At 62.5% G+C, this 42,754-nt stretch carries 33 protein-coding genes and 3 tRNA genes; 9 read left to right on the forward strand and 27 right to left on the reverse strand.

What is annotated here, in order from left to right; all coding sequences use genetic code 11:
• Nucleotides 1-363: 363 nt before the first annotated feature.
• From ACV4UY_RS01620 to ACV4UY_RS01645, 6 genes are read left to right on the forward strand one after another with little or no spacing between them, the layout of a single operon-like run.
• Nucleotides 364-1,356, forward strand: coding sequence for a DUF1924 domain-containing protein (locus ACV4UY_RS01620; RefSeq protein WP_491605924.1), 993 nt, complete (start codon nt 364-366; stop codon nt 1,354-1,356).
• Nucleotides 1,357-1,368: 12 nt separating this feature from the next.
• Nucleotides 1,369-1,917 (forward strand): diheme cytochrome c, encoded by a 549-nt coding sequence (locus ACV4UY_RS01625; protein ID WP_491605925.1) that lies wholly within the window; start codon nt 1,369-1,371, stop codon nt 1,915-1,917.
• A gap of 5 nt (nt 1,918-1,922) precedes the next feature.
• Entirely contained in the window at nt 1,923-2,285 is a 363-nt protein-coding gene (locus tag ACV4UY_RS01630) for a PepSY domain-containing protein (protein WP_491605926.1), read from the forward strand.
• A complete protein-coding gene (locus ACV4UY_RS01635) occupies nt 2,260-2,931 on the forward strand; it encodes a response regulator transcription factor (RefSeq protein ID WP_491605927.1) in 672 nt (223 codons plus the stop codon). Before ACV4UY_RS01630 ends, ACV4UY_RS01635 begins: the two co-directional genes overlap by 26 nt.
• Nucleotides 2,932-2,938: 7 nt before the next feature.
• Nucleotides 2,939-3,961, forward strand: a complete 1,023-nt coding sequence (locus ACV4UY_RS01640; protein ID WP_491606045.1) for an SDR family oxidoreductase — start codon at nt 2,939-2,941, stop codon at nt 3,959-3,961.
• The gene (locus ACV4UY_RS01645; RefSeq protein WP_491605928.1) at nt 3,933-5,315 is read left to right on the forward strand and encodes a sensor histidine kinase; all 1,383 of its coding nucleotides are present in this window, start codon (nt 3,933-3,935) and stop codon (nt 5,313-5,315) included. Before ACV4UY_RS01640 ends, ACV4UY_RS01645 begins: the two co-directional genes overlap by 29 nt.
• 198 nt (nt 5,316-5,513) lie before the next feature.
• On the opposite strand, the gene ACV4UY_RS01650 is transcribed toward ACV4UY_RS01645, so the two are convergent.
• The 6 genes from ACV4UY_RS01650 to ACV4UY_RS01675 all read right to left on the reverse strand — a co-directional run bounded on the left by ACV4UY_RS01650 (nt 5,514) and on the right by ACV4UY_RS01675 (nt 14,013).
• Nucleotides 5,514-6,281 (reverse strand): Crp/Fnr family transcriptional regulator, encoded by a 768-nt coding sequence (locus ACV4UY_RS01650; protein ID WP_491605929.1) that lies wholly within the window; start codon nt 6,279-6,281, stop codon nt 5,514-5,516.
• A gap of 316 nt (nt 6,282-6,597) precedes the next feature.
• Nucleotides 6,598-8,721 (reverse strand): NACHT domain-containing protein, encoded by a 2,124-nt coding sequence (locus ACV4UY_RS01655; RefSeq protein ID WP_491605930.1) that lies wholly within the window; start codon nt 8,719-8,721, stop codon nt 6,598-6,600.
• A 251-nt stretch (nt 8,722-8,972) separates the two neighbouring features.
• Nucleotides 8,973-9,857, reverse strand: a complete 885-nt coding sequence (locus ACV4UY_RS01660) for a CoB--CoM heterodisulfide reductase iron-sulfur subunit B family protein (protein WP_420904541.1) — start codon at nt 9,855-9,857, stop codon at nt 8,973-8,975.
• Nucleotides 9,854-10,444, reverse strand: coding sequence for a 4Fe-4S dicluster domain-containing protein (locus ACV4UY_RS01665; RefSeq protein WP_420904542.1), 591 nt, complete (start codon nt 10,442-10,444; stop codon nt 9,854-9,856). Before ACV4UY_RS01665 ends, ACV4UY_RS01660 begins: the two co-directional genes overlap by 4 nt.
• An 82-nt stretch (nt 10,445-10,526) precedes the next feature.
• Nucleotides 10,527-12,752, reverse strand: coding sequence for an FAD-dependent oxidoreductase (locus tag ACV4UY_RS01670; protein ID WP_491605931.1), 2,226 nt, complete (start codon nt 12,750-12,752; stop codon nt 10,527-10,529).
• Between the two features lie 4 nt (nt 12,753-12,756).
• Complete coding sequence (locus ACV4UY_RS01675) at nt 12,757-14,013, reverse strand: FAD-dependent oxidoreductase (protein ID WP_491605932.1); 1,257 nt, start codon at nt 14,011-14,013, stop codon at nt 12,757-12,759.
• A 341-nt stretch (nt 14,014-14,354) separates the two neighbouring features.
• Here ACV4UY_RS01675 and ACV4UY_RS01680 point away from each other — a divergent pair, with 341 nt between their 5' ends.
• Together ACV4UY_RS01680 and rfbB are read left to right on the forward strand one after the other, a co-directional pair.
• Complete coding sequence (locus ACV4UY_RS01680; protein WP_491605933.1) at nt 14,355-17,270, forward strand: insulinase family protein; 2,916 nt, start codon at nt 14,355-14,357, stop codon at nt 17,268-17,270.
• A gap of 327 nt (nt 17,271-17,597) precedes the next feature.
• Complete coding sequence (gene rfbB / locus ACV4UY_RS01685; RefSeq protein ID WP_491605934.1) at nt 17,598-18,677, forward strand: dTDP-glucose 4,6-dehydratase; 1,080 nt, start codon at nt 17,598-17,600, stop codon at nt 18,675-18,677.
• A gap of 151 nt (nt 18,678-18,828) precedes the next feature.
• Here the strand turns inward: rfbB and ACV4UY_RS01690 are convergent, their stop codons facing one another.
• The 21 genes from ACV4UY_RS01690 to ppk2 all read right to left on the reverse strand — a co-directional run bounded on the left by ACV4UY_RS01690 (nt 18,829) and on the right by ppk2 (nt 41,312).
• Nucleotides 18,829-19,218, reverse strand: coding sequence for a bacteriohemerythrin (locus tag ACV4UY_RS01690; RefSeq protein WP_491605935.1), 390 nt, complete (start codon nt 19,216-19,218; stop codon nt 18,829-18,831).
• A 227-nt stretch (nt 19,219-19,445) separates the two neighbouring features.
• Complete coding sequence (locus tag ACV4UY_RS01695) at nt 19,446-21,506, reverse strand: HAMP domain-containing methyl-accepting chemotaxis protein (protein WP_491605936.1); 2,061 nt, start codon at nt 21,504-21,506, stop codon at nt 19,446-19,448.
• Nucleotides 21,507-21,799: 293 nt separating this feature from the next.
• A complete protein-coding gene (gene fabD / locus ACV4UY_RS01700) occupies nt 21,800-22,735 on the reverse strand; it encodes an ACP S-malonyltransferase (protein WP_491605937.1) in 936 nt (311 codons plus the stop codon).
• A 59-nt stretch (nt 22,736-22,794) separates the two neighbouring features.
• Nucleotides 22,795-23,415, reverse strand: a complete 621-nt coding sequence (locus ACV4UY_RS01705; protein WP_420906087.1) for a LabA-like NYN domain-containing protein — start codon at nt 23,413-23,415, stop codon at nt 22,795-22,797.
• 165 nt (nt 23,416-23,580) lie between these two features.
• Nucleotides 23,581-23,655 (reverse strand) — tRNA-Gly (locus ACV4UY_RS01710).
• Nucleotides 23,656-23,823: 168 nt separating this feature from the next.
• A tRNA-Cys gene (locus ACV4UY_RS01715) sits at nt 23,824-23,900 on the reverse strand.
• Between the two features lie 119 nt (nt 23,901-24,019).
• Nucleotides 24,020-24,094: transfer RNA gene (locus ACV4UY_RS01720), tRNA-Gly, on the reverse strand.
• A gap of 100 nt (nt 24,095-24,194) precedes the next feature.
• A complete protein-coding gene (locus tag ACV4UY_RS01725) occupies nt 24,195-26,180 on the reverse strand; it encodes an RNA-binding domain-containing protein (protein ID WP_491605938.1) in 1,986 nt (661 codons plus the stop codon).
• A gap of 187 nt (nt 26,181-26,367) precedes the next feature.
• Nucleotides 26,368-26,916 carry a CDP-diacylglycerol--glycerol-3-phosphate 3-phosphatidyltransferase gene (gene pgsA, locus ACV4UY_RS01730; RefSeq protein ID WP_420904550.1) on the reverse strand — a complete coding sequence of 183 codons (549 nt, stop codon included), beginning with the start codon at nt 26,914-26,916 and terminating at the stop codon, nt 26,368-26,370.
• A gap of 10 nt (nt 26,917-26,926) precedes the next feature.
• Nucleotides 26,927-28,807 (reverse strand): excinuclease ABC subunit UvrC, encoded by a 1,881-nt coding sequence (uvrC, locus tag ACV4UY_RS01735; protein WP_491605939.1) that lies wholly within the window; start codon nt 28,805-28,807, stop codon nt 26,927-26,929.
• Nucleotides 28,808-28,824: 17 nt separating this feature from the next.
• Nucleotides 28,825-29,619 carry a prolipoprotein diacylglyceryl transferase gene (lgt, locus tag ACV4UY_RS01740; RefSeq protein WP_491605940.1) on the reverse strand — a complete coding sequence of 265 codons (795 nt, stop codon included), beginning with the start codon at nt 29,617-29,619 and terminating at the stop codon, nt 28,825-28,827.
• Complete coding sequence (pheA, locus tag ACV4UY_RS01745) at nt 29,616-30,524, reverse strand: prephenate dehydratase (protein WP_491605941.1); 909 nt, start codon at nt 30,522-30,524, stop codon at nt 29,616-29,618. Before pheA ends, lgt begins: the two co-directional genes overlap by 4 nt.
• Nucleotides 30,521-32,185, reverse strand: coding sequence for a response regulator (locus ACV4UY_RS01750; RefSeq protein WP_491605942.1), 1,665 nt, complete (start codon nt 32,183-32,185; stop codon nt 30,521-30,523). The genes pheA and ACV4UY_RS01750 overlap by 4 nt, the downstream gene beginning before the upstream one ends.
• Before the next feature lie 44 nt (nt 32,186-32,229).
• Complete coding sequence (locus ACV4UY_RS01755; protein ID WP_491605943.1) at nt 32,230-33,285, reverse strand: zinc ABC transporter substrate-binding protein; 1,056 nt, start codon at nt 33,283-33,285, stop codon at nt 32,230-32,232.
• Nucleotides 33,282-34,352 carry a hypothetical protein gene (locus ACV4UY_RS01760; RefSeq protein WP_491605944.1) on the reverse strand — a complete coding sequence of 357 codons (1,071 nt, stop codon included), beginning with the start codon at nt 34,350-34,352 and terminating at the stop codon, nt 33,282-33,284. Before ACV4UY_RS01760 ends, ACV4UY_RS01755 begins: the two co-directional genes overlap by 4 nt.
• Nucleotides 34,336-35,703: a Do family serine endopeptidase gene (locus ACV4UY_RS01765; protein ID WP_491605945.1), complete on the reverse strand. Its 1,368-nt coding sequence runs from the start codon at nt 35,701-35,703 to the stop codon at nt 34,336-34,338. Before ACV4UY_RS01765 ends, ACV4UY_RS01760 begins: the two co-directional genes overlap by 17 nt.
• Nucleotides 35,700-36,152, reverse strand: a complete 453-nt coding sequence (locus tag ACV4UY_RS01770) for an NUDIX domain-containing protein (protein ID WP_491605946.1) — start codon at nt 36,150-36,152, stop codon at nt 35,700-35,702. The genes ACV4UY_RS01765 and ACV4UY_RS01770 overlap by 4 nt, the downstream gene beginning before the upstream one ends.
• Nucleotides 36,149-36,784, reverse strand: coding sequence for a lipoyl(octanoyl) transferase LipB (gene lipB / locus ACV4UY_RS01775; RefSeq protein ID WP_491605947.1), 636 nt, complete (start codon nt 36,782-36,784; stop codon nt 36,149-36,151). The genes ACV4UY_RS01770 and lipB overlap by 4 nt, the downstream gene beginning before the upstream one ends.
• Nucleotides 36,781-39,537, reverse strand: a complete 2,757-nt coding sequence (locus ACV4UY_RS01780) for a PAS domain-containing hybrid sensor histidine kinase/response regulator (protein WP_491605948.1) — start codon at nt 39,535-39,537, stop codon at nt 36,781-36,783. The genes lipB and ACV4UY_RS01780 overlap by 4 nt, the downstream gene beginning before the upstream one ends.
• A gap of 25 nt (nt 39,538-39,562) precedes the next feature.
• Nucleotides 39,563-40,255, reverse strand: a complete 693-nt coding sequence (locus ACV4UY_RS01785; RefSeq protein ID WP_491605949.1) for a cytidylate kinase-like family protein — start codon at nt 40,253-40,255, stop codon at nt 39,563-39,565.
• A gap of 187 nt (nt 40,256-40,442) precedes the next feature.
• On the reverse strand, nt 40,443-41,312 hold the full coding sequence (gene ppk2, locus ACV4UY_RS01790; protein ID WP_491605950.1) for a polyphosphate kinase 2: 870 nt from the start codon (nt 41,310-41,312) through the stop codon (nt 40,443-40,445).
• Nucleotides 41,313-41,699: 387 nt separating this feature from the next.
• Here ppk2 and ACV4UY_RS01795 point away from each other — a divergent pair, with 387 nt between their 5' ends.
• Nucleotides 41,700-42,647 (forward strand): CHAD domain-containing protein, encoded by a 948-nt coding sequence (locus ACV4UY_RS01795; RefSeq protein ID WP_491605951.1) that lies wholly within the window; start codon nt 41,700-41,702, stop codon nt 42,645-42,647.
• Nucleotides 42,648-42,754 lie beyond the last annotated feature (107 nt).

A 42,754-nucleotide genomic window follows, 5' to 3' on the forward strand; every position in this document is an offset into this window, starting at 1 on the left:
CAAATCGGTCAAATATTCGGTCTTCGTGCCGATCCTGATCAAGGCGTTGCAGGAGTCCCAGACGCGGGTGGTGGAGTTGGCGACGGAGTTGAACGCCCTGACCGTGCGGATCGAGGCGCTCGAAAGCGTCTGACCGGGCATGCGAAAGGCGTTCCGGCGTCGGCAGGGAGGCTGACGCCGCGTGCCGGGGAGAGCCCCCTCACCCCCCGACCGAGGAGCGCCTTGACGGGCGTTCCTCGGTAAAAAAATGCATCCCTGAATGATCATTCAGGATCAATTCACCTGACATCCCTATGCTTCTCTCCCCAGAACCGTCCGAATGGTTCGGATGGACACGCTTTCATCTTCACCAAGGAGAGAGTCATGTATTATGATCGTATCACCCGTTTGTTGCATCTGTTGATCGCGCTGGGGATCGCGGGACAGATGCTGGTATCCCTGGTCATGGTCCACCCCAAACCCGGACGGGATGGGGATTCGTTCTATGCGTTTCACGAGACCTGGGGCGTGGTGTTGCTGGTTCTTTTGGTCAGCCATTGGATGTGGCGCCTGGTTTGTTCTGAACCGGCGCCGTTGGCGCGGTTTTTTCCCTGGTTTTCTCCCACGCGTCTGGGTGAGCTGTGGGCGGATGGGAAGAACCATCTGGTTCATGCCCGGCAAGGGCGGTTGCCGGACGAAACCACGCCCGGTGCGCTGGCCTGCGCCGTGCAGGGATTGGGTCTGCTGGCGGCCACCGCGTTGGGGGTGACCGGGACGATTTTCATGCTCTACGTGGAGCCGAACGTGCGTCCCGTCGGTTGGCTGCATGACATCAAGGAGGTGCATGAAGGATTGGGGGTGGTCATGTGGGCCTATCTGGGTCTGCATGTCGGCATGGGGATCGTCCATCAATGGGTCGGGCATGGGAGTCTGGTGGCGATGTTCCGGTTTTGGGAGAAGGCGCCCAAACAAACGGGCACGGTTACCGTGGCGCTGCTGGTGGCCGGACTCCTGATGAGCGGCACGGCATGGGCGGGTACGCCGGAGGAGATCCTGGCCGGGTATCGCGCCGAGGGTGCCCAGCCGTTCGAGGCGGAACGGGGACGGACATTGTTTGCGAAACAGGGGGTGTCCGGTGAAGATGGTCGGGTTGCCCGCTGCATCTCTTGTCACACGGAAGACCCCCGGCAGGCGGGAAAACACCTGAAAACCGGCAAGGCCATCGAACCCCTGGCTCCGGCGGCGAATCGGGAGCGTTTGAGCGATCCGGCCAAGGTGGAAAAGTGGTTCGGACGGAACTGCAAGGAGACCCTGGGACGGCCCTGCTCGGTCCAGGAAAAGGGGGATTTCATCACCTGGCTGCTCTCCGTCCGGTAAGGGAGGCCGACCATGAACAACCTGCACAAGGGCTGGATGGTGGCGTTGCTTTTGACCGGGTGCATCGGTGTGTTGACGGAGGCATCGGGATCGGATCGCTCCGAGTATCGATCCGTGCCCACGCGCGCCACGCCGGAACAGACCAAGCTTTACAAGAGCGAGTGCGGATCGTGTCACATGGCCTATCCGCCGGGTTTGCTGCCCGCGCGGGCATGGGAACAGGTGATGGGTGGGCTGGAGCGCCATTTCGGCGACAACGCCGAACTGGATGGTGTGACGGTCGAGAGTCTCCAGGGCTTTCTGATCGCCAATGCCGCGGACCGGACCGATGACAAGCTCGCACGCAAGTTTTCGACCTCGTTCGCGGCGGGGGATGTTCCGGCGCGTATCAGCCGTGTCGGGTATTTTTTGAAGGAGCATCGGAAGATTCCCGAGAAAATCGTCAAAAGCCCGGAGGTCGGCTCGTTCAGTCGCTGCGAGAGCTGTCATCCCCGTGCCGAGCAGGGCTCCTTTGAAGAGGGGGAGATTCGCGTACCTGGCCTGGGTGTTTGGAAGGATTGATCCACATGAAGCGTTCTTGTAAGGCACGATTCATCGTCGGGACTCTGATAGGGCTTTGGCCAGGGGTGGGGATCTCCCATTCCCGTGATCACGAGGATCACCATCGGGATCATGATCGTGCCAGGGAGTTGGTGCGCGCCGGGGAGATCCTGCCCCTGGAGCGCATCCTGGAGCACGATCCCAGGGCGCGAGGCCGGCGGATTCTCGAAGTGGATCTTGAGAACAAGCACGGGCGATGGATCTATGAGATCGAGGTCAAGGACGAGGGGGGACGGGTGATGGAACTGGAATTCGATGCCCGTACCGGTCAATTGTTGAGAGAACACGAGGAGAAGCCGAAACGTGCGACTGCTGGTGGTGGAAGATGATGCGGAGCTTGCCGCCGCGTTGAAACGCGATCTGGGGCGGGCGGGATTCGCGGTCGATCAGGCCGGGGATGGGGTCGAGGCCGAATACCTGGGCGACGTGGAGCCTTATGACGCGGTGGTGCTCGATCTGGGGTTGCCGGGACGCCATGGTCTGGAGGTGTTGCGCGGTTGGCGTGGCCGCGGCATCACGGTGCCGGTGTTGATCCTCACCGCCTGGGACGCCTGGCACGAGCGGGTGGATGGCTTCAAGGCCGGCGCGGACGACTATCTGGGCAAGCCGTTCCATGTCCAGGAGTTGATCGCCCGCCTGAATGCCCTGACCCGACGTGGTTCGGGGCGGGCTCCGGGTGACCTGATGGTGGGTGGCATGCGCCTGGACGAGGCGCGACAGGAGGTGATCCTGCCCACCGGTGAGCGGCGTGGCCTGACCGGAACCGAATTCCGACTGTTGCGCTATTTCATGCTCCATCCGGATCAGGTGCTCTCCAAGAGCCGGCTGACCGAACATGTCTACGAATACGACGGAGACAAGGACAGCAACGTGATGGAGGTGTACATCAAGCGGTTGCGGGATATCGTGGGGCGCGAGCGCATCCAGACACGGCGCGGACAGGGATATCTCCTGATCGCACCGCAGGAGGAGTGACCGGGTGATGCGTTCCGTGTGGCGCGGATTCAGGGGGGCGGTGGGGCTGGTGGCGGGTCTGCCGTTTCTGGTGCCCCTCGTGCCGATGTGGTGGCTTTACCGCGTTCACGAACGGCGCGCCGGACGCGCGGTTCCGCCCTGGCCGTGGGCGGCGTGGCGTGGACGCGGGCCGGTCACCACCAGGGGGGAGTTGGAGGCGTTGCTTGCCGACGATCTGACCGGATTGGACCGGGATGCGGAATGGGAGGTGACGCGCGATGTGGGTCCGTCGCCCGATGCCAACCCCCGGGATCGTCGGGTCGGATGGCGCGGCGTGGCGCTGGTGACCGGTGGTGGGCGGCGCGTGGGCGCGGCGATCTGCCGGGATCTGGGACGGATGGGATACGCCGTGGCGGTGGGATATCAACGGGATCGGGAGTCCGCCGAGGGCGTGGTGGCCGGGATCGTGGCCGAGGGCGGCGTGGCGCGGGCGTTTTCTTTGGAATTGACCGATCCGGCCACCCTCGATGCCGTTCTGGAGAGGGTCGAAACCGGGTTGGAAGGGCGATTGGCGTTGCTGGTCAATGGCGCCGCCCGCTTCGAACCCACCCCGTTGGATGGCGCCGGTTGGGAGGCGATGACCGCGTTGCTCCAGGTCAATCTCCAGGGACCGCTCTGGTTGGCGCTGGGCGCGGCACGACGCATGCGGGGGAATGGAGGCGGTTCGATCGTGCAGATCGCCGACCTGTGGGGCGAACGACCTCTGGCCGGACATGCCCTCTATGGGGCATCCAAGGCCGGATTGTTGATGGCGACACGGGTTCTGGCGCGGGATCTGGCCCCCGAGGTGCGGGTGAACGCCATCGCCCCCGGCGCGCTGCTGCCGCCCGAAACCGGAGCGGATGAGGGGTATCGGCGTCTGTTGGCGCGCACCCCCCTGGCCGGCATGGCCGGTCCGGAGGCGGTGGTCAAGGCGGTGCGCTATCTGGTGACGGCGGATTACGTGACGGGCGAGGTGCTGCATGTCGATGGCGGACGGGGAGTGCTCTGACGCCGCGGGGTCCGGTACCTCCCTGCAGCGTGATCTGTCGATCGGGCTGGCCGTGGCACTGGTGGTGGTCATGGCCTGCCAATGGCTGCTGGTCACACTGGTCATGCGCCAGGTGGTGCGCGATTATGTGGTGTCGCGTCTGGAGCACGACGCGGAAAATCTCCTCGCCAATCTGGATCTGACCCTCATGCCGGAGTTGGCGCTCAATCCGGAGCGGATCGATCCCATCTATACCCAGCCGTGGTCCGGACATTACTATCAGATTCAGGTGCGCGAGGAGACCTTGCGTTCCCGTTCCCTGTGGGACGCGGAGTTGACCGTGGTCATGCCCGGCCAGGACAAGGCGCTCATGACCGAATCGCGACCTTGGGCCCGCTCCCTGTGGAGCATCACCCGCGCCTATCACAAACAGGGCCATGCGGTGCTGGTGGTCGTGGCCGAAGAGATGAGCCACGTGGAACGCGGGGTGTGGGTGCTGCAATTGGGACATGGGGCCATTTCGCTGCTGGCCATCGCCGTGCTGCTGATGTTGCAGCGGCGTGCGTTGCGGCGCGCCGTGGCACCTTTGAATCAGGTCGGCGTCGCCTTGCGGGAGGTCGAACAGGGGGCCACCCCGTCACTGCCCGTCCAGGGACTGTTCGTCGAGATTCTGCCCTTCGTCACCGCGATCAATCGGCTGTTGGCGCTGCTGCATGCGCGCCTGGAACGTTCGCGTCAGGCGGCGGGCAACATGGCCCATGCCATCAAGACCCCCTTGACGGTGCTGATGCGCCTGATCGAAGGGGAGGAGTTGCGGGATCATGTGGAGTTGCGCGCCAGGATCATGCGTCAGATCGAGCTGATTCGCGCTTTGACCTCCCGCGAGTTGAAGAAGGTGCGTCTTTCCGGGGTGCGGAGTCCGGTCGGACGGTTGGAGATGATCGGGGAGTTGCGGGTGTTGGTGGATGTGATGCGTCGCGCCCATGGCGGGCGGAATCTGCGCATCGAGACCCGCATGCCTGATTCCCTGTCGGCGATCATCGACCGCGAGGATCTGTTGGAGCTGGTCGGCAATCTGTTGGACAACGCCTGCAAGTGGGCGGTCGGACGGGTGCGGTTGAGCGTGACGGATGCGGATGGATGGACGTTGCGCGTGGAAGACGATGGTCCGGGGTGCGCGCCGGAGCAGTTCGAGCGGATCTTGCGGCGCGGGGGGCGCGCGGAGGATGCCGAAGGGGTCGCCGGGCAGGGGATCGGGTTGTCCGTGGTCCAGGAGATCGTGTTGGATTACGGCGGACGGATCGCGTTGGGACGCTCCGAGGCGTTGGGCGGGTTTTGCGTCGAGGTGGTGTTGCCGCTCAAGTCCGTGGCGTGAGCGCGGTTTTTTTTAAGGGAACCCGTCAGGTCACCCTGCATTTGGAGCGGCCTGTTGCAAGGCTAAGGCGCAGGTGACCCGTTTTGCCAAAACCGCACGAAGCGTCGCCTCCGAACCCCCGCCGGGGACCGTAAGGTCCCCGGGCTCCTGCAATCATGGGGATCCTGAATCGTTGCTTTCTCTCGGGAGCGGAGAGCATCACGCCCGCTTGTTGCGGCAGCGCGGACAGGCGAGCAGGCGGGCGTGAAGCTGTTCGGCCTTGGGCACCGAAATCGCGCTGCGCTCCAGGGAGAACAGCAGCCCATCCTTTTCCAGTTGGGTCAGGATGCGCGACAGGGTTTCCTCGCGAATGTCCAGCCGCACCGCGATTTCGCGCCGTTTGGTCTCCAGATGGACCGTGAACGGTGCATCGCGACGATCACCCGGCACCCGTTCCAGAAAATAGTGGATCACCCGACACGACGCGCACCACGGCTCCTGTTGCAACCGGACCGTGCGTTCCCGAAGCTCATGGGCCATTTGGGTCATCAGGTCGCGTTGCGTTTCCGGGGAGTCGCGCAAGACCCGCTCGAAAAGGGCCTTGTCCATCAGCATCACCTGACCCGGTTCCAGGGCCCGCGCGGTCATGAAATAGCGGGAGGGGGTGAGGAAGTGGGCCGCGATGTTCAGATAGTTTCCCGACTCCACGATGTCGCGTGGCGCGGAGAGCGGCGTGGGCAGGGAGCCCTCCTCGGCGAACAGCTGCACCCGACCGCGCATCAGCAGCAGTACCGGACCGGTCTCATCCCCGCCCTGGAACAGGATCTCGCCGGTCTGGAATCGATGGACCTCGATCTCGCGGGGCTGTTCGAGGTGGGATGCGTCGTTGGCCTCCCCGCTGGGCAGGTGGGCGCCGGGCGGACCCTGGTAGCGGAACCAGGAGGAGACATCCTGAAGGGGGACGGCAAGGGTGTTCGGTGCGAGCATGGTACCGCGGCTCCTGTGAATCGAAGGCTTGACAACATGATGCATCAACCTGCGAGCAACGTTCGTGCCGTGTGGTTGGGGTGTGTTCCATCAAGGTACTGGGTGGTCGGGCGTGTGATTTGACGGAGAGGAGGCGTGGCATATGGCGCGTCGCGCCTCTCATTTTTCACACGGTTGCCTATTCAGACAAAAATGGTGTGAAATGGTTCCCGAGAAGCGGGACGTGTTTCAAGATTGGTGGTGTTTTGCAAGTTTGGCCATGTTCGCGGGGGGATCTTCGGCCCCCGGTCCTCCGCGACGGTGGGGGCTTTGAACGTTACGTTCCGCCAGACTTGGAATCCGACTGAATCCCCGAACAGACGACGCGACGCGCACGGCTGAAACGGGGATGGGCCTGGATGCGCACCCGTCCCTCATGACGGCGGATCTCGAGAAAATCGTGCAGATGATCCAGATGCTCGTCCGTGAACCAGGCGCGCCACACATGGTTCAGACGCTCCCAGGCCGGAACGCCCCCTTCGATGCCATGCATCCCCTCGTCGAAGCTCCACCCCTCCGGATCGAGCAGCGAGCGCAGGATGATCAGATTGAGGGCGTAGATGGCCAGATAACCCAACAGCGGCGGTCGTGGCGACCAGGGGAGCCGTCCGTCGGTCATCAACGGGGGTAGGGTGTGGCCATGCAGGATCCAGTGCAACTGTCCCTGGATCATTTCGTCCACGACGACGAGAAAGTTCTCCCGATCCAGGCTCGCGCCGCGCTCCCCCTTGTCCATCAGCCAGCACCCCTTGGCCCGTTCCCGCAACATGGCCAGAATGCCGGGCCGATCGATGAGCGGGGTGTGGATCAAGGGGACCATCCATGCCTCCGGCGTGGTCATGGGGTCGCGGAATCGCTCCTCGGCGAGCTTGCGGGTGGCCCGGTTGCGTCCGCGTCGCTCCCGGCAGATCCGTTGCGCTTCGTCGCGGGTCAGGCGCAACAGGCAATCCGCGGTCAGAAACTCCCCGAATGTGGCGTGCCAGAAGGCGTAGCCGTGATTCGGCGGCTCCTTTCCCCGTCCCGGCGCTCCGGGACGCGACCGTTTGTCACGCCGCTCCACATGCACGAAAAAGAGCTGCTCCAGCAGTTTCGGGAGCGGGGAGATCTCCGATGGTGAACTCCCGGTGTCGGCATCCTGGGGAAAGAACGGCGCGTCCGCTGCGATTTCGTCGGCGCGGATCGACAAAGCCCGACGGTGAAACATCCCCACGGCCACGGCCCCGAGCCGCTTCTGTTCCTGATGGAGCCGTTCGTCGGGACAGCCGAAAGGCAGGGTGCGGGCCACGAACCGTTGCACGATGCGTTGATGCAGCTCGAAGCTGGTCAGGACGCCGGACGTGTGCAACGGGTTGCCATCCGCGTCCAGCACCGCCATCAGTGCGAGATGAAAGGGGATCTCGGCCAGTTGTCGCAGGGCGGGATTGTCCGGCGGACGCAACGGCTCCACGCCGCTGGCGCGGAAATAGTCCCGATTGGCCCGATTCCACAGCCGGATCCAGCGGTCGCGGCGCATGGCGTCGAAGGGCTCCAGACGCAGCACCATCGCTCCATCCGGCAGGTCGGCCCGATCGATCACCTCGGTGCGACTGGTGAGGATCAGACGCACCGGACGCCCCAGGGAGGACTCCAGCTCCTGAAAACGGCGCGCCTTTTCCGGATAGTCGCGAAACACCCGCTCGTCGGCGCCGAGCAGTTCGTTCATTCCGTCCAGCAGCATCACGGGATGCCGCGTGCGGGCCGAACGGCTCAAGGGCCCCCATTCGATCTTGCGTCCCAGATCCTGACGCAGTTGCTCCTCGATCTGTCCCTGGATCGTGGCCCGCGCATCGACGCTCCCCAGCACCAGCCGCACCGGATGAAACAGGGATGCACTCAGATGGCCGGCCAGGATGCGGGTCAGGTTGGTCTTGCCCGAGCCGGTCGGGCCGATGATCACCAGGGGAGTCAGGGCCGACTGGTTGGAGAGCAGCCAGGCCAGAAGAAGGTGACCGAGATCCTGCCGGAGTTCGATCGAATCCCAGAAGGTCGGATCGTCGTAATGGCGTTGATCGTGGGTATGCATCACCGCCCGATAGGCGGGCGGGAGAAAAGCCGTGACGAGGCTTGGTGGGGTCAGGGTCGGCTCCTGGTTTCGGGGGCTCTGGTGGACCGGAAAGAGCGGCTGACGGAGCTGTTCGACATAGCTGTGATGGAGTTCCTGCCAGGAAGAGTCGGGTTGTTGCCCGTCATCCGGGTCGGGAAGGGCGCGAATCGCCTTGCGGAATCGGGCCATGCCACCATCCGGATGCGGCTCGGGCGCAGGATTCCCTGACGGGTCGGTGGTCAGCAGACGTCGTGTTCGCGGGGCGATGGGTGCCGTGGCGAGAAAGGTCGCGATGTCGGAGGGCATGTCGGGGGTCATGAAAAGATCTTCTGGAATCCTGGCCGTGGCGCGGGTGTCGGCGTGGATTCGGGGAATTCTGTGCCCGATCTGGTCACGCCATGCGGGATATTATCATGGAATCCATGTCAGGCAAGAAGGAATTTATATTTGGCGGGACAGGCTGCATGGTCGGCGTGAGGGATATCCTGAAAGCGACCGGATCCCATGGGGTCCAAAAAAAGCCCCGAGTGGCGAAACCACTCGGGGCTTGATGCCAGGATGGCGAGAAATCAGGCGAAACGGCGCAACGGCTCCGCCGGGATCACTTGCTGATGCAACGCCGCGTCCTCCCACTTGCCGCCCCAGGCCAGGACGAACAGTTGGGAGTAGTAGACCACCGGGATGTTGAAGTTGGTGCCCAGGGTCTTGTTGATCAACCCCTGGTAGACCTCCAGGTTCAACTGGCAGACCGGGCAGGGGGTGACGATCACCTCGGCGCCGTTGTCCACCGCGGATTGCAGGATCTGCTTGGTCAGCACGCAGGACTTCTCCGGTTCGGAGAACATCAACGCACCACCACAACAGGCCACCTTCATCGGGAAGGGGACCGCCGTGGCGCCGGTGGCCTCGATCATCCGGTCCAGATACTGGGGATTCTCGAAGCTGTCCCCGCACACCCCAAAGGGACGGTTGGTCTGACAGCCGACATAACCGGCCACCTTGAGCCCCTTCAACGGTTTGGTCACCTTGGACTTCAGGGTCTCCCAACCCACATCCTCGATCAGCACCTCGACCATGTGACGGGTCTTGATGTGGCCGTCGTAGGAGAGCCCGGCCTCGGCCAGGGCGGTGTTGAGGTTCTGCTTGATGTGGGACTCCTCCTCGATGCGCTCGTTGGTCTCGCGCATGGCGAGCCAGCAGGCGGCGCAGGTGGCCACCAGATCGGTGTTGCCGCGCTGCTTTTGCGCCAGGGCGAAGTTGCGCGCCGAGAGGGCCATGCGCGGCAACTGCCCGCCACCGGCATAGCCGATGGAGGCGCTACAGCAGTTCCAGTCATCGATTTCGTTGAGCTTGATCCCCAGCATCTGACACATGGATTGCACCGAGTTCTCCATGTTGGCTGCCGAGGCGTTGTGTTCGGAACTGCAACCCGGGAAAAAAGTGTACTCCTTCATGCGTGGTTCTCCAGTTTCGCCTCGAGTTCAGCCGCTTTCGCCAACATTTTCGTCATGCCGTCGAATCCCTTGATCTTGCCGCGGAACGGAATGGGATTCAAGCGACGGGTCTTGAGCATGCCGATCGCGGAGTCCTTCATTTCCAGCCCGCGCTGGATGCCGGCGCCCAGACCATCCAGGAAGTAGAGGCGCATGGTGAGCATCGCCTCGCCGACGCGACCGGTGGCGGTGATGTTTTTCCAGAACACCTCCACCGCGAAACGACGGGTGGGTTGCAGAGGATCGGTCATCTTTTCGGTTTCGGCGTAGCGGGCCAGACCGTGGATGATGTGGGTGATGGGCAGTTCGCGCGGGCAACGCACGATGCAGTTGTAGCAGGAGGTGCACATCCACATGTCGGAGCTTTTGAGCACCTCGTCGCGCTTGCCGGCGCGCACCATCTGGAACAGTTGCCGGGGCGAGTGCTGCCAATGGGCGCGCAGCGGACAGGAGCCCGCGCAGACGCCGCACTGCATGCACATCTTGATCCAGTGGCCCATTTCGGACTTCTTGTAAACGTCCTTGGCGAATGTCAGATCGTAAGCCATTTTTCCATGATCTCCCATCCGGTGGACCCCGCCCCTGGATGCCAGGGGGCGGAGCGCTCGACCGGTTTTCGTTGAAGGCCGGTTAGAAACCCTTGTAGGGGTTGGGGTTCAGGTTGCTGATCTGCTCGACGAAATCGCTGATCGCGTTGGGCAGGGTATCGGCATCCATGATGTTCACCTCGACCATCTTCACGCGGTTCGATTCCAGCTTCAACCGTTGCAGGGTCTCGGAGACCTTGCTCAGGCGGATTTCGGCCAGGGCGGAACCGCGCACGTTGTGGCACTGGTAATCGTCGCCATGCTTGCAGCCCATCAGCATCACGCCGTCGAACCCCTTGGACATGGCGTCGGCGATCCACACCAGGGAGAGCGAGCCCATGCAGCGCAGCGGGATGATGCGCACATAGGGGCTGACCGGTGAACGGTTGCGTCCCACCATGTCGAGGGCCGGAACTGCGTCGTTGGTGCAGGCGAAGATCAGGATGCGCGGCTTCTCCTCGTCCTCCTCCGGGATCTCGATCTCCTTGATCATGGAGCTGATCATGTCCACCGAGTAGTTGGCGAAGGAGATGATTTTCTGCGGGCAGGCGCCCATGCAGGTGCTGCACCGGCGGCAGCGGGCCGGGTTGAAGAGCGGGTTGCCCTTGTCGTCTTCGTTGATGGCGCCGAACGGGCACTCTTCCGTGCAGCGTTTGCACTGGGTACACCCTTCCGGGCGGTACGACGGATAGGAGAGATCACCCGAACGGGGGTGGACCGCCACGCCGTGGGCCACCGCCTCGACCGCCTGGATGGCCTTGAGAGCGGCACCCGAGGCATCGGTCATCGTGGCGGCGATGCCCATGGGACGACGGGCCGGACCGGCGACGTAGATGCCGGTGCGCCGGGTTTCGTAGGGGAAGCAGATGAAGTGGGAGTCCGGGAAGCCGGCGGCGCCCAGGCGCGGCAGGCTCGGTCCCTGGCGATACTGGAGGTTCAGGATCGAACCGGGCAGTTCGTCGCGACCGGTGCCGACCGGCGAGGGGGCGTTGGGATCCAGGGTGTCGACCGTGCTGACCATGCCGGTGGCCAGCACAAGAAGATCCACATCCAGGGTTTCGTTGTTGCGGATCAGGTGGTCGTGGACCTTCACCGAAACCCCGCCCTTGGCGTTGTCGGCGACACCGGCCACATCCCCCTTGATGAAGACCGCGCCCTTGTCCTGGGCCGAGCGGTAGAAATCCTCCATCTGACCAGGGGTGCGGATCTCCTGATAGAGCAGATAGGTCGAGGCGTCCTCGCCGTATTGATCGATCACGTACATCGCCTGTTTCATCGAGTAGATGCAGCAGGCGCCGGAGCAATAATCGAGATGCTCCTTGTCGCGCTGACCGGCGCACAGGGCGAAGGCGACCCGCTTGGCCGGCTGGCCGTCGGACTTGCGGAGGATTTTGCCCTCCTTGGCCATCTTTTCGAAGTCGGCGCTGGTGATCACGTCCGGCGAGGTGCCATGGCCGAGGTTGGCCGGGAGTTTGGCGGGGTCATACAGATCGAAGCCGGTGGCGACCACGATCGAGCCGACGCGGATCTCCTTGGTGGAGGAGGCGTTGTTGATGATCAGATCGAACTGGCCCGGCTGGCCGGAGGTCTTGGTGACCGTGGCGTTCTTGAAGATCTTGATCCGGTTGTCGTTTTCGACCTCCGAGATCAGGGCGCCGATGAAGTTCTCGCCCATCTCCCGATACGGGGGCTGATTGTCCGGGGTGACCTTGTGCATGGCGTTCATCTTGCCGCCCAGAACATCGCTTTTTTCGATGATCACGGCGTTGTAGCCGGCGCGGGCGATGTCGCGGGCCGCGGTCAGACCGGCCAGGCCCCCACCGACCACCAGCACATCCTTGGAGCCTTCCGAGTGCAGGAACGGATCCGGGATGTTCATTTTCTTGATCTTGACGCAACCGAGACGGAGGTAATCCTCGGCCATCATCTGCCGATCCTCCTCGGCGGTCTCGTCACCCTCCTTCACATCGAGCATCCACAAGCACTTGTCGCGCAGATCCACCCGGTCCATCAGGTCGATGTCGAAGCGGAATTCGGCGGCCTTCTCGCGATGCGAGCAGGCGGCGACGATCACGGCATTGACCGTCCCCTCGGCGAGATCCTGCTGGATCATCGCCACGCCCTCGGCTCCGCACAGCAGGGCGTGATCCTTGACCACCGGGATTTTCTGCTCCTTGGTGGCGATCGCCTTGAGGGCCTTGAGGTCCAGCGCGTCGCCGATGCCGCAGCCGGTGCAGATGTAACAACCGATTTTCTTTTGTTGTTCCATGTTCTTATCCTCTCTTAACCGCGGCGTGGATCGCCTTCATGGCCATGGCCGTGGCCGACTGCACGGAACTGGCCACGTCGGTGGGCATGGCCGCGCAACCGGCGGACAGCACGCCACCGGTGACGAAGCCGTACTCGTCCTGGCGAACCTCGGAATAGGGAACCTTGGCATCGACGGCGGAGTTGGGCTCCATGCCGGTGGCCAGCACCACCAGGTCGAAGGGCATGGCATAGCGTTCGCCGGTGAGGGTGTTTTCGCCCACCACCACCGGATTGCCGTGGCCATCCTCTTCGATGCGGGCCGGCTTGGATTTGATCCAGCTGATGCCCTGATCGTCACGGGTTTTTTGCAGAAAGCTCTCGTAGCGGTCCATGGCGCGCAGATCGATGTAGAAGATCGTCACCTTGGAGTCCGGATATTGATCGCGGACGTAGGCGGCTTGTTTCATCGAGGCCAGACAGCAGATGCGCGAGCAGAAGGGCAGGTAGTTGTGATCGCGGGAGCCGGCGCACTGGATGAAGGCGACGTTCTTGGCCTCCTGGCCGTCGGCGCGGACGATTTTTCCGCCGGTGGGACCGTAGACGTTGGCCAGACGCTCGAAGCGCATGTTGGTGGTGACGTTGGCGTACTGACCAAAGCCGTAGGGGAGGATTTTTTCCGCGTCGTAGGGTTTCCAGCCGGTGGCCCAGACGATGGCCGCCACCTTCTCCTCGACGGTTTCGGTCTGCATGTCGGGCTTGATCGCTCCCGCCGGACAGACCTTGGCGACCTTTTGGGCCTCGTCGGTCTTGGCGTATTCGGGATCCATGTAGTACCAGCTCGGGAAAGCCATGGCGTGGTTGTTGCGGATCGCCTTGACCTGACGCATGCCGAAGTTGTACGGGTCCGGCACCTCGGCGGTGCAGACCGCCGAGCAGTCGCCGCAGCCGGTGCAGGCTTCGGTGACGTAGCGCGGATTTTTCCGGATGCGCACGGTGTAATTGCCTTCGGCACCCTGGATATCGACCACCTCGGAGAGGGTCAGATAGCGGATGCGGGCGTTGTTTTTGATGCGTTGGTAGTTGATCTCCAACCCGCAGGTCGGGGAGCAGAGTTTGGGGAAATATTTGTTGTGTTGCGAGACTCGACCACCGAGGTGAGGATCCTTTTCCACCAGAAGCACATGGTATCCGGTTTCGGCTGCTTCGACGGCGGTGGTCAGACCGCTGATTCCGCCGCCGACGACCAGGATGGTTTGGCCCGCGGCATTTGCATCCGCCATGGTTTACCTCCGATTGTTGGTTTTTTTTGGGGTGAGGGTTGGGTCTTCATCAATTTCTGGCATGGGTTGCGCGCCAACTGGCGCGGCTGGAAACGACCAGCCAGAATGCCACGTTTCGATTTATTGCCTTTGGAAGCTCAAGGACCGGCATGGCCTTTGCGTGCTTTTGTAGGCGTCATGCGTTAGTTTCAGCTTTTCCTTATATACTGAATTTCTTAACACGCATGCCGCTTAAGCGCAAGGGGATTCGCGTTTCGTGTCGCTTTTTCCCCAGGCGTGCGCTATACTTTTATATCGACAATTTTGTTTGCACATCACCCAGGCCGCGGCCAAGGAGCACCATGAGCCATCCCGAATTCGAACTGTCGCGCCGTGAAACCGTGGCGTCGCTGAAACTGACCGTGGAGACCTACCGCCATCGGGTCACGGGCGCCCGTCATGTGCATCTGGCCGCCGACGACCCGCACAATGCCTTTCTGGTGGCTTTTCTGACCGTGCCTCAGGATTCGACCGGTGTCGCCCACATTCTCGAGCACACCGCCTTGTGTGGCAGCGAACGTTATCCGGTGCGCGATCCTTTCTTCATGATGCTGCGCCGGTCGCTTTCCACCTTCATGAACGCCTTTACCTCCAGCGACTGGACCGCCTATCCGTTTGCCACCCAGTCGCGCAAGGATTTTGATAATCTCCTGCGTGTCTATCTGGATGCCGCCTTTTTCCCGCGTCTCGATGAACTCGATTTTGCCCAGGAGGGGTTTCGGGTGGAGTTTGCCGAACCCGAGAGTCCCGATGCGGAGCTGGTTTTCAAGGGTGTGGTGTTCAATGAGATGAAAGGGGCGATGAGTTCTCCGGCGCGGGTGCTCTCCCAGTGCATGTCCGAGCATCTGTTCCCCACCACCACCTATCATTACAACAGCGGCGGCGATCCGGAGCGCATACCCGATTTGACCTGGGACGGGTTGAAGGCGTTTCATGGCCGTTTCTACCACCCTTCGAACGCCATTTTCATGACCTACGGCGACATCACCGCCGCAGAGCACCAGGCCAGTTTCCAGGAACAGGTGTTGGCCCGTTTTCGGGACAATCCCGGCGCTTCGTCGATTCCCGACGAGCGGCGTCATCCGGCCCCTTTCGCCATCGAGGAGGTGTATGCCCTGGATGGAGAGACCGACACCTCGGAGAAGTCCCACATCGTGTTGGGTTGGCTTTTGGGGCGCACCATGGAGATGGAGCATCTGCTCAACGCCCATCTGTTGAACGGCGTGTTGCTCGACAACAGCTCTTCGCCGCTGTTGCAGGTGCTCGAGACCACCGATCTGGGGGCCTCGCCCTCGTCGTTGAGCGGTCTGGACGACTCGGGACGGGAGTTGGTTTTCGTATGCGGTCTGGAGGGGTCGGAGCCGGAACGGGCCGAGGCCGTCGAAAAGCTGATTCTGGATCTTCTGGCGCGGGTGGCCGAGGAGGGGGTCGAGCCGGAGCGGGTGGAGTCGGTGTTGCATCAGTTGGAGCTGTCGCGACGCGAGATCGGCGGGGATGGTCTGCCGTATGGTTTGAAACTGCTGTTGAACGCCCTGACCCCGACGTTGCACGGCGGGGATCCGATCCAGGCCCTGGCGCTGGATGATGCGTTGAACGCCCTGCGCGAGCGGGTGGCCGATCCCGACTTCATCAAGGGTCTGGCGCGTGTCTGGTTGCTGGAGAATCCCCACCGGGTGCGGGTGGTGTTGAAACCGGATGCCACGCTGAACGCCCGGCGCAAGGAGCGTGAGATCGCCCGGTTGCGGGAGATTCTCGCCGGCATGGATGCCGCGGAGCGGGCGCGGGTGATCGAGCGGACCCAGGCGTTGCGCGCCCGTCAGGAGCAGGAGGACGATCCGGAGATTCTGCCGCGTCTGGAACTCTCCGACATCCCGTCGGATATCCCCATCGCCGAGGGGAGCGAGGCCGGAAAGGGGGCGATGCCGGTTTTCTGGTTCAAGGCGGCCACCAACCGGTTGGTCTATCAGCAGTACGTCATCGACCCGCCGGCCATGCCTGATGATCTGTTGGCATTGTTGCCGATCTTTTCCACCTGTCTTTCCGAGGTGGGGTGTGGCGGTCGCGATTACCTGCAGACCCAGGCCCATCAGTCGGCCATCAGTGGTGGCATCGCGGCGCGCATGGGGTTGCGCTCCTCGGTGGACGATCTGGAGAGCTATCGCTGCGTCTTCTGCATTTCCGGCAAGGCGTTGTCGCGCAATCAGGGGGCTTTGTCGCAACTGATTCTGGATACCATCGACACCGCCCGTTTCGACGAACTTTCCCGTTTGCGCGAGTTGGTGGCGCAGATGCGTTCCGCCGCCGAGATGCGCGTCACCGAGAATGGTCATGTACTGGCTCTTTCGGCTGCCGGGGCCGGCATGAGTCGCGTGGCCGCCTTGAACGACCTGTGGGGCGGCATGGCGGCGGTGAAGCGGTTGAAGAGTCTGGACAAGAGTCTGGACGATCCCCAGGCTCTCGCCGCGTTCGCCGAGCGTCTGGAGAGGTTGCGTGATCTGTTGCGGCGTGCGCCGGGGCGGATGTTGATCGTGGGGGAGGAGGAGGATTTCGCCGGTTTCGGGGAGGCGTTGGCCGGGCAGTGGGGTGGACGTGGCCAGGCGGTCGATTCGTCGGGCGGCATTGTCGTGGGACCGCTTGCCGGTGCGCTCAAGACGGCCTGGGCCACGGTGACCCAGATCCATTTCTGTGCCCGTGTCCACAAGACCGTTCCCTATGTCCATCCGGACGCGCCGGCCCTGGCGGTGTTGGGATTGTATTTGAAGAACGGTCATCTGCATCGCGCCATTCGTGAGCGGGGTGGCGCCTATGGTGGCGGGGCGGGGTATGATTCGGACAGTGGTTTGTTCCGGTTCTACTCCTATCGCGATCCGCGCGTGGAGGAGACCATGGCCGATTTCCAGAATTCGCTCGAGTGGTTGATGGCTGGCAAGGCGGATGCGCGTGCTTTGGAGGAGGCTCTTTTGGGAATGATCGGGGCGATCGATCGGCCCGGATCTCCGGCGGGCGAGGCCAAGCGGGCGTTTCATGATGCGTTGTACGGGCGATTGCCGCAGGTGCGGCGGGCATTCCGGAAGCGGGTGATGGCGGTCACCGAGGAGGAGTTGCGGCGTGTGGCCGGGATCTATCTGGATCCGGAGCGGGCCGGGTATGGGTTGGTGACCAACGCCGAGGTGATGGAGGGAAGGTTGGGGGAGGCGTGGATCAAGCAGACATTGTGAGTGGAACGTTCCGTCACGGGGGATCGGGGCGGTTACCGCCCCCGGCGGGGTGTGGGGCCGCGCCCCACGACGTTGCCTTGGGTTTTGACTTTGACTTTGTTTGTGTTTCTCTGATTTTGCTCGCTTGTGTCTACGGAAACAGGAACAGTCGGTAGCCATAAGCTGAAGTCAACGTCACAAAGGAAAAACCTTGGAGGCTCTGCCTCCAAACCTCCGCCGGGGACCTTCGGTCCCCGGTCCCCTGTGACCGTTGGCGTGTTGATGCCCCGCGTGACCGTTTGGATCCGTTTGGACCCGTTACCCATTTTTGGCAGGGAGCCGTGAATCATGATTCTCGTTACCGGCGGAGCCGGCTTCATCGGCGCCAATTTCATCCATGCCTGGTTCAAACACACCGACGAACCGGTGCTCAACCTGGACAAGTTGACCTATGCCGGCAATCTCGCCAACCTGGCCAAATTCAACGACGATCCACGCTACCTCTTCACCCGCGGTGACATCAACGATCGCGATCTGCTGGGAACCCTGCTCAATCAGCACCACCCCCGCGCAATCCTCCATTTCGCGGCGGAATCCCATGTGGATCGTTCGATCCTGGGGCCGGGCGAATTCATCCAAACCAACATCGTCGGGAGCTTTCATCTGCTGGAGATGACCCGCGACTACTGGAATCGATTGCCGGACACGTCGCGGGATGGCGCGAACAAACGGGATTTTCGCTTTCTGCACGTTTCGACCGATGAGGTCTACGGCACCTTGACCCCGGAAGATCCTCCCTTCGCCGAAACCAACCCGCATCTGCCCAACAGCCCCTATGCCGCCTCCAAAGCCGCCTCGGACCATCTGGTGCGTGCCTGGCACCATACCTATGGCCTGCCTGTGCTGACCACCAATTGCAGCAACAACTACGGTCCGTATCAGTTTCCGGAAAAACTCATCCCTCTGGTGATTCACAACGCCCTGGCCGGCAAACCGCTGCCCATCTACGGCGATGGGATGCAGGTGCGCGACTGGCTTTATGTGGAGGATCACTGCCTGGCGATCATGCGCGTGCTGGCGGCGGGCCAACCGGGCGAAACCTACAACATCGGCGGTTGGAACGAAAAGCCCAACCTCGAGGTGGTGCGCACCATCTGCGGCGTTCTCGACGCGGCGCGCCCCAGACCGGATGGCCGGGGATACGCGGAACAGATGACCTTTGTCCAGGATCGCCCCGGACACGACCGACGCTATGCCATCAACGCCGCAAAGATCGAACGGGAACTGGGCTGGCGGCCCGGAGAGAGCTTCGAGAGCGGGATCGTCAAGACCGTGGGGTGGTATCTGGAACACGCCGATTGGGTGGCGGATGTGACCAGCGGGGTCTACCGGCAGTGGGTGGAACGGCAGTACGGCGGGCGTGGATGAGGCGTGACCGGTGAATTGGGTGGCGGATGTGACCAGCGGGGTCTACCGGCAGTGGGTGGAACGGCAGTACGGCGGGCGTGGATGAGGCGTGACCGGTGAATCGTCTGGCCCGGATGCGGATTCGGGTCGGAGGAAGGTGGAAGAAAAACGGTCAGGACAACGGCAGAAAATCGGTCACATCCTCGGTGACCGTGTGGGTGAAGAACCACTCGACCACGAAGTGCACGATCTCCCGGGCTGTGGTCTGGCCCGCTTTCATGCCCGCGATTTTCTTTTGCAGCTCTTGAACGAGCACTTCGTGCAGCCGCTGTTGATGGGCGAAACGACGCGGCAGGTGCTTGAGAAGGATGTTCTCCTCGGAGATGAAATGAAACCGGGCATAGGCCAGCAGTTCGTCCAGGAGACGCTCCTGGTAGACTGGATCCATGTTCGCGCCAAGTTCTTCGTGCAGTCGATTCATCAACTCCAGGAAATACTTGTGTTGAAGATCAACGATCCTGTTGTTGGTCTGATAGCCGTATTGCCAATCGAACCTGGGCATGGAATTCTCTCGTGCGGTCAGTGGCCAAGTATCCGGATGCCGCGTGGTCGATGAATCGACAGGCCAGACAGAGCCGATAGATCCTGCGGCGCATCTGTTTGGCAGGGTACAGCCCTGAAAGAGAGGCGTCAACTGGGAAAATCTTGCAAGATGCAGAGATTTTGCACGCTGGATTGCAAACACGCCGGGAGCGGTGCGGACTCCCGGCGTGGCGTCCTCGGTTCGACTCAGAAACTCTCGAACTCGTCATCCAGATTCTTCCGTCCTCCGCCGGAGTCGCCCTGATGGGTCAGGCGCAACGGCGCGCCTCCCTTGGCGGTTCCCAGGTTTTTCGGGGTCGCGCGTGGCGCGGGCAGGGCCGCCACGGCGCGGGATGGCGGACGACGCGTGGCGCCACCACCCACGGAACCTGTGCCGATGTTGAAGAACGAAATGGTTGATTGCAACAATTCGGCTTGGGCATTCAACTCCTCGGAGGTGGCGGCCATCTCCTCTGAGGACCCGGCGTTTTGCTGGATCACCTGATCGAGTTGCTGGATCGCCTTGTTGATCTGCTCGGCACCGCTATTCTGCTCGCGGCTCGAGGCGGCGATCTCCTGCACCAGTTCGGAGGTTTTTTGAATGTCCGGAACCAGTTTGTTGATGATCTGACCCGCCTTTTCGGCCACCAGCACGCTGGAGGAGGAGAGGCGGCTGATCTCGGCGGCGGCGGTTTGGCTGCGTTCGGCCAGCTTGCGCACCTCGGCGGCCACCACCGCGAATCCCTTGCCGTGCTCGCCGGCGCGTGCCGCCTCGATGGCCGCGTTCAAGGCCAACAGATTGGTCTGACGGGCGATCTCTTCGATGATCGAGATCTTCGAGGCGATCTCCTTCATGGCGCTCACCGCCTCGCTCACCGACTGGCCACCTTGTTCCGCGTCGATGGAGGCCTGACGGGCGATCCGCTCGGTCTGCTCCGAGTTGTCGGTGTTCTGCTGGATGTTGGAGGCCATCTCCTCCATGGCCGATGAGGTCTCTTCCACCGAGGCGGCCTGTTCGGTCGAGCCCTGGGAGATCTGCTGGGCCGTGGAGGAGAGTTCCTGACTGCCGGAGGCCACGCTGTTGGCGGTGTTGCGGACTTCGCCGATCACCTCCTTGAGCTTGTCGGCCATTTCGTTCAACGACTTGGCCAGGGTGCCGATCTCGTCGGTCTGGTCGATGTGCAGACGGGTGGTCAGATCGCCCCGCGCCAGGGTTTGCGCGAAGGCAACCCCCTGCACGATCGGTTTGGTGATCAGGGAGGCCAGAAAGAGCGCGATCAGCACGCCGAGAATCACGGCGCCAAGGATCGTGCCGATGATGATCGAATTGGCTTCGTGGGTGATTTTCTCCGCGTCGCCGCGCGCCACGGCCAGTTGATGATAGCCGGCTTCCTCGGCCTGTTGGGCCTGCTTGATCACATCCGCGCCCAGCTTGCCCATGTCGGCCAGGATCGCCTTGAGATCGTCGTCGTTCTTGATCCACGACCGGGCTGCCTCGGTGTATTCGCTGGTGGCCTTGCGCGCCGCCTCGATCAGCTTGATCTGTTCGGCATCCGGGGTGATCTTCTGGAGATCGTCGTAGAGCTTCATCAGTGCGGGAAGCAGGACATTCATCCGCTTCCAGGCCTCGCGATCTTTGTAGTTCACCTCCTCCTTTTCGGCGCGCATGATTCCCAGGGCATGCACGTAGATGTTGGTGGTGATGATGTAGCGCTGCACGTAGGGATCGAGCGCGGATGCATCCGCCTTGCCCTTCATGGCGGCGGTGTAGGCATCTACCTGGAGTTGCAGGAATTTCTCGGCGGCCTTCTCGACGATTTGGCCCTTTTCGACCATCTGGACCACGGAGTTCTTGTTGGCCTGCAACGCCTTGACCCCGGCGCGGTACTTGTCGGCATAGACCGCCGTGCCGTTGCGGGCCACCTTGGATTGATCCAGCAATTGAGTGTTATTGTATTTTGTCGCCAGTTCATCCACCTTGTCGAGGAATTGATTCAACTCCTTGACACTGTTTTCGGCACGTTGATGGATCTCGGGTTTTTCGTACAGAAGATAGTTCTTTTCCTCCATGATGGTGGCCAGGGCCATCCGTTCCACCCCCGTGGCGTACTCCACCGCCTTGGCGTTGTTGTCGGTGATGCCGAACAGGGCTCCGGAGACCTTGCCGATGTAGAGATTGGCCAGGCCGCCGAAAATCACCGTGATGGCGACCAGCAGCAAGGCGCCGCCGAGGATTTTGAACTTGACGCTTAAATTGTGAATGGACATTTTTTTCACCAGTTTTCGGAGTCGTGCGAAGGGGGGTCGATGCGCCATGCGGCCATGCGAATTCATGCATGCAGCCTATCAGCACGACGCATGGTGCGCAAGCATGAAACTTTAATGGAAAGATATTGTGGAAGATTGTCGTATGGACATGGCGTGGATGCCTGCGATCCGGTCCGGGTGTGGAGAGGAGTCCCGATCCGTTGGGATGCGGATCGGCCAGGCGTTTGTTTTTTTTGCATCCGCGGTGCCCGATCCGTGCGGGGCACGGATCGGGCTGGCGTCACGGCTGGGTGTCAGATCCAGTCGGTGAGTTTTTCCAGATCCGCCGGGGTGTTGATGGAGAGGATGCGCGCCTCCTTGTGGATGCGCTTCATCATGCCGGCGAGCACCGTGCCGCTGCCGAGTTCCACGAAGGTGTCCACGCCCAGGGCCACCAGACGCAGCATCGAGGCCTCCCAGCGTACCGGATCGGTGATTTGTTCGATGAGATTTTCTTTCACCACCTCCCCTTGCGTCAGGGCGTCGGCGGTGACGTTGGCGATGAGCGGGATGGCGAGGTCCTGGATCGGCTGTTCGGCCAGGAACTCGGCCATGGTCGCGGCGGCTTTGGCCATGAGGGGGGTGTGGAAGGCCGCCGAGACTGGGACCGGCAGGGCCTTGGCCTTGGTGGTCTTGACCAGTTCCACGGCCCGTTGCACGGCGGCCACATGGCCGGAGATCACCAGTTGGGTGGCGGTGTTGTAGTTGGCCGGCGCGCAGAAGAGATCGGTTTCGGCGGCGGCCTGCCGGCAGATTTTTTCCACGTCGGCGGGGGCCATGTTGAGCACCGCCGCCATGCCGCCCACGCCAGCCGGCAGGGCGGAACGCATCGCCTCGCCGCGTTTGCGCACCAGGCGCACCGCGTCCAGGGCCGGGAATCCCCCTGCCGCCGCGATGGCGGCGTATTCGCCCAGGGAGTGGCCGGCCACGTAGTCGGCGCGCAGGCGGGTTCGTTCGGTCACCAGGTGATGGGCGGCCAGACCGGTGAGCACCAGGGCGGGTTGGGCGTTTTCGGTCAGACGCAGGGTTTCGTCCGGACCGTTGAACATCAGGTCGGTCAGATCGAAGCCGAGGGTGGCGTTGGCCTCGGCGAACAGGGTGGCGATGGCCGGATCCGCGTCATGCAGTTCGCGGCCCATGCCCACGGATTGGGAACCTTGTCCAGGAAACAAAAAGGCGATTTTTCCCACGCGCGTAGACTCCTTCCTTGAAGAATCGACTCAAGAAGAACCTGAAACTGAATGCGTATTCAGAACGCGGCGCCCGACTCCGCGACCGCGGGAGTCGCGGCCTGAGCCGTTGGGATCACCGAGGGGCAGACATTGCCATGGGAGACATGGGGATTGCGCATCAGTTCGGATTTCAGGGTGTTGAGTTCGATGAACTCGTCGGCCTGACGGCGCAATTCATCGGCGATCATCGGCGGGCTGGTGAGGAGGGAACTGACCACGGAGACAAATTTGCCCTGGTCCTGGATCGCCTGCACCACGCTGCGGAAGTCGCCATCCCCGGAGAAGAGCACGGCGTGGTCGTAGTGCGGGGCCATTTGCAGCATGCCGACCGCGATTTCGATGTCCATGTTCCCCTTGATGCGTTTGTGACCGGTGACCGGATCAAGGTACTCCTTGATCGGTTTGGTGATCACCGCATAGCCGTTGTAGGCGAGCCAATCGACCAGAGGGCGGATCGGCGAGTAGTCCTGATCATCTCCGAGGGCGGTGTAATAATAGGCGCGCAGCAGGCGGCTGTGGCTCTGGAAGTGGGAGAGGAGTTTTTTGTAGTCGAAATCGAAGCCCAGGGAGCGGATGGCGGCGTAGAGGTTGGAGCCATCGATGAAGATGACGGTACGCTCGTTGGGATGAAAGGTGATGGGCATGTGGAATCCTTTGGAATATCCTGTTGAAAACAACGGGAGATTCGTGGGGGTTCGGAGGCGGGGAGGAGGGGGGATCGTAAACTCGCAAGAAGGGGGAAAAGCCCCCCCACCCTTGACCGTGGACCGCATTTTTGGGTTCCACGGCTGAATGGGTGAAGATGGAGCGGGAGAAGGGATTCGAACCCTCGACGTCAACCTTGGCAAGGTTGCACTCTACCCCTGAGTTACTCCCGCATTCGAGCTATTTTACGCTCAACTTGAATGCCTCAAAAATCCACGAATCGAAATGACTGCCGAAAAAAAATCAAAAAATCAGTTCATTGTGCAAGTTTTGGGATTGTTTTTCCCGCGCTTGCCATGCATGACACCTGATTGAGAGGTGTCACGGTACAACGATGAAACTGGAGGCCGGGGTGGGATTTGAACCCACGAATGAAGGTTTTGCAGACCTCTGCGTTAGGCCACTTCGCCACCCGGCCTGACCGACGGGCCAGGAAAACGCGTTTGAGGGAGGGGTCCCCCCCGTTTTTTTTCGAGGGGTGTGTTTCCCTCGTCTCCTCCCCTAGGGGATCCGCGAGGATGGCCAGGGTGGGAAAGATGGAGCGGGAGAAGGGATTCGAACCCTCGACGTCAACCTTGGCAAGGTTGCACTCTACCCCTGAGTTACTCCCGCGTACATCACTTGGCAATCATAGCGAATCCTGGATGGGTTCGTCAAGGGGGTTTGAAAGGGGGTGCCCATTGGCGATGGCGATAGTCGACGGACGGTCGCATCAGGTGGTTTCCAATCGATCCAGAGCTTCCTTGAAACGCGGCTCATTGGGGTCAAGCCGTGCGGCTTGTTCGAAAGCATGACGAATCTCTTGCCTGGGTGATCGACGCCATTGCAGCACCCTGCCCAAATCGAACCAAGCCCATGCATGGCGAGTCCTCGGCGCCTCCATTTGGACGACCCTTTGCAACATTTCCCGCGTTTCATCGAGTTGCCGGTTGTATACGGTCCAATTGCCCTGGCGTCCTTGCGGTCTGGCTTTGTCAGCCAGTTTCATTTTGACCTGAGCGAATTCGTGCAGCGCCTTCACATCCTGCATGACGGCCTCGCCCGCAATCTGGAAATAACGGTACGCGCGTTCCAGCCGACCGGCCCGTTTCTCCTGGATCGCGGCATTGAAAGCCTCTTCGACCACATCCAGAAGAGGTAACCTGTCCAGCCATGCCATGGCCTTGCTCGTTTGATTCTTGTCCAGATAGGCTCCGGAGATCAGGGTGATCAGCGCCGCCGGACTCGAGACCGGATTGGCCTCGACAAATTGGTCGTGGATGGCTTCGGCGGCATGGAGGTCATTCTGAGAAATCAATTCACGCACCAACTCCACGCCCAACCCGAGAGATCCGGGATTTTGCCTGTAGGACTCTTTCAAACGCCGCAATGCCCCTGAAAAATCACCGACCGCCTTCAAATTGGCCACGTCCAGCAAGGTGAGAATGGCTTGAGATTCGGGATGGGCTGGCAGGGTCGTTCGAAAGTAGTGGCGTGCGGCATCGAAATCGAAACGTGGCGGTGACGAACCGTTTTGCTGCATGACCCGTCTGAGCTTGGGTATGCCGGTGCCACGCGCTTCGGCAAGCCTCAACGCCTTGAGAAACTCTCCTATGCGGCGATTGCGAGCCGGTACGGGCGGAAGGGGAATGGCATCGTCGAAGTGGTGCGCTTCAATGCCCGGCACGGGGCCCGGATAACTGATGATCTCCATCCGGTCCGGGTAGAGATAGACCTTGATGGGTTCGGAAATCCCCTCGTAAGAGCGGTGATAGACAGCGTTCACCAGCGCTTCCCGCAACGCCGAGGTCGGATAGCTTACCCAATGGGTCGCCTTCGGACGGTTGGGTAACTTCTGAATCAGCCGTACCGAGAGATTCTCAAGATAGGCCAAACATTCTCTGAGTTGCTCGTGGATCGGTCTGAGTGAAAAGATTTTCTCTTCCAGAACATCGCCGGAAGTGTCGTCGGCAAATTGCACCACCTCGATCCGTGCGCCGGGAAACCACTGCTCTGGATCTTGGCTGAAAAACAACAATCCCACGTTGCGTGGCGCGTCATGCCCATTGACAGGATCGGCGATCCGCAAATTGCGATAGATCGTGCGCGTGTCCTGTGCCTCCACCAGTTCACTACCGATGTCGTGCAGAAACTCCTTCACCTTGGTTTCGCGGATGTCCAATACGCTTGCATGCAACGATCTGCGATCGTCGAAGGGTACTCTTGCCGTCAATTGAATGAGCTGTGTCTTGAGGTCGGCCTGACTGTCGGCGTCCACGCTCTCTGAACCAAGACGGATATAATACTTTCGCGCCGCGCCTTTCTCCCCGGACTCGGGTGCTTGATGTGGTCGCGCCTGGCTGCCAGGTGCCCAGATCACCAGGATATGCTGGCCGTCCACCCATTCAGGCGAGAGGAGGGGCTGATAGACCGGATCGATTGTGTTGCACCGTCCGCGAATCCATTTCTGCGCCTTTTCCACCTCGGCAGTGGTCAAGCCTTTTGGGGGCAGGATGGCAGACTCATTCCTCTGATCCACGCCCAGGATGATATAGCCACCGTTAAGGTTTTGAAAATCGTTGGCAAACGCGCAAATGGAACGAATGACCTGCGCGCCGGTGGTTTTCTCTTCCCAGGAGGCTTTGAATTCCACACGAGGCGATTCAACGGTGCGCAAGTGGAGTAAATCGTCAAGATTGACGGGTAGCATGGATTTCATCACTTCATTCCATGGGATCCTGAGATGAAACAACTTGCATGATGGAGGAGAACTCCCTCACCCTCGTACCATGGACCTCCCGAAGGGGGTCCATGGTAAAGCCATCTGTGCCCGATTGGGCGCGGTTTGGGAGCCATGGTTTCAAGCTGGGTGCAATTCGAGAAAGATGGGTGAAGCTGGCGATCCATCACCGTTTCGGCTGGATGGCCGGCCAGGCGGTGACCAGGTAGGCGTAGCCGGACCAGAGGGAGAAGACCGCTGCGACCCCTAAAAAGAAGAGTCCGGGCCACTGGAACGGCACATCGAACAGGCCGTCCTGGACCAAGAGCATGATGATGGCGGTCATTTGGAAGCCGGTTTTCCATTTGGCCAAGCCGGATACCGGAACCTTGAGGCCGAGACCGGCCATCCGTTCGCGCAGGGCCATGATGGTGATCTCGCGGGCCAGGATGATCAACACCAGCGTCAGCGGGGCGCGGTCCAGGGAGAGCAGCAGCACGATCGCCGAGATCACCAGCAGTTTGTCGGCCACCGGGTCGAAGAAGCGTCCGAAGTCGGTCAGCAGTCCGGAACGACGCGCCACGTAGCCGTCGGCCCAATCGGTGATGGCGGCCAGGCTGAAAAACAGGGCCGAGAGAATCAATCCCCAGCGATCCGGCAGATAGGCGCTGCCGATGAAAAACGGGATCAGCGCGATGCGGGTCGCGGTCAGGGTGTTGGGAAGATTCCAAACCATCAATCGGATCTCATGTGGTTTCCTGGATGTTCCTCAGGTGGTGGACGATGGTCTCCGCCAGGGCGGCGGAGATGCCCGGAACGGCTTCAAGCTCTTCGACATCGGCGGCGCGCAGGGCCCGAACCGAGCCGAAACGCCGCAACAACGCCTTCTTGCGGTTCGGTCCCACGCCGGGGATGTCGTCGAGGGCCGAACGGACCAGCTCTTTCCCACGACTGCCACGGTGATAGGTGACGGCGAACCGGTGCGCCTCGTCGCGGATATTCTGCAACATGAACAACACCGAGGAGCGTCCCGGCAGTATAATCGCTTCCGAGCGTCCGGGCAAGAACAGGGTTTCCTTTCCCGCGTCGCGATCCGGACCCTTGGCGATTGCGCAGAAGGTGACCCCGGCGATGCCCAGATCTCCGGCCACCTCCACAACCGCGTTCAACTGTCCCTTGCCCCCATCCAGCAGCACCAGATCCGGCCAGTCCTCGTCGCTGGCGTCGGCGTCGCGGAAGCGGCGGCGCAATACCTCGGCCATGCGCGAAGTGTCGTCGATGGCGTCCGGATCGCGGATCGCGAAGCGGCGGTAATCCTTCTTGATCATCCCCTCCGGACCGAAGGCCACCAGCGAGGCCACCACATGCGTATCCTGGATGTGGGAGATGTCGCAGGCTTCGATCCGCTCCGGCGCGCGCGGCAACTCCAGAATCTCCGCCAGTTCGGCCAGCCGCTGACGGTTGGCCCGCTTGCCGCTCAACGAACGGACCTTGGCGGTTTCGGCGTTGGTGAGGGCCAGATCCACCAGACGCCGTTTCTCCCCGCGTTCCGGCACGCGGATCTTGACCGCGCCGCCGCGCAGGCGGCTCAACGTCACCTCCAGCCAGCCGCGCTCCGGTGGGGCCAGGTTGACCAGAATCTCCGGCGGTGGCAAGGGGGTCTCGAGGATGCTGGCGGATTTTTCGCGTCCATCCCGCGTTTCGTCCTCGGCATCGAGCTGACCGGGGGCGTAGAACTGGGCGATGAAAGACTCCAGCACCTCGGCGGGGGCCAGATCCTCGGTATTTTCCGGAAAGTGGGCCTGATTGCCGAGCTGGATCCCGTCGCGGATGAAAAAGATCTCGATCACCGCCGGTCCGTCGCTGATGGTGATGCTGAGCACATCCAGATCGGTCCCCTCCTTGAGGTTGCCGCGCCGCTGCTCCTGGACGTGGCGAATCGCCTTGATCCGGTCTCGCAAGCGGGCCGCCTCCTCGAAGCGGCGTGTCTCGGCGGCCTCCCACATCGCCTGGGTCAACCCTTCGGTCAACTGGCGGTCGCGCCCCTCCAGAAACAGGATCGCCTCCTTCACCCAGAGGCCATAGCTCTCCGGATCGATCAGGCCCATGCAGGGGGCGTGACACCGTTTGATCTGGTGTTGCAGACAGGGACGCCGCCGCGTGGTGAACTGTCGCTCCTCGCACTGGCGCAGGGGAAAGATCCCCTGCAACCATTTCAAGGTTTCCCGCACCGCATGCACGCTCGGATAGGGTCCGAAGTACCGTTCGCCCGGATGTTTCGGGCCGCGGTGCAGGGTGAGGCGCGGGAAGGGGTGGTTGATGGTCAGGCGCAGCCAGGGGTGGGACTTGTCGTCCTTGAGCAGCACGTTGTAGGGGGGTTGCAGCCGTCGGATGAGGTTGGCCTCGAGGATCAGGGCATCGGCTTCGCTGGCGGTGACGATGATGGCCAGATCCCGCGCCTTGGCGAGCATGGCCTGGATGCGGGCGGAATTGGCCCCATGAAAATAGGAGCCGACCCGTTTCTTGAGGGATTTGGCCTTGCCGACATAGAGCACCTGGCCATCCGCGTCGAGATAGCGGTAGACCCCCGGAGCATCCGGCAGGGAATCGACCGTTTCGCGCGGCACGGATGGCGCGAAATCGTTCACCGGGGGATGTCTGGCCTGGCGCGGCCCCGGGCATGGGCGATCAACCCCAGGCCGATGACGAGCATGGGCAGACTGAGCCACTGTCCCATGGTCAGGTCGCCGGCGAGCAGCCCCAGATGGGCATCCGGTTCGCGCACGAACTCGACCGCCAGCCGGGAGAGGGCATAGCCGGTCAGGAAAATTCCGCCGATGAGTCCCGCCGGTCTGGGGCGTCGGCCCAGCCAGATCAGGACGATCAACAGCGCCACCCCTTCGAGTCCGGCCTCGTAGAGCTGGCTCGGGTGACGGGGCAGGGGACCGGCACCGGGAAAGACCATGCCCCACGGCAGATCGGTGGGACGTCCCCACAGTTCGCCGTTGATGAAGTTGCCGATCCGGCCCAGCAGCAGCCCGAGTGGCGTGACCACCGCCAGCAGTTCCATGACGACCAGAAACGACAGCCCCACCTTGCGGGAGAAGTAGAGCCCGGCCAGCAGCACCCCCAGCAGTCCGCCGTGGAAGGACATGCCCCCCTCCCACACCTTGAGGATGGCCAGCGGGTTGGTGAGGTAGGCGTTGAAGTTATAGAACAGAATGTATCCGAACCGTCCTCCCAGGATCACCCCGAGCAGCACCGCCATCACCAGGTCGGCGAGCCGTTCCGGGGAGATCTCCAGCCGTTGGCGTCGTACCTGCCATTGCAGGAGCGGCCAGCCGAGCACGAAGGTGAGGGTGTACATCAACCCGTACCAGCGGATGGCGATGGGACCGAGTTGCAGGGCGATCGGATCGAAGTGTGGATAGGCGATCATGGTTGGGGATGCCAGGTGGGGGATTCGGGATAGCTGCCGAGGATCTTCAAGCTGCTGGTGAAGAAATCCAGCTCCTCGAGGGCCAGTTTGCAGGGTCGCTCCTCGGGGCGGCCCTGGAAGTCGAGATAGAAGTGGTACGACCAGGGGGTGCCCGGCACGGGACGGGACTCCAGGCGGGTGAGGTTGACGCCGTTGGTGGCGAATCCGCCCAGACACTTGTAGAGGGCTGCCGGGATGTTGCGCACTTCGAAGATCAGGCTGGTCTTGCAGGGAACCTCCTTGGGCGGCACATGGCGCTCTTTCACGATCTGCAAGAACCGGGTGGTGTTGAGCCGGCTGTCCTGGATGTCGCGGGCCAGCACGTCGAGTCCGTAGAGTTCGGCGCACAGTTCGGCGGCGATCGCCGCCTCCAGGGTTCCACCCCGTTCAGCCAGGTCCGCGGCGGCCCCGGCGGTGTCGTAGACCGCGTTGCAGGCCCAGCCGTGCTTGCGGATGAAGGTGCGGCACTGGGCCAGCGCCTGGGGATGGGAGTAGACCGCCCGCACGTCGTCGATGCGCGTGCCCGGCAGACCGAGCAGAGCGTGGCGCACCCGCAGGTAGTACTCCCCCAGGATGTGGAGCTGGAACACCGCCAACAGGTCGTAACTGTCGCTCACCACGCCGGCGATGCTGTTTTCCACCGGGATCATGCCGATGCTCGCTTCGCGTTCGTCCACCGCCTGGAACACTTCCTCGAAGGTGCGGCAGGGGATGGTCCGGTACCCGGGGAGACTCTCCCGGCAGGCCTGTTCGCTGTAGGCGCCCCGTTCCCCCTGGAATGCGACGGTCTTTTCGCGGGGCTCCCGCGCGGGCGTTTCTCGAGAGGGGGAGGGATCTCCTTCCGGCGGATGGGAGGTGTTGCTCATGCCGCTCCGTTTCCTTGTCTGTCCGTGGCCTTGCGGCGTTGTTCCATGCGGCGCTGCCGGCTGTCGGCGGCATGCGCGATCATTTCCAGAAGATCCTGGGCGCGATACGGTTTGGTGAGAAAGGCATCCATCCCCGCTTCCAGACAGTGCTGACGCAGATCCATCTGCACATGGGCGCTCACGCCGATGATCGGCAGGTCCGGATCGGCCTTTTCGCGGCCCGCGCGAATCCGTCGGGTGGTTTCGATGCCGTTCAGGCGCGGCATCTGGATATCCATGAAAACCAGATCGCACCCCTGGTTCAACTGTTTCAAAGCCTCTTCGCCATCGCCAGCCGTGGTAACGGAGAAGCCCGCCGATGTCAAGACATGTTCGCCGAGCATGCGGTTGTCCGGATCGTCCTCCACCAGGAGAATCCGGGTGAAATCACCGCTCACTGGGCGATTCGCCACCGGATGGGGGGCGGTGAGGGACGATGCCAGACGCGGGCGTTCCCCGGCGTCGGGAAGCAGGCACGGCACCGTGAAGCCGAAGGCGCTCCCCTGACCGCGGGTGCTGGTCACCTGGATCTCGCCTCCCATGCGTTCCACCAGTTTCCGGCTGATGGCCAATCCCAGCCCGGTGCCGCCGAAACGCCGGGTCATGCCGGCATCCACCTGCGAGAACATGGTGAACAGGGTGGGGATCTTGTCGTCCGGGATGCCGATGCCGCTGTCGAGCACCCGGAACTCCAGATCCAGTCCGCCGTCGGGACGACTTTTTTTGAGCAGTTGCAGCTCCACCCCGCCCCGTTCGGTGAACTTCACCGCGTTGGAGATCAGGTTGATCAACACCTGGCGCAGACGGGCCGGATCGCCCAGAACCGTCTCCGGCACGCCGGCATCAATGAGGCTCTGGAGACTCAATCCTTTCATTTCCGCCTCCACGGCCAGGGTGGCCACCGCGTGTTCCACCACTTTGCGCGGCGCCAGGGGGATGCGATCCAGCTGGATCGCATCGGCCTCGATCTTGGAGAAGTCCAGAATGTCGTTGAGGATGTTCAACAACGACTCCGAGGCGTGCAGAATGGTGGTCAGCAGACGACGCTGCCCGGGATCGAGTTCCGAGGCGAGCAGGATGTCGGTCATGCCGATCACCGCGTTCATCGGCGTGCGGATTTCGTGGCTCATGTTGGCCAGAAAGTGGCTCTTGGCGCGCGAGGCGGCCTCGGCCTGGATGCGGGCCACATCCAGCGCCTGACGCCGCTCCTCCAGCTCCACGGCCTGCTGACGGATCAGCCGGTTGCGACGGTCGAGTTCCAGAAAAACCCGGACCTTGGCGCGCAGGTGCTCCATGGGGAACGGCTTGACCAGATAATCCACCGCGCCCAGTTCATAGGCGCGGGAGATGAACACCGGATCCCCATGCACCGCCGTGACCAGAATGGTGGGTGGACGCCGATCCGCCTCCAGATCGACCATGCGCCGCATCACCTCGAAGCCGTCCACGATCGGCATGTGGGCATCCAGGAGCATCAACGCGTATTCGCGATCGGCCATCCGTTCCAGGGCTTCCAGGCCATCACGGGCGGTGACGATCTCGGTGTCGATCCCGTGTAGTTGCGTGGTGATCAGGGAGAGGTTCCCCGGATGATCATCCACGACGAGAATGGCTGATTTCATGGGGGGATCGCCGGGGTGGGTCGCGGGTTGCGGCAGGAGTGCGTTCATGGGAGCAGACAGTCGCGCAGGGCGCGGGTGAGGGCGTCCATCAGCTCGAAATAGAGTTCCGGACCCTCCGGAAAGGCGGCGCCTAGCGGATCGAGCACCCCGACCCGCACCGGCTGACCGGCGGACACGGCATCGACCATGCGCTGGGGGAACTGCGGTTCGGCGAACAGACAGCGCGCTCCGGTGGCCCGGAGGCGCGCGGCGATCTCGCTGACCCGTTTGGCTCCCGGCGGCTGTTCCGGATTGACCAGGATCGAGCCCACGGAGTTCAGGCCGTAGCGTCTTTCGAAGTACTGATAGGCGTCGTGAAAGACGATGTAGGGGTGCTTGCGCACCGCTTGCAGCTCTTTGGCCAATCGGGTATCCAGGGTGGCCAGTTTTTGCGCGAGTCGTTGGGCGTTGTCGCGGTAGCGGGCGGCCCGTTCCGGATCGCGGCGCGCCAGGGTTTCGGCCATGGACGAAGCCATGTGCGCGGCATTGCGCGGGTCGAGCCAGGCGTGGGGGTCGATCGGTTTTTTTTCGACGGAGGGGGGGGGCTTGTTGGCGTTGGATCCCACGGTCTTGGCCGATGGGGCCTGGTCGTCGTGGTCCGCGTGGTCGTGGTGATCGGTCTTGGCCGATGGGGCCTGGTCGTCGTGGTCCGCGTGGTCGTGATCATCGCCCGCCTTGCCGTGGTCGTGGCCGTCCTCCTCCCAGATCCCGCCCTGGCGCATCGGCAGACGGTGCAGACCCGGAGTGGCCAGCAGCGCCACCTGGTGGGCCTGGGGGGCGAGATTCTCCAGCGGACGTTTGAGATACCCCTCCAGCTCCGGACCGGCCCAGAAGATCACCTCCGCGTGGGACAGGAGGCGGGCATCCGAGGGGCGCAGGGCATGGGTGTGTTCGGAGACATGGCCCTGGATCAGCAGCGTCGGTTTCCCGGTCGTTTCCATCACCGCAGCGGCCAGCGCGTGGAGCGGCTTGATGGAGACCACCACCTCGAGGGCCGAGGCGAGCGACGGTTGCACCAGCATCAGAGCGGCGCCCAGCAGGGATGGGAAGCGGATTTTCATGGCTTGACCAGGGTGGCGACCGGAAGGGTGACCTTGAACCGTTTCGTGCCGCCATCCGGTCGTTTGGCGAGCAGATTCAACCGCAGTTGATCCTTGCCGCCGGCCCCGCCCTTCATCTCGAGCGCGCCATCCCCGGCCAGCTGGATCCACGGGGCCTCCAGGTTGATTGTCCTGATCGTGAACAGCCCTTGGCCGTCCGAGTCGACGCGCAGGTCGATCTTGCCCAGATCGACCGGTTCTTTCGAGCCTGGATTCCGTCCGGCGAAACGCAACAGATCGGCCAGTTCCGGCACCTTTTTGGCGGCGTTGGCCAGACCAGGCGCGCGGACGCCCGATCCTTTCCAGGTGAAGCCGCCCCGGCCGGGTCGTCCCTGGCCATCGCGTCCGGTCACCTCGCCCGATCCTTCCAGACGGGCCATCCGCCACCCCTGACCGAACACCCCGGTGGCGTGGCCCGAGCCGCGTTCCCGATCTCCGGAGGCCTCGAGCCGATCGAATCCCATCGCGCCGGGCGCCAGCGACACCACCACCCCTTGCAAACCCTTGGGAAGGCGTTCCAACCGCAAGGTCCGCGCGGAGATGTTCCAAAGACCTCCCTCATCCTGGCGATGGAGCAGTTGTTCGACCCGTCCCTCGGGGATCGCCATTTCGGCCACCTTCCAGTCGATCCTGGGGCCGTCGAGCAACAGGTCGGTCTCGGTGAGGGACAGATCCTCGATTTTCAGCTCTTTGAGGAAGGCGGCGAGACGCGGGTTCCAGGGGGTGATGGTTTTGAAGATCCACTCCGGATCCCCCCTGGATTCGCTCAGGATCAGCTGACCGGCCAGGGGATTGAGGCGGTGCAGGGCGATCCGCCCCTTGGCCTTGAACTCGGGCCGGTCGATGTTGACGATCTGGCCCAGCAGTTCACGCGGCGGCGCGGTCTGGGGTTCGGCTTCGGCGCGGGGTGCCGTCAGGAGCAGCAGAGGAAGCGCGAGCCACCATGCGCGGAGCGTCGCGTGGAGGGGGGAGTGTCGGTCGCGGGAGCCATCACGGCGCGCGACTGTCCGTTCAACGCACCAGGACAAAGAACTTCTCCTCGCCACGCTCGATGTTCAACAGCATCTGCCGCTCGTCGGAGCGCACCGCCTTGGCCAGGGCCGGGAAATCGGGCACCGGCTTCTTGTTGACCGTGAGAATTCGATCCTCGTCGCGCAGTCCGGCCTCCCAGGCGGAGCTGTTCGGCATCACCTTCACCACCTTGATCTGGGTTTTCTCCCCCTCTTCGGTATCGATGCCGAAGATCGCCCCTTTAAGCCGCGGATCGATTTTCTCTCCCTTGATCTTTTCGGCCTCGGGGTTGGCCATCACCACCGTGAACTCCTGCTCCTTGCGGTCGCGGATCGCTTTCAAGGGGATCGACTCGCCCACCTTGGCCAGGCCGATGACGTTGTGGAGATCCGATGCCGATCGGATCGGTTTGCCCTGGGCCTCGATGATCACGTCGCCGGGACGCAGACCGGCCTGAAAGGCGGCGGAGTTGATCACCACGCGGGTGATCGCCGCGCCCGAGCCGCCGCTGATGCCGAAGGCCTTGGCCAGTTCCGGGGTGAGGTTTTGGGCCTGGGCGCCGAAGAATCCCCGTCGCACCTGTCCGTGTTCGATCAGCTGGCCCATCACCTGACGGGCCATGTTGATGGGGATGGCGAACCCGATGCCCACGTTCCCCTTGCCGCCGCCGGGGGAGAGGATGGCGGTGTTGATCCCCACCAGCTTGCCGGAGAGGTCCACCAGCGCGCCGCCGGAGTTGCCGGGGTTGATCGAGGCATCGGTCTGGATGAAATCCTCGAACCCCTTGCCCAGTCCCTTGCGTCCCAGGGCGCTGACGATGCCGGAGGTGACGGTCTGGCCCAGTCCGAAGGGGTTGCCCATGGCGACCACGAAGTCCCCGACGCGCAGCGCGTCGGAGTCGCCGAAGGGGAGCGCCTTGAGCCCCTTGGCCGGCACCTGGATCACCGCGACATCGGTCTCCTTGTCCACGCCGATCAGCTTGGCCTGCATGCTGTTGCCGTCGCGCAGGGTGACGTTGATGATCTCGGCCTTGTCGATCACATGCTGATTGGTGAGGATGTAGCCGTTCTTGGCATCGACCACCACTCCGGATCCGAGGCTTTTGCTCTCCTTCTGTCGTTTTCCGCGGGTGGTGGGCACCTCGAAGAACCGTTGAAAAAGCGGATCGTTGAGCAGCGGGTGATCCGGCACGTTGACGTGTCCCGTCGTGGCGATGTTGACCACGCCGGGGATCACCCGATCCACCATGTCGGCCAGGGTTGGGAGTTTTTGGCCGTCCACGGACATCGGCAGGCCGGCCTCCAGGGGCGGGGCGGCCAGAAGCGTGAGCAGTGCAAAGAGGGAGAACCAACGCGAGGGAGCGTTCATCGGGAGATTTCTCTTAAGGGGGCCACGCGACCCGTGGCACGGAAGGCGAGATAGTCCGCGAGCACCCGATCGTGATCGAAGGCCAGAGGGGAGGGGAGCGCATCGGGGAGGACGATCCGCACCGCCTTGGCGTCGTCGGCGGCGCGCGGGGTGCCGTGGGCCTCGCCCACATAGATCGCCGAGGCCGAATGCAGCCGGTTGTCGCGGGCGGGATCGGAGTAGATCCCCAACAGCGCGATCAGGCGCACCTCAAGTGTGGTCTCTTCCAGGGCCTCGCGCACCGCCGCCCGTTCGACGCTTTCTTTGTCCCGATCCACGAAGCCGCCGGGAATCGCCAGCCCGAACGGCGGGTTTTTTCGTTCGATCAGCACGATCGGACGGCCCGGATGGTCGAGCAGTTCGATGATCACATCCGCGGCCAGAAAGGGGGTTTGCAGTTCTCGGGTCATGGGGGTTGTCCTCGCCAATCCGTTTCGAAGACCTCCCGGAAGGAGGTCAGCAAGCCTGTTTCCAAATCGGCTCGACTCACCGGGACGCCGAGTTTTTCCAGAGAGGTGACGCCGCGACCGGCCAATCCGCACGGCACGATGCCGGCAAAGGCCTCCAGATCCGGTGCGCGGTTGATCGAAAAGCCATGATACGCCACCCCGTGCCGAATGCGAACCCCCAACGCGGCGATTTTTTCTCCAGCCACCCACACGCCGGGGTTGTTCGATTCGCGTCGCGCCTCGACCCCCAATCCGGCCAGGGCGCGGATCACCGTCTCCTCCAGCCGGAAGACGTGGGCCCGCGCGGCGTGGATGGCCGGACGGAGATCCTTGAGCACATATCCCACCAGCTGTCCGGGACCATGATAGGTGACCTTGCCGCCGCGATCGGTGACGATGGTCGGGATGGTGGCATCGAGGATTTCGGCACGGGATGCCGAGCGGCCCAGGGTGTAGATCGGGTCGTGTTCGAGCAGCCAGAAGAGATTGGGCGCCTCGCCGGCGGCGATCGCCTCCACCCGCGCCAACTGTCGTTCCCAGGCGACGCCGTAGGCGATGCGCGCGTCGCGCTGGCATTCGAACGGCGTGCTCATCCGGACGGGAGGGTGGTGGAATCGGGCGTGACCATCCGGGTTGGAAGCGGTTCGATGGTTCCGGGTTCCCGTGCCGGATCGTTGAGGTCACGCACGGCCAGGAGCGCCTGATCGCACTCCATTTCCAGTTCGCGGAACAGCTTGCCGGCTTTCAACCACTCCTCGGCGCGCGCCGCCGCCCCGAGTCGCACCGCCTTGAGCTTGAGCCGCTCCGCGCCCAATCCCAGGGCGAGGCGCTTGATGGTTTCGCACTGCTCGCGGGCCCGACGACCGTTCCTGTCGCCCAGGGCCATCCGCAACGGTTCCAGAAGCGGGGATGTCCCCTCCAGCAGTCGTTCCGCCGCCTCCCCGAAGGCGATTCGATCCTCGACCGGGGTGAGGAGTCCCGGCTCCTTGCGCGGAGGCCCCTTGCGGAGCGCGGACTGTTTCGAGGCGGCGCGGGATACGGCGTGCAACAGGTCGAGGGGGCGATAGGGCTTGACGAGAAATTCGTTCATCCCCGAGGCGAAACAGAGCGCCCGTTCCCCCGGCAGGGCGCGGGCGGTCACCGCCACGATCGGGACCATGGCCTGGGCCGTGCACCCCTCGCGGATGCGTCGGGTGAGTTCATAGCCATCCATGCGCGGCATGTGCAGATCCGTGAGCACCAGATCGAAGGGCGGGCCGGCATCCATGCGATCCAGCGCCTCCTGGCCATCCTTGACCGGCACCACCTGGTGACCGGCCTTTTCGAGCACATCGGCGGCCAGTTCGCGATTCTCCTCCAGATCCTCGGCCAGAAGGATCCGCAACGCCGGGGTGACCGGGATGTTGGCGAGCCAGCTTTCCGGTTCGCGGGTAGCTTCGTGAACCCTGCCCTCGAGGATCGCCTGGATCGAGCGCAACAGCGAAAGCCTTTTCACGGGCTTGATGATGGCGATGGTCTCCAGGAGTTCGGCCACCGCAGGCAGATCCGTCGGGCGTCGGTTCGTCGGCAACAGGATCGCCGCCTTGCCCATCCAGCCGGGGTGACCGGTGAGGGTTTCCAGGCGTGCGCCGAGCACCAGGATCATCCGTTCATCCAGCAGCACCACCTCCCAGGGGCGGTTTTCGGCGTGGGCGGCATCCAGGGCCGCCAACAGCGCCTGCCACTCATCCACCTCTCCGACCACCGCGCCGAACTCGTGCAGGATCTCGGTGGCGATGGTGCGTCCCATGGGATGGGGATCGGCGATCAGAATACGCACTCCGGCCAACGCCTGACCCACCATCGGTCGCACCGGGAGGGACGGAGCGTCGGGCGTTGTTTCCGGCGCGCTTTTCCGACCCGGCGGAAACCGCAGCAGCACATGAAAGATGCTTCCCTCGCCCCATTCGCTCTCCAGCCGGATCGTGCCGCCCATCATCTCCACCAGCATCCGGCTGATGGTCAAACCCAGTCCGGTGCCGCCGAAACGACGGGTGATCGAGCCATCCGCCTGGGTGAATCGTTCAAAGATCCGCGCGTGATGCTCGTCCGGGATGCCGATGCCGGTATCCGCCACCGAGAACATCACGCCGAAATCCCGTCCGGTTCCCGTCTCCTCTTCCACGGCGGGCGGAACCGGATCGGCCCGTTGCGCCAGGATGGTCACGTCCCCCTCGTCGGTGAACTTGATGGCATTGGAGATCAGGTTGATCAGGATCTGGGAGAGCCGGTTCGGATCGCCGATCACCATTTCGGGTGTTTCCGGGGCGATGTAGCAGAAAAGTTCCAGCTCCTTTTCGTGCGCCTTGACCGCCACCAGATCGCAGACATTCTCCACCACCGCGCGCAGATCGAAGCTGATCCGTTCCAGCCGCAACTGCCCGGCCTCGATCTTGGCCAGATCCAGGATGCCGTTGATCAGGGTCAGCAGGTTGTGGGAGGCGCTTTGGACGATGGTGAGTTTGTCGCGCTGTTCGCCGCTGAGTCGCGTGCCGAGCACCAGGTCGGTCATGCCGATGATCGCGGTCATGGGGCTGCGAATTTCGTGGCTCATGTTGGCCAGGAATTCGTTTTTGGCCTGATTGGCGGCGTTGGCGGCCAGCATGGCCTTTTCGAGCTTGGCGGTGCGCTCTTCGACCATCTCGCGCAGATGGCTCTGGATCCGCGCCAGACAGGCTTCGGCATGGCGTCGTTCGGTCAGATCCTCGATCACCAGGATGGTGGCGTGGGTATGGTCGGTCAAACCCTCCAGGCGCGAGGCACGCAGCGTCACCGGAATCGTTCCGCCGCCAGCGGCGCGCAAAACGGTTTCGAGTTGGGATGGGGGGGAGAAGTCGGGTGTTTGGGCGCGTTCCGGGTCCGGCTCGACGAACAGGTCAACCGCCCGGAGACCGATCAGTTCCGCCGGGGGCGTGCCGATCAACCGGGCGAGGGCACGGTTGACGGTTTGGATCCGGCCCTGGTCGTCGATGACCAGAAGGCCGTTGGCCATGGAGTCGAGGATGTCGTGGTGGTAGCGGTTGAGTTCGACGATGCGCGCCGCGTCACGGGCTCGTGCGCGTCGATGGGGGCGGATCAGCAGACGGTGGGCGAGCCAGGCGATCAGCAGGGCGAACAGAAGAATCACCCCGCCTTCGACCGGAGCGTGATTCAGCTCCGCATCGGCCATGAATCCCGCCACCGCCACCAGGCAGCCGAGCAGATAGGCGCCGATCAGGGGCCAAACCCCCATCCCGAACAGGGTGAGACGTTCGGTTTTCGCGGTTTCGGGGGGGGCGTGACCCTCCGTTCGGTGTCGGGCGGTCATGGGACCGGTCGCGAAGCCAAGCGGATCAGGCCGGTTGTTCGGGGGTTTGGAATCCGGCCTCACGCATGGCCGCGATGATCACCTGGACCGCCTGTTCGGGAGCGAACCGGTCGGTGTTGACCGTGAGATCGAAGCCGTGGTGCGCGCCGGGGAACCGTTTGGCGACCTGTCGTTCGAACTGATCGCGTTCCTTGTTGGTCTCCAGGATCAGCTTGGCGGCCTTGTCGGGTTTGATGTTCTTGTTTTTGGCCAGACGTTCGACGCAGGTGGCCAGGGAACCTTCCAGGCGCACGCGGAACGCTTTGGTGGGGGAGAGCAGCAGATGGGCGGCGCGCCCGACGATCACCCCGCCCAAGGGGGCGATGCCCAGGATCACTTTGGCCATGTAGCGGTAGTATTGATCCGAGGTGATGCTTTTTTTGGAGAAGAAGGAGATCAACATCTCATCCACCAGACCCCGCACATGCTCGTCGAGACGGGCGAGAAGCTCCTTGTCTCCCTTGGTTTTGTTGACGATGGTGGTGAGGAGTTCCTTGTCGTACAGATGCACGCCGAGTCGGTCGGCCAGAAGTTTGGAGGTGTTCGAGCCCGCAGCTCCATAGAATCGGGAGATGGTGACCAGGGGCTTGGGCATGGCGGGCGCTTCGGCGTGCGTTTCGGGTTCGTAGCGGCCTGCGTCGAGAATGGCCTGGACCAGATGCAACGGAGTGTTCGTCATGGTGTCTTTGGACCTTTGGCGGATGCGAATTCGGCGTGTTGGATCGATCATTCCGGGCGATCCGTGCAACCAGGGAGATGCCGGGAATCGGTTTGACAGGGCGGGGCGCCTTGGCTTTCAGGCGTTGGCGCGCCCATGAACAGCGACGGCCCGGTCCGACCGGGCCGTCGCAAGCGATGCAAAGGGATCAGTCGATGCCGATCTCTTCGGCCACGGTGCGCACCACGCGCTTGTCGTAGTCCAGAAGATCCTTGTTCTTGCCCTTGTAGGGGAGTTGGCTCAGGACATACTTGATGCCATGGATGCGCGCCCGTTTCTTGTCGTCGGACTTGATGATGGTCCAGGGGCACTCCGGGGTCGAGGAGTAGAAGAACATATCCTCCTTGGCTTTGGTGTAGTCCTCCCATTTGTCCTGGGACTCTTTGTCCACCGGGGAGAGTTTCCACTGCTTGAGGGGATCGCTCATGCGGCTGTTGAAGCGGCGGAGCTGCTCTTCCTTGCTGACCGAAAAGTAGAACTTGAAGAGAATGATCCCGGAGTTGACCAGCATCCGCTCGAATTCCGGCACGGAGCGCAGGAACTCGCGCACCTGATCCTTGGAGCAGAAGCCCATCACCCGTTCCACGCCGGCACGGTTGTACCAGCTGCGGTCGAACAGGCAGATTTCGCCCGCCGAGGGGAGATGCTGCACGTAGCGTTGGAAATACCACTGCGACCGCTCCTGGTCGGTGGGCTTTTCGAGCGCGACGACGCGGCAGCCGCGGGGGTTCATGTGTTCGATGAACCGTTTGATGGTGCCGCCCTTGCCCGAGGCGTCGCGGCCCTCGAAGAGGGCGATCATCTTCAGGCCGTTCTCCTTGACCCAGTTCTGCATCTTCACCAGCTCGATGTGCAGGGGGGTCATGATGCTGAGGTACTCTTCCTCGGACATTTTCTTGAATTTGGGACGGACACTGCGTTGCGCTTTCTGGCTCCCCTTGCCGAGGACGATCGGGTGACCGTCATCGTCGGTGGAGGTTTCGTTCTGTTTGGCATCATCCTGCATGCTGTTGCTCATTCCGTTCTCCCGCGGCATTTGGAATTGTGAGGACGTTGGGTCAATGTGAAAAAAAATTGGGGCGGTGTTTGTTCCATGATCCAGGCGTCATGCCTTGGAAATCTTGGCATGGGGCTCCGTATCTTGAAGGACAGGCGCATTTTTCCCAAGAGTTGTTTATCCCGCCATTCGCAAGGCCTCCCCATCATAAGGCGCGCTGGCGCGCATGTCCACCTTTCCCCGGTTGATTTTGCATTGCAATATGCATTTTTTTGAATTGACGAGAAGCTGCTTGTTAGGGATTCGGCATTTGGGGTAAGATGGGGGAAAATGGTGATAAAATTTGCCATCGCTGCTCTTGATGCAAAGAAGCTCGATCATTCTCTATAAAAATACGGACATGGATACATGAGCGAAACGAATATGAACGCCACGGCGAAAAGCAAGGGTGCGGCAATCAAGGACAAGCAGACCACGGGTGAGTCCTTTGGACTGATTCTGAACCACAATTTCGGGGCTCTGCGGGAGTGGGCGCCGATCGCCTACCGGGGCGACGAGATCGAGGGGGTGCATCAGGCGCGGGTGTCGTTGCGTCGCATGCGTTCGGCGTTGGGACTGTTCCGCAAGGCGATTCCCCGTTCCATCACCGATCCGTGGGGTGTGGAGATGAGTTGGATCGCCTCCACCATGGGTGCGGCCCGGGATTTGGATGTGTTCATTGCCGAGGGGTTGAAGGTGACCGCAGGCAAGATCCCCTTGGAGGCTGGCGAGAAGAAATTGACGGCCCTGGCCATCGAGCGTCGCGAGGAGGCCTATCGTCAGGTGCGTGCGATGATGGACAGCGACCGTTACAAGAAGTTCATGCGCGCTTTCCCGCGTTGGCTCGACGATGCCGGTTGGCAGGATCTCAACGACCTGCCCGAGGATATCCGTCGCCGCATGAACCGGGGAATCCGTCTTTACGCCGCTTCGGTGCTCAACAAACGCATGTCCATGACCCTCGGATATGGCGAGCGCATCGACGAGATGGATCATGTGGAGTTGCATGCCCTGCGCATCGAGTGCAAGAAACTGCGTTATGCGTTGGAGTTCTTCCTGCCTCTCTTCTCCGAGAAGGGGATGGCCAGCTTCACGCTTCATCTCAAGGGGTTGCAAGACATTCTTGGCGTGATGAACGACGTTTCGGTGATGCCGGGTCTGTTGGAGAAAATTCTGGCCGGTTCCACCGATCTGGAGACCCTTCAGTATGCCGGGGCCATCATCGGCTGGCGTTCCCGTCAGTACGAGGAGGTGCGTGGTCAGCTCAATGCCCGTTGGGAGGAGTTTGCCAGCTCTGCCATGCCGTGGATGAAGTGAGGGTGTCGGCGGGATTCCATACCCTGTCCCGTCCAGTTTGGAAGATGTCGCTTCGACCGTCGAAAAAAAAGAGAGCGTCTGGGAGATTCCTCTCCCAGGGTTTTGAT

The organism is Candidatus Magnetaquiglobus sp., assembly GCF_058402785.1.

Bases quoted from the DNA above. Each gene is read 5' to 3' on its own strand.
- ACV4UY_RS01620 (WP_491605924.1), top strand. From the start codon at position 364: ATGTATTATGATCGTATCACCCGTTTGTTGCATCTGTTGATCGCGCTG.
- ACV4UY_RS01625 (WP_491605925.1), top strand. From the start codon at position 1,369: ATGAACAACCTGCACAAGGGCTGGATGGTGGCGTTGCTTTTGACCGGG.
- ACV4UY_RS01630 (WP_491605926.1), top strand. From the start codon at position 1,923: ATGAAGCGTTCTTGTAAGGCACGATTCATCGTCGGGACTCTGATAGGG.
- ACV4UY_RS01640 (WP_491606045.1), top strand. From the start codon at position 2,939: ATGCGTTCCGTGTGGCGCGGATTCAGGGGGGCGGTGGGGCTGGTGGCG.
- ACV4UY_RS01645 (WP_491605928.1), top strand. From the start codon at position 3,933: ATGTCGATGGCGGACGGGGAGTGCTCTGACGCCGCGGGGTCCGGTACC.
- ACV4UY_RS01650 (WP_491605929.1), bottom strand. From the start codon at position 6,281: ATGCTCGCACCGAACACCCTTGCCGTCCCCCTTCAGGATGTCTCCTCC.
- ACV4UY_RS01655 (WP_491605930.1), bottom strand. From the start codon at position 8,721: ATGACCCCCGACATGCCCTCCGACATCGCGACCTTTCTCGCCACGGCA.
- ACV4UY_RS01660 (WP_420904541.1), bottom strand. From the start codon at position 9,857: ATGAAGGAGTACACTTTTTTCCCGGGTTGCAGTTCCGAACACAACGCC.
- ACV4UY_RS01665 (WP_420904542.1), bottom strand. From the start codon at position 10,444: ATGGCTTACGATCTGACATTCGCCAAGGACGTTTACAAGAAGTCCGAA.
- ACV4UY_RS01670 (WP_491605931.1), bottom strand. From the start codon at position 12,752: ATGGAACAACAAAAGAAAATCGGTTGTTACATCTGCACCGGCTGCGGC.
- ACV4UY_RS01675 (WP_491605932.1), bottom strand. From the start codon at position 14,013: ATGGCGGATGCAAATGCCGCGGGCCAAACCATCCTGGTCGTCGGCGGC.
- ACV4UY_RS01680 (WP_491605933.1), top strand. From the start codon at position 14,355: ATGAGCCATCCCGAATTCGAACTGTCGCGCCGTGAAACCGTGGCGTCG.
- rfbB (WP_491605934.1), top strand. From the start codon at position 17,598: ATGATTCTCGTTACCGGCGGAGCCGGCTTCATCGGCGCCAATTTCATC.
- ACV4UY_RS01690 (WP_491605935.1), bottom strand. From the start codon at position 19,218: ATGCCCAGGTTCGATTGGCAATACGGCTATCAGACCAACAACAGGATC.
- ACV4UY_RS01695 (WP_491605936.1), bottom strand. From the start codon at position 21,506: ATGTCCATTCACAATTTAAGCGTCAAGTTCAAAATCCTCGGCGGCGCC.
- ACV4UY_RS01725 (WP_491605938.1), bottom strand. From the start codon at position 26,180: ATGAAATCCATGCTACCCGTCAATCTTGACGATTTACTCCACTTGCGC.
- pgsA (WP_420904550.1), bottom strand. From the start codon at position 26,916: ATGGTTTGGAATCTTCCCAACACCCTGACCGCGACCCGCATCGCGCTG.
- lgt (WP_491605940.1), bottom strand. From the start codon at position 29,619: ATGATCGCCTATCCACACTTCGATCCGATCGCCCTGCAACTCGGTCCC.
- pheA (WP_491605941.1), bottom strand. From the start codon at position 30,524: ATGAGCAACACCTCCCATCCGCCGGAAGGAGATCCCTCCCCCTCTCGA.
- ACV4UY_RS01750 (WP_491605942.1), bottom strand. From the start codon at position 32,185: ATGAAATCAGCCATTCTCGTCGTGGATGATCATCCGGGGAACCTCTCC.
- ACV4UY_RS01755 (WP_491605943.1), bottom strand. From the start codon at position 33,285: ATGAAAATCCGCTTCCCATCCCTGCTGGGCGCCGCTCTGATGCTGGTG.
- ACV4UY_RS01765 (WP_491605945.1), bottom strand. From the start codon at position 35,703: ATGAACGCTCCCTCGCGTTGGTTCTCCCTCTTTGCACTGCTCACGCTT.
- ACV4UY_RS01770 (WP_491605946.1), bottom strand. From the start codon at position 36,152: ATGACCCGAGAACTGCAAACCCCCTTTCTGGCCGCGGATGTGATCATC.
- lipB (WP_491605947.1), bottom strand. From the start codon at position 36,784: ATGAGCACGCCGTTCGAATGCCAGCGCGACGCGCGCATCGCCTACGGC.
- ACV4UY_RS01780 (WP_491605948.1), bottom strand. From the start codon at position 39,537: ATGACCGCCCGACACCGAACGGAGGGTCACGCCCCCCCCGAAACCGCG.
- ACV4UY_RS01785 (WP_491605949.1), bottom strand. From the start codon at position 40,255: ATGACGAACACTCCGTTGCATCTGGTCCAGGCCATTCTCGACGCAGGC.
- ppk2 (WP_491605950.1), bottom strand. From the start codon at position 41,312: ATGAGCAACAGCATGCAGGATGATGCCAAACAGAACGAAACCTCCACC.
- ACV4UY_RS01795 (WP_491605951.1), top strand. From the start codon at position 41,700: ATGAGCGAAACGAATATGAACGCCACGGCGAAAAGCAAGGGTGCGGCA.